Source organism: Psychromonas sp. B3M02 (assembly GCF_003318165.1).
Lineage (GTDB): Bacteria > Pseudomonadota > Gammaproteobacteria > Enterobacterales > Psychromonadaceae > Psychromonas.
This window is the reverse complement of sequence record NZ_QOCB01000093.1, coordinates 1-48,797: the sequence shown is the minus strand read 5'-3', so window position 1 is coordinate 48,797 and position 48,797 is coordinate 1. Positions and strand designations below refer to the sequence as shown.

General features: G+C 37.9%; 43 protein-coding genes and 1 riboswitch. Of the genes, 17 read left to right on the top strand and 26 right to left on the bottom strand.

Annotated elements, in window-relative coordinates:
* Positions 1 to 633: 633 nt before the first annotated feature.
* Positions 634 to 2,430, bottom strand: coding sequence for a sodium:solute symporter family transporter (locus DS885_RS10025; RefSeq protein WP_113819291.1), 1,797 nt, complete (start codon positions 2,428 to 2,430; stop codon positions 634 to 636).
* Positions 2,431 to 3,195: 765 nt separating this feature from the next.
* On the opposite strand from DS885_RS10025, the gene DS885_RS10020 reads away from it, so the two are divergent.
* The gene (locus DS885_RS10020) at positions 3,196 to 3,939 is read left to right on the top strand and encodes an oligogalacturonate-specific porin KdgM family protein (RefSeq protein WP_113819290.1); all 744 of its coding nucleotides are present in this window, start codon (positions 3,196 to 3,198) and stop codon (positions 3,937 to 3,939) included.
* A gap of 221 nt (positions 3,940 to 4,160) precedes the next feature.
* On the opposite strand, the gene DS885_RS10015 is transcribed toward DS885_RS10020, so the two are convergent.
* From DS885_RS10015 to DS885_RS10005, 3 genes are all read right to left on the bottom strand, one after another.
* Positions 4,161 to 4,886 (bottom strand): 3'-5' exonuclease, encoded by a 726-nt coding sequence (locus DS885_RS10015; RefSeq protein WP_113819289.1) that lies wholly within the window; start codon positions 4,884 to 4,886, stop codon positions 4,161 to 4,163.
* Positions 4,887 to 4,907: 21 nt separating this feature from the next.
* Positions 4,908 to 6,770, bottom strand: coding sequence for a putative nucleotidyltransferase substrate binding domain-containing protein (locus DS885_RS10010; protein ID WP_113819288.1), 1,863 nt, complete (start codon positions 6,768 to 6,770; stop codon positions 4,908 to 4,910).
* 87 nt (positions 6,771 to 6,857) lie between these two features.
* A complete protein-coding gene (locus DS885_RS10005) occupies positions 6,858 to 7,571 on the bottom strand; it encodes a FadR/GntR family transcriptional regulator (protein ID WP_113819287.1) in 714 nt (237 codons plus the stop codon).
* Between the two features lie 288 nt (positions 7,572 to 7,859).
* Here DS885_RS10005 and DS885_RS10000 point away from each other — a divergent pair, with 288 nt between their 5' ends.
* Positions 7,860 to 8,096 (top strand): DUF1059 domain-containing protein, encoded by a 237-nt coding sequence (locus tag DS885_RS10000; RefSeq protein WP_113819286.1) that lies wholly within the window; start codon positions 7,860 to 7,862, stop codon positions 8,094 to 8,096.
* 81 nt (positions 8,097 to 8,177) lie between these two features.
* Here the strand turns inward: DS885_RS10000 and DS885_RS09995 are convergent, their stop codons facing one another.
* On the bottom strand, positions 8,178 to 9,029 hold the full coding sequence (locus DS885_RS09995) for a thymidylate synthase (RefSeq protein ID WP_113819285.1): 852 nt from the start codon (positions 9,027 to 9,029) through the stop codon (positions 8,178 to 8,180).
* Positions 9,026 to 9,865, bottom strand: coding sequence for a prolipoprotein diacylglyceryl transferase (lgt, locus tag DS885_RS09990; RefSeq protein ID WP_113819284.1), 840 nt, complete (start codon positions 9,863 to 9,865; stop codon positions 9,026 to 9,028). Before lgt ends, DS885_RS09995 begins: the two co-directional genes overlap by 4 nt.
* Positions 9,866 to 10,218: 353 nt before the next feature.
* Between lgt and sstT the strand changes: the two genes are divergently transcribed.
* Positions 10,219 to 11,451 carry a serine/threonine transporter SstT gene (gene sstT, locus DS885_RS09985; RefSeq protein ID WP_113819283.1) on the top strand — a complete coding sequence of 411 codons (1,233 nt, stop codon included), beginning with the start codon at positions 10,219 to 10,221 and terminating at the stop codon, positions 11,449 to 11,451.
* Positions 11,452 to 11,525: 74 nt separating this feature from the next.
* On the opposite strand, the gene ptsP is transcribed toward sstT, so the two are convergent.
* A complete protein-coding gene (gene ptsP / locus DS885_RS09980) occupies positions 11,526 to 13,796 on the bottom strand; it encodes a phosphoenolpyruvate--protein phosphotransferase (protein WP_113819282.1) in 2,271 nt (756 codons plus the stop codon).
* A gap of 32 nt (positions 13,797 to 13,828) precedes the next feature.
* A complete protein-coding gene (gene rppH / locus DS885_RS09975; protein ID WP_113819281.1) occupies positions 13,829 to 14,362 on the bottom strand; it encodes an RNA pyrophosphohydrolase in 534 nt (177 codons plus the stop codon).
* 652 nt (positions 14,363 to 15,014) lie between these two features.
* Between rppH and mutH the strand changes: the two genes are divergently transcribed.
* The 6 genes from mutH to DS885_RS09945 all read left to right on the top strand — a co-directional run bounded on the left by mutH (position 15,015) and on the right by DS885_RS09945 (position 22,903).
* A complete protein-coding gene (gene mutH, locus DS885_RS09970; RefSeq protein ID WP_113819280.1) occupies positions 15,015 to 15,686 on the top strand; it encodes a DNA mismatch repair endonuclease MutH in 672 nt (223 codons plus the stop codon).
* An 81-nt stretch (positions 15,687 to 15,767) separates the two neighbouring features.
* Complete coding sequence (locus DS885_RS09965) at positions 15,768 to 16,100, top strand: hypothetical protein (protein WP_113819279.1); 333 nt, start codon at positions 15,768 to 15,770, stop codon at positions 16,098 to 16,100.
* Between the two features lie 229 nt (positions 16,101 to 16,329).
* Positions 16,330 to 19,164, top strand: a complete 2,835-nt coding sequence (uvrA, locus tag DS885_RS09960; RefSeq protein ID WP_113819278.1) for an excinuclease ABC subunit UvrA — start codon at positions 16,330 to 16,332, stop codon at positions 19,162 to 19,164.
* A gap of 51 nt (positions 19,165 to 19,215) precedes the next feature.
* Positions 19,216 to 20,961, top strand: a complete 1,746-nt coding sequence (locus tag DS885_RS09955; protein WP_113819277.1) for a PglL family O-oligosaccharyltransferase — start codon at positions 19,216 to 19,218, stop codon at positions 20,959 to 20,961.
* Between the two features lies 1 nt (position 20,962).
* The gene (locus tag DS885_RS09950) at positions 20,963 to 21,598 is read left to right on the top strand and encodes a lytic transglycosylase domain-containing protein (protein ID WP_258546892.1); all 636 of its coding nucleotides are present in this window, start codon (positions 20,963 to 20,965) and stop codon (positions 21,596 to 21,598) included.
* Positions 21,599 to 21,673: 75 nt separating this feature from the next.
* Positions 21,674 to 22,903, top strand: a complete 1,230-nt coding sequence (locus tag DS885_RS09945; RefSeq protein ID WP_258546891.1) for a sugar transferase — start codon at positions 21,674 to 21,676, stop codon at positions 22,901 to 22,903.
* On the opposite strand, the gene DS885_RS09940 is transcribed toward DS885_RS09945, so the two are convergent.
* Together DS885_RS09940 and DS885_RS09935 are read right to left on the bottom strand one after the other, a co-directional pair.
* Positions 22,904 to 23,299 carry an adenylyltransferase/cytidyltransferase family protein gene (locus DS885_RS09940; protein ID WP_113819275.1) on the bottom strand — a complete coding sequence of 132 codons (396 nt, stop codon included), beginning with the start codon at positions 23,297 to 23,299 and terminating at the stop codon, positions 22,904 to 22,906.
* The gene (locus tag DS885_RS09935; protein WP_113819274.1) at positions 23,293 to 24,474 is read right to left on the bottom strand and encodes a CDP-glycerol glycerophosphotransferase family protein; all 1,182 of its coding nucleotides are present in this window, start codon (positions 24,472 to 24,474) and stop codon (positions 23,293 to 23,295) included. Before DS885_RS09935 ends, DS885_RS09940 begins: the two co-directional genes overlap by 7 nt.
* 172 nt (positions 24,475 to 24,646) lie before the next feature.
* Between DS885_RS09935 and DS885_RS09930 the strand changes: the two genes are divergently transcribed.
* The gene (locus tag DS885_RS09930; protein ID WP_113819273.1) at positions 24,647 to 25,681 is read left to right on the top strand and encodes a stealth family protein; all 1,035 of its coding nucleotides are present in this window, start codon (positions 24,647 to 24,649) and stop codon (positions 25,679 to 25,681) included.
* Positions 25,682 to 25,705: 24 nt separating this feature from the next.
* On the opposite strand, the gene DS885_RS09925 is transcribed toward DS885_RS09930, so the two are convergent.
* The 14 genes from DS885_RS09925 to menA all read right to left on the bottom strand — a co-directional run bounded on the left by DS885_RS09925 (position 25,706) and on the right by menA (position 40,365).
* The gene (locus tag DS885_RS09925; RefSeq protein ID WP_113819292.1) at positions 25,706 to 26,695 is read right to left on the bottom strand and encodes a stealth family protein; all 990 of its coding nucleotides are present in this window, start codon (positions 26,693 to 26,695) and stop codon (positions 25,706 to 25,708) included.
* A 48-nt stretch (positions 26,696 to 26,743) separates the two neighbouring features.
* Positions 26,744 to 28,021: a flippase gene (locus DS885_RS09920; protein ID WP_258546890.1), complete on the bottom strand. Its 1,278-nt coding sequence runs from the start codon at positions 28,019 to 28,021 to the stop codon at positions 26,744 to 26,746.
* A 71-nt stretch (positions 28,022 to 28,092) separates the two neighbouring features.
* On the bottom strand, positions 28,093 to 28,461 hold the full coding sequence (locus DS885_RS09915) for an RNA-binding S4 domain-containing protein (RefSeq protein ID WP_113819271.1): 369 nt from the start codon (positions 28,459 to 28,461) through the stop codon (positions 28,093 to 28,095).
* Between the two features lie 39 nt (positions 28,462 to 28,500).
* A complete protein-coding gene (locus DS885_RS09910) occupies positions 28,501 to 29,175 on the bottom strand; it encodes a sulfotransferase (protein WP_113819270.1) in 675 nt (224 codons plus the stop codon).
* A 123-nt stretch (positions 29,176 to 29,298) separates the two neighbouring features.
* A complete protein-coding gene (locus DS885_RS09905) occupies positions 29,299 to 29,667 on the bottom strand; it encodes an RNA-binding S4 domain-containing protein (protein WP_113819269.1) in 369 nt (122 codons plus the stop codon).
* A gap of 64 nt (positions 29,668 to 29,731) precedes the next feature.
* Complete coding sequence (gene thiH / locus DS885_RS09900) at positions 29,732 to 30,850, bottom strand: 2-iminoacetate synthase ThiH (protein WP_113819268.1); 1,119 nt, start codon at positions 30,848 to 30,850, stop codon at positions 29,732 to 29,734.
* Positions 30,847 to 31,647 (bottom strand): thiazole synthase, encoded by an 801-nt coding sequence (locus DS885_RS09895; RefSeq protein ID WP_113819267.1) that lies wholly within the window; start codon positions 31,645 to 31,647, stop codon positions 30,847 to 30,849. Before DS885_RS09895 ends, thiH begins: the two co-directional genes overlap by 4 nt.
* A 2-nt stretch (positions 31,648 to 31,649) precedes the next feature.
* Positions 31,650 to 31,850 carry a sulfur carrier protein ThiS gene (thiS, locus tag DS885_RS09890; protein WP_113819266.1) on the bottom strand — a complete coding sequence of 67 codons (201 nt, stop codon included), beginning with the start codon at positions 31,848 to 31,850 and terminating at the stop codon, positions 31,650 to 31,652.
* Complete coding sequence (locus tag DS885_RS09885) at positions 31,851 to 32,600, bottom strand: HesA/MoeB/ThiF family protein (RefSeq protein ID WP_113819265.1); 750 nt, start codon at positions 32,598 to 32,600, stop codon at positions 31,851 to 31,853. It abuts the gene before it with no gap.
* The gene (gene thiE / locus DS885_RS09880) at positions 32,590 to 34,119 is read right to left on the bottom strand and encodes a thiamine phosphate synthase (RefSeq protein ID WP_113819264.1); all 1,530 of its coding nucleotides are present in this window, start codon (positions 34,117 to 34,119) and stop codon (positions 32,590 to 32,592) included. The genes DS885_RS09885 and thiE overlap by 11 nt, the downstream gene beginning before the upstream one ends.
* An 8-nt stretch (positions 34,120 to 34,127) precedes the next feature.
* Entirely contained in the window at positions 34,128 to 36,125 is a 1,998-nt protein-coding gene (gene thiC / locus DS885_RS09875; RefSeq protein ID WP_113819263.1) for a phosphomethylpyrimidine synthase ThiC, read from the bottom strand.
* 80 nt (positions 36,126 to 36,205) lie between these two features.
* A riboswitch (TPP riboswitch) is annotated at positions 36,206 to 36,346 on the bottom strand.
* Between the two features lie 522 nt (positions 36,347 to 36,868).
* Positions 36,869 to 37,090, bottom strand: coding sequence for a hypothetical protein (locus tag DS885_RS09865; RefSeq protein WP_113819261.1), 222 nt, complete (start codon positions 37,088 to 37,090; stop codon positions 36,869 to 36,871).
* 60 nt (positions 37,091 to 37,150) lie between these two features.
* Positions 37,151 to 39,247, bottom strand: a complete 2,097-nt coding sequence (gene fusA, locus DS885_RS09860; RefSeq protein ID WP_113819260.1) for an elongation factor G — start codon at positions 39,245 to 39,247, stop codon at positions 37,151 to 37,153.
* A 203-nt stretch (positions 39,248 to 39,450) separates the two neighbouring features.
* Positions 39,451 to 40,365 (bottom strand): 1,4-dihydroxy-2-naphthoate octaprenyltransferase, encoded by a 915-nt coding sequence (gene menA / locus DS885_RS09855; RefSeq protein ID WP_113819259.1) that lies wholly within the window; start codon positions 40,363 to 40,365, stop codon positions 39,451 to 39,453.
* Between the two features lie 119 nt (positions 40,366 to 40,484).
* Here menA and DS885_RS09850 point away from each other — a divergent pair, with 119 nt between their 5' ends.
* The 5 genes from DS885_RS09850 to DS885_RS09830 all read left to right on the top strand — a co-directional run bounded on the left by DS885_RS09850 (position 40,485) and on the right by DS885_RS09830 (position 46,007).
* On the top strand, positions 40,485 to 41,780 hold the full coding sequence (locus DS885_RS09850) for an isochorismate synthase (RefSeq protein ID WP_113819258.1): 1,296 nt from the start codon (positions 40,485 to 40,487) through the stop codon (positions 41,778 to 41,780).
* Positions 41,781 to 41,801: 21 nt separating this feature from the next.
* On the top strand, positions 41,802 to 43,532 hold the full coding sequence (gene menD / locus DS885_RS09845) for a 2-succinyl-5-enolpyruvyl-6-hydroxy-3-cyclohexene-1-carboxylic-acid synthase (protein ID WP_113819257.1): 1,731 nt from the start codon (positions 41,802 to 41,804) through the stop codon (positions 43,530 to 43,532).
* The gene (menH, locus tag DS885_RS09840; protein WP_113819256.1) at positions 43,519 to 44,298 is read left to right on the top strand and encodes a 2-succinyl-6-hydroxy-2,4-cyclohexadiene-1-carboxylate synthase; all 780 of its coding nucleotides are present in this window, start codon (positions 43,519 to 43,521) and stop codon (positions 44,296 to 44,298) included. Before menD ends, menH begins: the two co-directional genes overlap by 14 nt.
* A gap of 39 nt (positions 44,299 to 44,337) precedes the next feature.
* A complete protein-coding gene (menB, locus tag DS885_RS09835; protein ID WP_113819255.1) occupies positions 44,338 to 45,180 on the top strand; it encodes a 1,4-dihydroxy-2-naphthoyl-CoA synthase in 843 nt (280 codons plus the stop codon).
* Positions 45,181 to 45,404: 224 nt separating this feature from the next.
* Entirely contained in the window at positions 45,405 to 46,007 is a 603-nt protein-coding gene (locus DS885_RS09830) for a peroxiredoxin (RefSeq protein WP_113819254.1), read from the top strand.
* Between the two features lie 72 nt (positions 46,008 to 46,079).
* Here the strand turns inward: DS885_RS09830 and DS885_RS09825 are convergent, their stop codons facing one another.
* Positions 46,080 to 46,385 carry a c-type cytochrome gene (locus tag DS885_RS09825; protein ID WP_113819253.1) on the bottom strand — a complete coding sequence of 102 codons (306 nt, stop codon included), beginning with the start codon at positions 46,383 to 46,385 and terminating at the stop codon, positions 46,080 to 46,082.
* 229 nt (positions 46,386 to 46,614) lie between these two features.
* Between DS885_RS09825 and DS885_RS09820 the strand changes: the two genes are divergently transcribed.
* Positions 46,615 to 46,845, top strand: coding sequence for a YheU family protein (locus DS885_RS09820; protein WP_113819252.1), 231 nt, complete (start codon positions 46,615 to 46,617; stop codon positions 46,843 to 46,845).
* Positions 46,846 to 47,074: 229 nt separating this feature from the next.
* The gene (gene crp / locus DS885_RS09815; RefSeq protein ID WP_025565472.1) at positions 47,075 to 47,713 is read left to right on the top strand and encodes a cAMP-activated global transcriptional regulator CRP; all 639 of its coding nucleotides are present in this window, start codon (positions 47,075 to 47,077) and stop codon (positions 47,711 to 47,713) included.
* Positions 47,714 to 47,776: 63 nt separating this feature from the next.
* On the opposite strand, the gene DS885_RS09810 is transcribed toward crp, so the two are convergent.
* Positions 47,777 to 48,022 carry a hypothetical protein gene (locus DS885_RS09810; protein ID WP_113819251.1) on the bottom strand — a complete coding sequence of 82 codons (246 nt, stop codon included), beginning with the start codon at positions 48,020 to 48,022 and terminating at the stop codon, positions 47,777 to 47,779.
* Positions 48,023 to 48,797 lie beyond the last annotated feature (775 nt).

Here is a 48,797-nt window from a genome sequence, read left to right as displayed (position 1 = left end):
CAAAGACACTGCAGGCTAAAGCCAGCGCCCCAAGGTCAAAGGATGTGTCGTAAACAGAATAGGTCAGTACGGTAATACCAATTGTATTAAATAACTGATCTAAATTTTGCGCCGGAAAAATGGCTTAGTTTGAGGCGTAAGTTGATGTAAATGGTTGTTCCCTATACGAAACTTACAACGAAAAAATAAGTTGTTTTAACAAGTAAAATAGATCAGTTACTTACTATGATTGGTATAATACTCAGAAGAAAATAAAGTGAGGTGATTAGCGATAATCTAAACTTAGAAGCAAACCATGAAGCATTATTCAACCACCGCTTAGCCACAAGCACAATCTTGTTCAGCCTTTCAGTATACGAGTGATCACATGAGAAAATGAGCTGAGTAAGCTCATAGGGTGTGAACTATCACTACCGACAACTACTAGGATATACAAGCTCAGACCCTCCATAACGCGAGACTGCCTTCATCCCTCATTTCTACCACATAACCAGTTGATCACTTCCTTATCTCATACTCACGCTTAAAATAACTAACCTACAAACTCATGATGCCACCTAAATTTTACGCAAAAAAAAGCGGTTAGATAATCTAACCGCTTTTGCTATTTGAATTTAATGGATGCTAACCTGATTAGTCCATTTCTGGTAATCGGTCTTTATCTCCATCGTCATCATCTTCGTTGACTTGGCTAACTGCTTTAACAAGTAGTAGACCAACAGCGAACACGATACCGCCACACAATACGAAGATTAAACTCTCCATGAATGGGTTTGGTAAGAAGAACATTGCCATGATACCAACACCAGCAGTACCAATTAACATACCTAACATACGACGTTGCTTGTTATCTAAGTGTGCTTGAGCAGCAGACGTATTATGAAGCGGCGTTGCTAGATTCGTAAAGAAAGTATCAACGTCTTTCTCACGCTCAGCAGATAATGGTTTGTAGAAGAACATAGTCGCACAGAAGAAACCACCTGTGATAACAATGTGACCTAACAGACCCAGACCTACTTTAAGATCTTTCCATTCACGGCCCGTTAACGCTGTATCTAAGTTAAACCAATTTTGGATATCCGTTGCTGAGATAACAAGACCTACGTAGTAAGATACACATGCACCTACAATTAACGTTGCCCATGCTGCCCAGTCAGGTGTTCTACGGATAAAGAAGCCACAGAATGCTGGTACTGTCATAGGGAAGCTGATTAATGCACCTACATACATCATAGTATCGAATAAGCTCAATCCTTTAAGCGAGTTAATAAATAACGCCACTAGGATAATGATTAAACCAAATACCGTTGATGTAATTTTAGAACACGTTACCAACTCTTTCTCTGTCGCTTTCGGACGTAAAACAACTTGATAGAAGTTTTTCACGAATATACCAGAGTTACGGTTTAGACCCGAGTCCATTGAAGACATGGTCGCCGCAAACATTGCAGAGATAAGTAAACCTACCATACCTACTGGCATGTATTCATCTACAAAGTACAGGTAAGCGTAATCGGCTGCTTTTTTACCTGCATCTGGGTACATCGATGTTAAATCAACACCTGTAGATGCTAGGAACCAACTTGGTAGAAACCAAATTAATGGGCCCATCGTCATAAGTACACAAGCTAAAAGCGCTGCTTTACGTGCATTTTTTGAATCTTTTGCCGCAAGGTAACGGTAAGAGTTAAGCATATTATTAGTAATACTGAATTGCTTAACAAAGATAAAGAATGACCATAATGCAAAAATACTAAAGTAGTTAATTTCTGTACCAATTAGGAAAGTCACTTCACGCGTTTGCTCAAAACCTTCGATGATGTTTGAGATACCACCACCTTGATTAAGCGCTACAATCGCACAAGTAATAGTTACCGCCATGATGATAACCATCTGCATAAAATCAGATGCGATTACTGCCCATGAACCGCCCGTTACAGACATAACTAATACTACAATACCGGTTGCCCAAATGGTCGTTTCAATGTCTACACCGAAAATACCAGAAGCAATAATAGCCAGACCATTCAGCCAAATACCTGCGTTAATAACGCTGTTTGGCATACCAGTCCAGGTAAATACTTGCTCATTTTTGCTACCAAAACGCTGGCGTACTGCTTGAATAACCGTTACTACACGTAATTGGCGGAACTTAGGAGCGAAGTAAGCGAAGTTCATGAAGTAACCAAATGCATTGGCCATGAAGATAATCGCAACAGTAAAACCATCGTTGTATGCTTTACCTGCAGCACCTGTAAATGTCCAAGCACTGAATTGGGTCATGAAGGCAGTTGAACCTACCATCCACCAGAGCATGTTACCGCCCCCTCGAAAGTAATCGCTTGTATTAGTGGTGAACGTTCTAAACATCCATCCAATTGCAATAAGGAATAAGAAATAAACCCCTACTACTAATATATTAAAATCCATATCGAGACCCTTTAGTTATTTATAATTAGCAAAACCATATCTCAGAGAGAAGATTAATTGTATTACAATAATAAAAGTATGTGATTGAAATCATATTAAATAGGCAGGTATAGCAAAGAATATAATCTAGATCAGGTTTCAGTTAAGAAGATGCCACTATATAGTGGCTGAATGAATTTACTCACCAACCTGAATATTTAGTCATTCCAATAACCCTTATATTAAGTTAACGGCTCAAAACTAATATCAATAGGGCCAATCAAGACCTTACTATTACTAGCCTTATTCAATAACCTAAAAATAACAGAGCCAAAATGGCTTAACGTTAAAAAATCAAAAATAATTTCAATTATTGCTGTGATCCAGCGCAACAAAAAAACAAAACTAAGCTTAATTCATCACATTAATTGGTCACAAAAGTGTTACACAGCTCTCTATCCTAGCGAAAAGCCATGATTGAAAAAAATCAAAAATAAACTGTAAGATATTGATAAAAAAACAATTTATCTTAAATCACTAAAAAGGGTAATTTTAGTACAAAAAAAGTTAGAGCGAACTCACAGAACAATTAGTCAAAAATTATGTATTCTATTTGTATTATGAAATGCCAATTAAAACGGTGTTTAATAAATATTTTAAGTTTTAATATTTACGGAATTACAAGTTTGTTGTTGTTCTTAAAAATAAGTTTTGCACTGTTCATACCTGCAACAATAAAACTCAAAATATAAATAACTTTATATTACATCAAACTGGAAGATAATCATGAAACTACAAAATAAGTTAATTTTTGCTGTTGCAACTACAATGCTCTCTGGTGCAGCATCTGCTGCTACTATCGATTTCCGTACAGAATACAAAGCAGATAACGAACAACAAGCGAGCCGAGTTAAACTAGGTAACAACTTCAGACCTGTAGAGGATATGAAAGACCTAAAAATGAACCTCAGTATAGAAATGAAGTTTGCTAGTTATGATAAAACAGACACATTTGATGATACTTACCTAACTGAAACAGAGTTAGATATGGGCTTAACTTACCGTATGGGTAAATGGCAAATCAAACCTGGTATGCCAATATCACTAACGGATCGTAAAAGAACCTTCAAACCACAAATTCGAGTTGTATATAAATCAGATTTTGGTCTGCAAACTGCACTACGTTACCGTCATGAATTCGCTAACTACTCAGATCCAGCTGATGGCGATACAAACGTAGAAACGGGCCAGAAGGTTAACCGCCCTACTAAATCTAAAGTGACATTAACTGGTTCATATAAAGTTAAGTCGCTACCGAACCTTAAACTAAGCTATGAAGCAAACTACGTGAAATCGTGGGATAAAGTAAAACAATTTGATAATAAAGATTGGGAATATGATGCAGGTATCATTGTAGGTTACCAATTTGGTGATTGGCGTCCATTTGCTGAAGTATGGACTGTTGATGAAAGCTCTAGCTCTAGCAAACGTCAAGCTCGTTACCGTGCCGGCATTAAATACAGCTTCTAATATAAGAGGCAAACAAGTTTAAAATGATTAATTGAGTCTGATCATTTCTAGCCACTTACTGAGTAAGTGGCTTTTTCATTTTAAAATAAGTGGTTAACTTACAATCGCTAAAGTACTAGATAGCTAATTGCTATCCAATACAATCTATAAAGCGATTTCTATCAACGATATAAACAACCATTACTGCTACTCACGGTAAATATTTTGCTGACCATCGACAATTATAACGCACGTGTACAATCAAATTTCATGTGACGCACAGAGGAATCTGCCCCTTCAAAATGTTGCTTAAGTAACGCTAAATACAATTCTCCAGTGGCCAATGAATCAACTAATGCACCATGTGCAGAGTATTCAGGTAAATTGTGTCGCTCTCGCACACTACCAAGGCGAAAATCATCAGTCCCATTATTATCTTTATAAATATGCAAAGACTTTTCCATCTGTAAGGTATCGACCCACAATAACGGCAAAGGGGGTAACTGGTAGCGCTTCGCCATATAATGATTTAAAAAACGCTTTTCTACTATGCTCCCATGAACAATAAGTACCTTGCCCACCGCTTCAGCTAACATTGCATCTAATACCACATGCCACGCTTCGCCTTTTTCTAGCATTTCTGGAACGATATGATTAATCACAGCCGTTTCAGCTTTGACATTTTTAGCCGTATGGATCAGGGTTTCTACTGCTTCAGATAACAACAATTGTTGATTGATTAAAGGTAAATAGCCCACACTCAGTAATGAATCCGTTTTAGGGTTAAAACCTGATGTTTCAAAATCCAGTGACAAGTAATCCAATGAATAAATATCATCATCCAAGTCTGGTAATGGTGCTTCTAATAATAGGCGTATATTATCGGGCACTTGATGAGTTGCTAAATATCGCTCACGTTCCCGCTGTAACTTAGTAAGTGGATGAAAATAATTAAAAATACGACGCATAACTTTTGCCTCTCACCCAGTTTACTGACGACTGAATTTCAGTTTTGTATATTCCTGTAAGTCAGCAATAATCCTGAATGCATCTTTCAAATGCTTTCTTTCAAAACTACCAAAGGCATTCGGGTCAATGTGATTATCTGCCACTCGCCCTTCTTTTAACGCTGTAAATTGATGTGATAAACGTACTTGAGTAATAAACTGAAATGCTCCCTGTACATTCTTTAGCATATCTTCACTTAATAAATCATTATCATAGGCATGCTGAAAACGCGCCATGGTTTCGGCTTTTTCTGAGCCTGAGGACAAGCCATAAATACGCGCTAAATCGACCAATAAACTTAACGCAAACTTTTTAATATTTAAGGTTTTAGAGTTTTCACCGCTTTTTTCTAATACTAAGGAATTGAAAATTCCTAAAGGCGGGTTCACTGAAACAGAATCTTGCACCATAGAAGATAAAAATACGTGTGAAGATTGAATACTGCTGAATAGATGTGCTTGTAACTCTTTATTGAAGCTTTCATTGCCGTATAGCCAACGCGTCTCTAAAAACACTGTCGCATTCAACAAACTATCGTATTCTGGATTAGCAACCCATTTACTGTAGGAGGCTTTCCATACTTTAAGAGGCATACACCATTTAGGGTTCACCGCCATAAATTTACCGCTACATAAAGGGTATGCACAAGCATCAAGGGCATTACATACCCACATGGCTAAGCCTTGGAAATAAATGCGATCTGCTGCCGTAGCATCATCAGCTAAGATAATTGCATTATCTTGATCCGATAACATATGCACCTCATTACGCGCATGTGATCCAGCAACAATCCAAGCAAATTCACAAGGAGGTTTACCAAAATGCTCCTCAGCAATCTGTAATAAACGACGATTATAAGCATCCATAATCAAGGTCATTACATGGCCAATAATGTCACCACTTACCTTGCCTTCTACTAAAGCTTCAAAGATAGCTTGGCGCTCTGGCGTTAATTTTGTTAGGTCACCCACTGTCTTGGCATATTTTATTTTTTCAATCAAAAAGACAGCTTGGATCCTATTGTTTCTAACCAGGTGCGTTGTCGTTAATACCCCTAATACATTGTTACCTTCGACAACAGGTAAGCTTCGTACATTATTCTGCATCATTATTGATGAGGCTTTCAATACCAGATCATTTGGCGCAACGGTTAATGGGTTGGGTGTCATTATCTCTTTAACAGGACGAGTGTAATCTAACCCTGCCACAATCACCCTTTTTGTCATATCTCGGTCCGTTACCAAACCTACTATTTGACCATTTTCAGTGATCACTGCCGTTGGTGAGCACACCGCCATGATCTGTTCTGCCACCTGTCTAATGGGTGTACTTGAATCAGCAACCACAATTTTATCACTGGCAACTTCAGAGACTTTTTTAACAAAGATACCTTTTTCACTATCCGACCACACTACGTCCAAGGCAGAGTGCAAACGTACTTGTACGTTACTGGCAAAATGCTCGGCAAAGTCTGGGTATTCTTCTAACAGGTTTAATAAATCGGAATGCGGTACTAGGTATAACAGGGTATTTTCTAATGCGACAGCCGTGTAATCTTCTTGCGACTCTTTTTGCTCGGAAAGAAAAGTAAAGCCAAATAGATCCTCTGATCCTAATTTTGCTCTGAGCATACCATTGTGTTTGCGTTGCTCCATGGAGCCTGTTCGCACGACATACAAATAGCGTAACTCATGCTCGCCACCAAACTGAATCTGCTCACCCTTAGCGAGATAAGTAATTTTAATACAACAGGCAATTTTGCGTTGCAGTTCTTTTGGCAATTTGTCGAAGGGATCAATGGTTGCAAGAAAGTCATGGATATTAGGTATTAGTGTTTGAGGCATAACTCGTCCTTTAAAAATACTGTCATTTTAAGGCGAAAAGCCATGCTTCTTAATGAAGAATGGCTTGTAAAAAATCTATATGGAATCTTAATCTGTACTGGGTAAACGACGCTTACTTTTATTTAACAGCTCAATATTTGCTTGCCTCGCTTTATCAGCATCACCGGCCATGATTGCCGAGTAGATTGCACGATGTTCATTGATACAAGTGCTTCCTCGTATTGAGGAGTGAGTAATGAAACTTTTAAACATGGTGCACAGTACATTCGCAAATGGCAGATAAAAACTATTACCCGTTGAGAGAAAAATCAGACGATGAAACTCCATATCGGCGTCAGTCCAAGCCTCTAAATCAAAATCTTTAGAGATATCGTCCATCTGCTGAAAAGTCGCTGATAACAAAATACGTTGTTGTGCCGTTGCATTTTCAGCAGCTAACGCTGCAGCTTCTGGCTCTAACGCATTTCGCAGGGATAAAAAATCTCGATAAACGGCATCATTGTCGCCCAAGCCTGTTAACCAATCTAATAATTGCGAATCAAGAAAATTCCAATTTTCACGGCTAGTTACTCGTGTCCCGACTTTTGGCTTGGATTCTAATAACCCTTTTGACGTTAACAATTTAATCGCTTCCCTTAAGGACGTCCTGCTTACCTTAAATTGCTCACATAAAGCCATTTCACCGGGAATAATCTCATTTTGAGCAACCTCTCCAGATAATATTTTACGAGCAATTTCGCGCGCTACTTGCACATGTAAGCTGCGTTTTACTCCTGCTATTTCTACAAATGCATTCTGCATAAGATTCCTTCCTATAGTAAAGTCACTTAATAGTAATACAAATAAACACTGTTTGGTATCAGTGTCACCCAACCTATTTGTCTTCTGTGATTTATATAGGGTAAAAAAAGCCTTATTTTGTATTATATGTGAACTAATACTTTCCCCCTTTTAATCAAGTAACTTAGTGATAATGAGTGCCTTAACCAACAATTTAGAGGTGTTTTTTGTTCACAAAAGACACAAAAATGGTATAACCTATTAGGATTAGTTTATTATCATGAAGATAATGTAAAGTTAAGGATGACTATGAAAACAATGACCTGTAGACAACTTGGAGGTGCCTGTGAGCAATCTTTTCAAGGCGAAACATTAGAAGAAATAATAGAGCAAAATAAGCTCCACATTGTAGAAATGATGATGCAGCAGGACGAACAGCATATTGAAGCAGCGCGTAAAGTAAAAGTATTAATGGAAGATAGTGAGGCGAAAAGAGCATGGTTTGCTAATAAACAGCAACTCTTTGATGAATTACCAGAAGATTAACTTTTAAGTTAAATATAAAAACTAAAAAGCCTAATAAATAACACTATTTATTAGGCTTTTTATTATGTATTCACAAATCAATTAAACAGAGAAGGGATACTTAATCGCTTCGTGACACTGATAGCCAACCACTTCAAAATCGTCCATCGTTACCCAAGTCTCTAGATCTTCCAATGAGGTAATTTTAGGATTAATTTTCAGCTGTGGTGACGGGAAAGGGTCACGCTTTAATTGTACATCTTGCATCAAGGTTAACTGATCTTCATAGATGTGTGCATTAACGATTTTATGATACGCCTTACCCGCTTTTTTACCGGTGATTTGTGCCATTAACGCTAGAAAAGCAAACACTTGAACTTGATTGAAATTTAGGCCAAGCGGTACATCACAAGAGCGCTGATAACTGGTTAAATGTAGTGTGTCACCCAACAATGAAAAAGTATGCGTGTGCATACATGGACGTAAACAACCCATATCAAATTCACCTGGGTTATAAAACGTCAGAATCTCAGCGCGGTCATCAATACCGTTTTTTAGATTATCGACAATCTTTTTCAGCTGATCTAATGTAGTACCATCAGGTTTTGCCCAAGCGCGGCCTTGTACACCGTATACTCGCCCCATATCATCTTCACCTTTACGGTGTTGATTGTTCAACCAAGCATCATTTAAATTAGCATTAGCATCCCAAGTTTTCGTGCCTAAAGCACGAAAGTCTGCGGCATTATCGTAACCACGAATATAACCAAGAAATTCAGCAATCGCAGACTTATAAAAGCTCTTACGTGTAGTGATCATTGGGAATTGATTATTACCAACATCATATTCTAAATCAGCGTTAATCACGGTTAAACAACGTTTACCAGTGCGCTCATTTTCAATCCAAGTGCCTTGATCAATAATACGCTGACATAATGCTAAATACTGCTTCATGATTGTTTACCCTTTGCTTTTTTACTCGTTTCATTTACCTCAGAAATAGGATTATTTTTATATGCATATACCATCAAAATGGCACCGATAATGATCATTGGCAATGATAAAATTTGTCCCATACTCATATTGAATGTTAACAAACCTAATTGTGCATCCGGTTCACGGGCAAACTCAATAATAAAGCGAAATGTACCGTAACCTAATAGGAATAATCCTGCTACTGAACCCGCTGGTTTTGGTTTACGAATAAACAGGAATAAGATGATAAACAGTGCAACGCCTTCTAAAGCAAATTCATATAGCTGAGAAGGATGGCGCGGTAATGGTCCTGCATTATAAAATACAACGCCAAATGGCGAATCGGTTACACGCCCCCATAACTCTGAGTTAATGAAGTTACCGATACGACCAGCTCCCAAACCGACTGGCAATAATGGCACAATAAAATCACCTACCGATAAAATAGAACGTTGATGACGTTTTGCATAAATGATGATCGCAGTGAGTACCCCTAATACACCGCCATGGAACGACATCCCGCCTTCCCAAATTCTAAAGAGGTACATCGGGTTATCAATGAAGGTTGGGAATTGATAAAACAGCACATAGCCAATACGACCACCTAAAATAACGCCCATAAAACCTGCGAATAACAGGTCACTGGCTTGTTCGCGTGTCCATACGCCATTGGATTTATCACAAACACGGTTTGCCATCCAAAACGCAAAGGCAAAGCCAACAAGATACATTAATCCATACCAACGAATATCAAGTGGTCCAAGACTAATGGCGATCGGATCGATCTGGGGTAATACATAATGAGATGAGGACATAATTTACTCTAATTGGGGAATTTAGTGCGCGTATCATATCGTAATTTCACTGGAAAATAATCAGAGATTTCTTTATCAAAGAAAAAACTAACTCACTTCGATAAATAGTTATCTTATCTATTATTTTTTATTAAATGGCAAAAAATAGTAATTACCGCATTAATTTCACGCTATTTATGCTATTTTCTGCGCCAAATTATGATCTGTATTAATTTTGATAACAGATTACTCACTACAATCACTCAGTCATTTGTAGTCACAGCGTTTTCCGAAATAAAGCGTTAACTAATTAATCACGGCATCGATAAACCACCTTTATTAATGCACTAAAAATAACAAAGTAGGAATATTCAATGAGTTCAAACCCCACTCTTATTCAACGTATGATGAGCGGTAGCTTAGTATTACAAATTGTTGTCGGTATTATTGCAGGTGTTTGCCTTGCAAGCTTTTCCCCAAGCACTGCCACTTCCGTCTCTTTTCTTGGTAGTTTCTTCGTTAGCGCATTAAAAGCGGTTGCACCAATTCTTGTTTTTATCTTAGTGATGTCCTCTATTGCTAACCAAGCAAAAGGCAGCCACACGAACCTTAAACCTGTTATTCATCTGTACTTAATTGGTACTCTATTAGCTTCAATTACTGCTGTGTTATTTAGCTATGTATTCCCTACTGAACTGGTATTAATTACCAGCAATGTCACCACAACGCCACCTGAAGGCATTTTAGAAGTATTAAATACGTTGTTATTTAAAATTGTTGATAATCCAGTTAATGCGCTATTAACAGGTAACTTCATTGGTATTTTAGCTTGGGCTGTAGGTTTAGGCTTAGCGCTGCAACACGGTAATGAATCGACCAAAAAACTACTACAAGACCTATCAAATGGTGTTTCAAAGATTGTACAACTAGTAATTCGTTTAGCGCCTATCGGTATTTTTGGTCTAGTAGCAACAACCTTTGCGGAGACAGGTTTTGATTCACTGATTGGCTATTCACACTTATTGGCTGTATTAGTGGGTTCAATGTTATTCATTGCGCTAGTTGTTAACCCAATTATTGTTTACATCAAACTAGGTTCAAACCCATACCCGCTGATTCTACAATGTTTACGTGAATCAGGTGTAACAGCCTTCTTTACTCGTAGTTCTGCAGCTAATATTCCAGTAAACATGGCGTTATGTGAAAAATTAAATCTACATAAAGATACTTACTCAGTGTCTATCCCATTAGGTGCAACCATTAACATGGCGGGTGCAGCGATTACTATTACTGTACTTACACTAGCAGCGGTTCATACCTTAGGCATTGAATTTGATATCTTTACTGCTATTTTATTAAGTGTGGTTGCAGCAGTTTCTGCATGTGGAGCTTCAGGTGTTGCAGGTGGTTCATTACTACTTATTCCACTAGCTTGTAGCTTGTTTGGTGTTCCGAATGAAGTAGCGATGCAAGTTGTTGCTATCGGCTTTATCATTGGTGTTGTCCAAGATTCTGCAGAAACAGCATTAAACAGCTCTACGGACGTTATCTTCACGACAGCCGCATGTCGAGCTGAAGAAGCAAAAGAGTTAGCGGCTAACAGCTAATTCTGAAATGTAGCAATAAAAAACCGATCAAATGATCGGTTTTTTGTTTTTGAAAAAGTGTCAGGCATTATTCGCTATTTTTTACCTGCTCGAACAAATCCGCCTAAGCCTTTTTCATCGAGATAATCAATAAACGTCTGTTTAATAAACGCACCATCATGCCCTTTTAAAGCGACTTCCGTACAAGCTTGTAGTTCTGAAACGGTAATTTTATTAAGTAAGTACTTCACCTTATTAATATTAAAGGCATTCATACTTAATTTACGATATCCCAGGCCTAACAACATTAGTAAACCGATTGGATCACCCGCTAATTCACCACAAATACTTACTTCTATATTGTTCTTTTCGCTTTGCTCTAAAATCATACGCATCGCTTGTAATACCGCAGGGTGATAACTATCAAACAGGTCAGCTACACGACTGTTATTACGATCCACAGCCAATAAGTACTGCGTTAAATCATTAGTACCAATGGATAAAAAATCCACCAGCGGTGCTAATTGGTCAATGATAAAAATCGCCGATGGTACTTCAATCATCACACCAATATCTGGCAGTGGAAATTGCTCATGTGATAATGCTTGTTCCCAACAAACCTCTTGCCATGCTTGCTCGATTAAGCGTTTAGACTCTTCAACTTCCCCCACTGACCCAACCATGGGTAACATGATGCGTAAGTTTTGCGTTTCGATACTCGCACGTAACATGGCTCGTATTTGAATCAAGAATATTTCAGGGTGATCTAACGTTAAACGAATACCACGCCAGCCCAAGAAAGGGTTTTCTTCATTAATAGGGAAGTAACTTAATTGTTTATCACCACCAATATCCAAAGTACGCATAGTGACAGGCAAGTTTTGGTACTGATCAAACAATGATTTATAGGTGCTGACTTGCTCCTGCTCTGTTGGGAAAGCATTACTGAGCATAAAAGGTAATTCACTACGGTATAAACCAATCCCTGAGAAGTTATGTTCAGAAAACACATCAGGTGTTGAATTCAAACCAGTATTTAATAACAGCTCAACCTCACAACCGTCTTTAGTTACTGCCGCTTGGTTTGCTTCCAACTCCACCAGCGCCTTCATTTCGTTCTCTTCATCTAAGAGAATTTGATACTCAGCAACTAATGAGTCTTCTGGCTCGATAATAATGGTGCCGGCGTAACCGTTAATAATGATGTTTTTTTGCGCAATGCTCTTTAATCTCAGTGGCACACCTAATACCGCAGGAATACCTAAAGTGCGCGATAAAATAGCGATATGTGAGCTCAATCCTCCACGCACAGAGACAATGCCTTTCAGCTTATCTGGCGGCACCATAGCTAACATCGAAATTGTCACCTCTTCGGCGACTAAAATAATCTCATCAGGGAAATCTTGCTGTTCATCATCACGATTAGAAAGGTGATATAACAAACGCTGACCCACATCTCTAATTTCAACCGCCCTTTCTCTTAAGTAAGGGTCGCTCATACTTTCAAACTGTTCTATATACGTCTCAGAAACACGTTTAACCGCGCTCTTAGCCGTTAACTTCTCTTGCCTAATCTGAACTTCTATCGCACTTAATAAGGCTTTATCTTGTAATAGATGCCCATATACATCAAACAACATAAATGCATCTTTAGAAACCTGCTCTTTTAGGGTGATAGACACCTTGGAAAACTCATCAGCACAAGATTGCACTGCATTACTGAAAGAGATCATCTCATTGTCAGGATCTTCACTTAACTCGATCCCAACATCACTTAATAACAGGTGCGCTTGCAACACATGCGCTTTATTAATAGAGATACCAGAACTTGCTGGGCTACCTTGCAGATGCAAAGATCGACTTTTAGACTCAGTTTCGTCAGGTAAGTCTAATAATGTACCGCCCAATACACTGCCAAGATGCACCGCTAAGGTCACTAAGAAAGATTCTTCAAGCTCATTATATAAACGTGGGGTACGCTGCTGTGCCACTAAAACACCTAATACTTGGCGTTTATGGATAATCGGCACACCTAAAAACGAATTAAATTGCTCTTCATTACTGGAAGGGAGGTATTTAAACTGCGGATGTTCAGACACATTAACCAGATTGATTGGCTCACCCTTTTGGTAAACCAAACCAACAATACCTTCATCTAGATTAAAGTGCGTTGCGCCAACCACTTGGCTATCTAACCCTTCACTCGCCATTAGGGTTAATTTTTGCGTTTCTTGATTAGTTACAAAGATCGAACAACAATCTAGAATCATTGTACTTTTCGTTTGCTGCACTAATAAGTTCATAGCATCAGAAAGTGTACTGGCCTCACCGAATTGCTCTACAATTTGACGAAGTTGGCTGAACATAAAACGCTCCTATTAGTAAGGTAAGCAGATATTTATTTGTAAGAACCTCGGCGAGGTCGTTTATTTCGTTTTTTATCCGTTCTATGCATTAGAGAAAATGCAGCATGGGCAAACTCAGTCAATGCTCTTCTATACACATCACGTTTAAATGATACTACTTGACGCACTGGATACCAGTAAGTAACCCATCGCCAATCATCAAATTCAGGGTGTCCGCAAGTATCAAATCCAATTTGCTCTTCTTTTGCAATCAATTGTAATAAAAACCAGCGTTGTTTTTGACCAATACAAATAGGTGCGGGAGATTCCCAACGCACTAAACGCTTAGGAAGTTTATAGCGCAGCCACTGACGACTGCTCGCCACTACTTTTACATGCTCAGGTTTTAAGCCAACTTCTTCATATAATTCTCGATACATCGCTTTTTCAGGGGTTTCGCCCTCTTTTATTCCACCTTGTGGAAATTGCCATGAATGTTGACCGAAGCGTTTAGCCCATAAAACTTGACCATTTTTATTACAAATGATGATACCTACATTAGAACGGTAACCGTCAGCATCAATCATTAAAAAACTTTCTCAGGTAAAGATCTATTCTTATTTATACACAAGTGAATCAACGACAAAACAAAATAGATGAAATTATAATTATAGTTGCATTCTTTCACAGAAACCCCTAACCATCAAACTCATAAACTATAAAAAGGTTAAACGATAGTACCTAGGTCACGTTTACTAAAAATGAATAATATTAATGTATCCACTAAATCTGTGCATAACTTTGTGTACAATTAAATACAAATAAAAGGATCAAGAATTACAACAAACCGCAAGATCTTTATATATTTATTTGAATAACGATTATTACATTAAAAAACAGCATGTTAAATAAATATCCCAAATACTAACCCATGATCACTGTAATTAGATCCAGTAAGTTTCATTCACAATTGAATGTGAATATCTTGGTTGTACAAAAAACAAACACCAGCCCTAAAAAGCCTCTTTTTTGTTTGAAAAATAAGCATATAAAATAGATTTTTATGAAATTGAAAGAAAAATAATAGAGCCTAAATGAAGATCTTTCGATCTATTCAGTTATCCACTAAAAATGTGCATAACTCTGTGTAAGTTCATTTTAAAACTATGAATAACCCAACAATAAAAAAACACGTACAATAAACGCGTTAATCTTTTTTAGTCTTTAAAGCGAGCTACTATGCAGTCTACACCTCAATCAGAGTCTCAGTTATTAAGTTATTGTGAAGCCATTGCTGGCTACTCTTTATCAGAATTAGCAGATATTGCGGGTATTAACACACCAGAAAACTTACGTAAAAATAAAGGCTGGGTTGGACAACTCATTGAGTGGCACTTAGGTGCATCGGCAGGCAGTAAACCGGAACAAGATTTTAAACACCTAGGCATTGAATTAAAAACTATCCCTATTGATAGCAATGGTAAAGTACTCGAAACCACCTTTGTGTGTAGCACCCCTATTTTAAATACTACTCACCTGACTTGGGAAAACAGCAATATCCGCAACAAACTCAGCAAGGTATTGTGGTTACCCGTACAAGGCGAGCGAAAAATCCCATTAGCAGAACGTATTGTTGGTAATGGTTTTTTATGGACAGCCTCACGCCAACAAGAACAGTTAATGCAACAAGATTGGGATGAGATAATGGAGAAGATCGCACTCGGAAAGATCGAGCAGATCAGTGCCCGGGATGGGCAAGTCATACAACTTCGCCCTAAAGCGGCTAATGGCCAAGTAGTAACAGATGCTTATGGAGAAGAAGGTGAATTAATTAAAGTCAGACCTCGTGGTTTTTACCTTAAAAAAGCCTTCACTCAGGATATTATTAATCAACAATTTCATTTAAATTAAACACATCAATAGAATTGACTAGAATTCATACAATGTTTGCAGTAAATTAAATATCAAATAGGTATCGTTTAAGGAGCAGATATGAGCATTAAAAAACAGTTCTTGAAAAATAAACCCGTTGTAAAAGTCACCTTTGAAATCAGTAAAGAGATGGCTAATAACGCGACTAGCATTAACTTATTATCAGAGCATAACGAATGGCAACCTATTGAATTTAAAAAATTCAAAAATGGTAAATTCAAAGTAGCTGAGAATATCTCAATGGAAGAGCGAGAGGGTTTCCAATTTATTTACCAAGCAACATCAGAAACAGGTGAAACCTTCACCTTATTACCAGACGACGCTTATAGTTACGTTGATAATGGCATGAATGATGGTGGTAAAAATGCAGTGATTGTTTTTGCCGAATCGTGATCTTTAATCACCGCAACCACGTAAAAACATAACAACTAACTTATAGTGTTTTACTATACAGTTTATAAAAATGCCCTTTGTAATGAGCAGAATTAAACACATGCCTAATTCTTCAAATTCCCTTCATATAGCAACACTACCACTGTAATAATTTACAGTGTAATATAGCCCAAGAGAAAGGCTCCAGATAACCTATTCAGCAATCAAATGTATTAATGAGTGAGACATAATGAACAATATTGATATCCGCGGTGCAAAAACGCATAACTTAAAAAATATTAGCTTATCCATCCCGCGTGATAAATTGGTGGTGATCACTGGCCTTTCTGGCTCAGGCAAATCCTCATTAGCATTTGATACTTTATATGCAGAAGGTCAACGTCGTTATGTTGAGTCGTTATCTGCTTATGCACGCCAATTTTTATCGTTAATGGAAAAACCCGATGTTGAACATATTGAAGGTTTATCTCCTGCTATCTCTATCGAACAAAAATCAACATCGCATAACCCGCGCTCTACAGTAGGAACCATCACTGAAATTTACGATTACTTACGTCTGCTGTTTGCGCGTATCGGTGATCCTCGTTGTCCTACTCATGGTGTTACCTTACATGCTCAAACCGTTAGCCAAATGGTTGATGCGATTTTAGAACACCCTGAAGGCAGCAAAATGATGCTCCTAGCGCCAATTGTCAAAGGCCGTAAAGGTGAACATGTTAAAACCTTTGAAAGCTTAGCCGCACAAGGTTTTTTACGCGCGCGCATTGATGGAGATGTTTGTGATTTAAGCGATCCACCTAAACTAGCCTTACATAAAAAACATACCATTGAAGTGGTTGTGGATCGTTTTAAAGTACGTGAAGATTTAAAACAACGTTTAGCGGAATCAGTTGAAACTACCCTAGAGTTAAGTAATGGCTCAGCCATTCTAGCGCACATGGATGACAGCCAACCAGAACAACTTTTTTCAGCGAACTTCTCTTGTCCACATTGTGGTTACAGCATTGCAGAATTAGAGCCGCGTATCTTCTCTTTCAATAGCCCAGCCGGTGCCTGTGAAACCTGTGATGGTTTAGGGGTTGAACAGTATTTTGATGAAGCATTAGTGGTCACTGACCCAGCATTAAGCTTAGCCGATGGCGCAATTGATGGGTGGAGTAGTAAATCTAATTATTATTACCAAATTCTACGTGCTGTTGCTGAGCATTATGGTTTTTCACTCACAAAGCCTTTTAAGTCCTTAAGTAAAAAACATCAGCAATATGTGCTGCAAGGCACTGGAACAGAAAAAATAGCCTTTACTTACAGTAATGATAAAGGTGACTTAGTCTCTCGTTTGCATGCCTTTGAAGGCGTTATTCCAAATCGTTCTCGTCGTTATCGAGAAACGGAATCACCTGCAATGCGCGAATATTTAAGCAAATATATGAATCGTCAACCATGTTCTAGCTGTGGCGGTTCACGTTTAAAAGAGTCTTCTCGTCATGTGTTTATTAACGATGTAAACCTGTCTCATGTTTCTGCGTTATCCATTGCCGATGCCGAGAAGTTCTTCGAAAATATTAAATTGGTTGGACAAAAAGCCAAAATAGCAGAAAAGATCTTAAAAGAGATCCTAGAACGACTCAGCTTTCTAGTGAATGTAGGTCTTAACTACTTAAGTTTAGAACGTAGTGCAGAAACATTATCCGGTGGTGAAGCACAACGTATCCGTTTAGCCAGCCAAATTGGCGCAGGATTAATGGGCGTGATGTATGTATTAGATGAGCCATCCATTGGATTACATCAACGTGATAACGAGCGTTTACTAAAAACCCTGACTCACCTTCGCGACTTAGGTAATACGGTGATTGTGGTAGAGCATGATGAAGATGCTATTCGCCAAGCTGACCATATTATCGATATCGGTCCTGGTGCAGGTATTCACGGTGGTGAAATTATTGCCGAAGGTAATTACAAAAAAATCTTAAAGTCAAAAGACTCATTAACTGCAGATTATTTAAGTGGTCGTAAAGAGATTGTCGTGCCCGCACAACGTACGCCATTAACTGACAAATGGGTGAAGTTAAAAGAAGCCAGTGCCAACAACTTAAAATCAGTCAATTTAGACTTACCACTAGGTGTATTAACCTGTATTACAGGCGTATCGGGTTCAGGTAAGTCAACCTTGATTAACGATACGCTCTTTCCGTTAGCACAAACTAAACTGAACAAAGCCACGACTATTCAAGCTGCCGCGCATAAGAGCATTACAGGTTTATCACAATTGGATAAAGTGGTAGATATCAACCAAAGTCCAATTGGTCGGACACCACGTTCAAACCCAGCGACTTACACAGGGATTTTCACCCCTATTCGTGAGTTATTTGCCGCTACACCAGAGTCACGCTCTCGTGGTTACAAACCAGGTCGATTCAGTTTCAACGTGAAAGGTGGACGCTGTGAAGCCTGCCAAGGCGACGGTATGATCAAGGTAGAGATGCACTTCCTACCGGATGTTTATGTACCCTGTGATTCATGTAAAGGACAGCGCTATAACCGTGAAACCTTATCAGTGAAATACAAAGGTAAGAATATTCATGAAACCTTAGATATGACAGTGGAAGATGCCTTTAAATTCTTTGAGCCAGTCCCGGTTATTGCCAGAAAACTACAAACATTAATGGATGTTGGTTTATCCTATATCCGTTTAGGACAAGCGGCGACGACACTGTCTGGCGGTGAAGCACAACGTGTGAAATTAGCTAAAGAATTATCCAAGCGCGATACAGGTAAAACTCTGTATATTCTTGATGAGCCAACCACAGGGTTGCATTTCCATGATATCGCCCAGCTATTAAAAGTAATTCATACACTGCGTGATAAAGGTAATACCTTGGTGATCATCGAACATAACCTAGATGTGATTAAAACTGCAGACTGGATCATCGATCTCGGTCCTGAAGGAGGTAATGGCGGTGGCGAAATTATCGCCACAGGCACACCAGAAGATGTGGTTAAAGTAAAAGGCAGCTATACTGGGCAATTCCTAAAACCTATTTTAGCGAAAAGTACCTCAGCATAAGCCAAGATACAGCTTTAATTAAAAAAGAATAATAATAAATACGAGAGATAAATGGACTTACAACAAAAGCTAACACGTGCCTTCTTTATCAGTTTTGCATTGCTAATGGGGTTAGGTGCCCACTACTTCCAACATAACCAAGGAGGTAGTGGATTACAGCTTGCAGTCAACAATGTGGTTTGGATATTTTTCTCTTCATTAATTGGCTTAGGCTTGTGGCGCATTACCGCCCAGCAAAAAATCATCTACTCCAAGTACACCGCAGTGGTATTTATTGCGTTAGGCTTGTTCTTCCTGCCTCTAGCCTATCCCAATAATGCCCTAGCAGACCAAAGCTATACCCGATTATTAGGGCTTTTTGCGGGTGTTCTGCTTTTTCTCAGCTTACAGCAATTCAGCTTTACCCGAGAACAAGTGATTAAACTCTTATTACTCATTGTATTAGCAGGCTTTATTCAAGCCTGTTATAGCTTGATGCAAGATTATTTACTCCCCGCGCGTAATTATTTTGGTTATAGCGTCGGTTATGGCCGCCCTTACGGCATTTTCCAACAACCCAACGTATTAGCCAGCTTCATGGCAACCACACTTATTTTAAGTGGCTACTTACTGCAACAAATCAACGACAAAAGACTACAAGCCTTTTTACTATTAACGGCATTATTGAATATGTGGGTGATCAGTGTTGCGATGTCTCGTACTGGTTATTTGGGCACTTTGATTGGGTTATTACTGCTACTTCCTTGGGCATGGCAAAGTAATAAAAAACGTCTTAGCTTGTTTGTGTTAGCCGTGTTACTAGGCATTGGCTTCGCTTCTTTAAAAGGCGATGCACTGGGTGCGCGTAATGTTGAAGCGATGAAGGAAGGCGGTGCTCGTATTGAGATGTATCAACACGGCTGGCATATGATCAAAGAAAAACCATTATTAGGTTATGGTTACGGGAGCTTTGAAAAAGAATACTTACTCAGTCATGCTGAACGCGTTCACAATGGTGAGCTTAAAAAGTTTTCTCAGGTATTAACACACCCACATAACGACCTAATATTTTGGGCAATTGAAGGTGGTATTGCACCTATATTAGGGATGCTATTACTCGTGCTTACTTTCTTTTATCGATTATGTTCGTTCAAACTCAGTAAAGCATTAGCACTACTGGCCTTAGTGGTTCCTATCGGTTTACATACTCAAACCGAATACCCTTTATATCATTCCGCACTGCATTGGTTAGTATTAATGGTACTGGTCTTTTATGTGGACTCCGAGTCCCAAAGGAACAATGAAAAAACCTTTACCCCGACTTTCTTTCTACGCGTTGCAGGGACATTAATTCCCCTGTTTACCGCTATTTTTATGATCACCAATCTATTTGCGATTCATGCTATTACTCACTTTGAACGCAGCCAACAGCGTGACCTGAGAGAGATCATTAATATCGTTAACCCACTGGTATTCGAAGATAATTTATCCTTTCACCTCTATAATTTCCGCTTAACCAATGCCATCAACACAGGTAATCAAGCTGAAATTGAAAAAGTCATTCTAGGTTTAGAGAAAACCGTTGTCAGCACACCTAAACCGTTTTTCTATCACCTACTTTATATTGCTTACCAACATCACCAGCAACCAGAGCGAGCGGCTGAAGTCCTTGCCTATGCACGTTACCTATACCCAGGAGACAGTGGTTTACGTAATGCAGATAAAGTAAAAGAGAGTGCCTCAGAATCAACTTCTGCTGCGCAGGCAAGTAGCCAAGGCGTCTCATCAGCACAAAATAGCAATGAGGCGCAGCCTTAGTATGAGAGTATTTCGTTCGCTATTTGGCTTTGTCGCTTTAATACTAAGTGGGTTATTTGCAGCTAGTCACGCTGACATCTATATGTATACCGATAAAAACGGTAATAAATACTTTTCCGAACGCAAAGAAAATGAAAATTACACCCTGTTATTGCGTAGTGACACCAATAAAAAGCCCCACAGTTTTAGAAACTGGAAAGCCAAAAGCTACACCAATATCTCTATTCCGCGTGATAAAACCTTACAAAGAAAGTACCACCCTATTATCTTAAAGGCAGCTGAAAAAAATCAATTAGATCCCGCGTTTCTACATGCTGTTATTACAGCAGAGTCGGCTTATCAACGTTACGCAGTCTCTTCTGCCGGAGCCCAAGGACTAATGCAACTTATGCCAGAAACGGCCAAGCGTTTCTCTGTTACCGACTCATTTGATCCTATACAGAATATCTATGCCGGTGCTTTATATTTGAAGATATTATTAAAAGAGTTTAAAACCAGAGAGTTAGCTGCAGCAGCTTATAACGCAGGTGAAGGCGCAGTAAGGCGTTATAAACGTCAGATTCCACCTTATCCTGAAACACAAAAATATGTGTCAAAAGTATTAACTTTTTACCAGTATTATCAACACAATTTATAATCTAATATGATTAAATTCAGCTTAATACACTGTTTTAAATAATCTATTTTCACCTGATATAAGTAATGACTAACCATGTATAAAACCCAAGCGTTATTATCCAATAAATACATCACTTATGCTGTTGGCCTAGGGCTAATTTACGCCGTTATTGACCTGCTCATGCCACTTTCCTACACCACGGTTTATAACAGCTTTATTATCACGCTTCTCGTTTATTCAAGCTGCGTCATTATTTTACCTAGAGTCACTAAGTTTTTACTAGTTGATAAAAGCTTATATGTTTTACCGGTGATGTTGTCACTGTATAGCCTCGCTATTATCACCATTGTATTGTTTCGTATTGAGTACTCTCGTCCAACCCTGATTTATGGCTTCAGCACCGTCCTTATTTGGCTACTTATTAGTGCTCGATTTAACCGCCAGGCAGCGATTTTAAAGTTACAAGCGATTGATAATTTTACACTTTCATCCTTCAATCATAATCAACATATCGACATAGAAAGCATTGTCCCCCCTTATAATTTAGCGCAAATTAAAGACGGGCTCGTGGTTAACCTACACAAACCACTGACCGCAGAGCAAGAAAAGTTCATTGCCGACTGCAGCATCAACAACAAAGTGGTATATCACTCAGAAACCATTAAAGAGATGATTGAAGGTAAGGTACAAACCACTCACCTCTCGGAAAATGCACTCAACGCCCTAAACACGAACCCAAGCTATTGGTTAATAAAGCGGGTTATCGAAACCGTCTTAATTCTATTAAGTTTACCTGTGTTTCTCCCAATCATGTTATTCGTCAGTATCGCGATAAAACTAGAGAGTAAAGGCCCAGTTTTCTATACACAAAAGCGTATCGGCCAAGGTGGAAAACCTTTCCAGATTTATAAGTTAAGAAGTATGGAGGTGGGTTGCCCTAAAGCAGACTCTAAATTCGCCACAGAAGAGCATACCAGAGTCACCCATATTGGCCGCCTTATTCGTAAAACCCGCATCGATGAAATTCCACAGTTTGTTAATGTCTTAAAAGGTGAAATGGCACTGATCGGCCCAAGGCCGGAACAAGAGAGCTTTGTAAAAGCCTTCGAACAGGAGATTCCGTTTTACGGCTATCGCCACATGGTAAAACCAGGCATCACAGGCTGGGCGCAAACCGTACAAGGTTATACTGCCGACACAGATACCACCCGAGAGAAGCTCGCACACGACCTTTACTACATTAAACACCTGTCATTCTGGCTTGACGTCAACATCTTCTTTAAAACGCTTAAAACCATGCTAACGGGGTTTGGGGCGAAGTGATTATTTAATTGATTTTACTACTTCAATAATTTCTGTCGTAGAAATAGAGGGAGTTCTTGGAAAGTATATAACCTTACAAAGATTTGAAAAGTGGTCAAACTTTCCTTTCCAATCATCTCCCATGACCAATACGTCAGCTTTATACTTTTTTATATATTCAGCCTTAAGTTCTAAGGACTCCTCAATAAATACTTCATCAACGCATTTTAAAGATGAAATTATTTTAATTCTATCTTGCTCAAGATAAATAGGATCACGTCCTTTTTTACTGCGATTTAGCTCATCAGATGAGACGCCAACAATTAAACGGCTTCCCAATTCAGCAGCACTCTCTAAAATATTAATATGCCCAACATGAAATACGTCGAATGTTCCAAAAGTAATAATATTCAAAATATTTCCTTATACTTATTACAGATAAGCTGATAGTTAAAATCACATGCACTTACATTTGATAAATAATTAAACCGTTCTTTCATTTCTAGTTGCGGTGATATATCAAAATTCCCTTCACTTACAGAGGCAATAAAGTTTTTAAGATCAATTAAACTATACAGATAACTATCAGATGTTAAATCATCATAATTAAAAGAGAACCCTATTTTTTTAGTATATTCTTTTAAATCATATGGAATAAATGAAACGGGTCTATCGACTAAATAATAATCACAATAAATACTTGAGTAATCAGTTATTAGCGCATCAATATCAACAAGTACTTCTGATATTTCTGAGCATAGATTCGAATCGAATATCATAATATTACTATGGGCATACATAGAAAGATCACCTTCAAAAAGCGGATGTAATCGTAATAATATTTTTGTATTCATATCCTTTAAAAAAGAATTAAAGGCATTAATGTCAAAGTCATCAAAGGGGAATAATTGTAACTCGCTAAAAGGCCGCCAAGTAGGGCAATATAAAATAAGTTTCATTAATGAGTTATCGCGATATTGATCAAGTTGATTGGAGCTTTCGAAGATTGCATCCAACCTAGGTTGTGGAGCTACAATAACTTTATCCTTTTTTACACCAAATGCCTTCGCTATATATCCCCTAAAAAAAGAAGAAGGACTTAAGTATAAAGAAATGGATGTTGCGTTAACCTTATAGTAGCACTTTTTAATAAGTGAACAGCGCTCTTCCATTAGCCCAATATTTTTTATAGGGGTACCATGACCCAAATGATACACAAAACGGTTACGAGCAAGAAAAGCACCTGCCACAGGCAGGTCTAAAGTACTAATAACCCATACGGCAGATTGCAATATAATTAATTTATTCTTAATGCCTTTATTGGATATGAAAGTACTAGGAAAACGTTGATTTAATAATGCCCTTTTTTCAAAATCGTTTAATATAAAAAACACCTCGAAACCTTCAGCTTCAAACTGTGCTTTTTTAGCAATAAATAAGCTCATTGAATTAAAGGTAAAGCGATTATTATTAGTAGAATTAAAAATTATTCTTTTTTCTCTTTTAATCAAAAAAAACGAATAAAAAATAGAGAAAGCCAAACCAGTAATAAAATTTAATAGTTTTAAAAGGCTATATTTATGCTTATTCATGATGAAACTTTATAATTAATTTTTTCAAAAATTTATCTCTGATAAAAAAGCCTATAAAAATAAGTGCAATTAAACAGTCCAATAAGATTTAGGATAGTATCTGATTAATTAAGCATTAAATTAAAAACTCTTTCGAACTGAACTAGAAGCAATATATAAGGGAATTAGTCTAGTGACAATAAAAATAGATTTCGTTATACCGTGGGTTGATCCTAATGACCCTGATTGGCAGGCAGATAAAAATAAATATATGAGAAGTCATGCGGGAGATAGCAGCAACAAAAGATTTAATGATTTAGAAACGCTTAGATATGTATTTCGTTCCATAGAAAAGAATTGTCCTTGGTATAATAAAATTTTTTTAATTACTCGTGGTCATATCCCTCAGTGGCTTAGAAAAGATCATCCTAATCTGGTTATAATAAAACATGAAGAACTTTATTTTAATAACAATCACCTACCTACTTTTAATTCATCATCAATCGAAATGAACCTACCAAATTTAAGAGGTCTTTCAGAACAGTTTATCTATTTAAATGATGATTTTATTATTATAAATCAGATTAAAAGAGATAGGTTTTTTGTAAATTGCAAACCAGTAGACTTCCTATCTCATGGATGGGTAAAACGCGGAATACTATTTAAACTTTGTAAAGGGCATAATACTTGGGTTAATGCTTTAAATAACTGTTTAAAATTAATAAATAACGACTTTAAAATTAAACACTTATCGAATCAGTCTCTTTACCATTCAAGTTATGGAATAAAAAATAAAGTAAGTAATTTTATGTTAAAAAATATTTACAAGCAGTTCATTTGGTTAGAGCATTGGCATAATCCTCAACCTTACCTATTTTCTTCACTACAAAAAGCTAAAGATACATTCTCAACAGAAATGAGTATATGTTCTAAAAATAAATTTAGAAAAGACAATGATTTAACTCAGTACATTTATAGATATTGGCACTTAGCATCAAATAGCTTCCATCCATATAAACATAATGATGGTTACGTATTAAAAATTAAAAATTTAAACTATCTAACTAAAGGTATTTCATACATAAAAAAAAGAAATAGTTTAAACTTTGTTTGTTTTAATGACCAGATGACCGATATTACTTCCGATAAAGAATTTGATTTAATAAAAACTACACTTCTTAATTTTTTAGACAATATATTAATCGAAAGATCTTCATTTGAAAAATAACAGTTCATAGTAATGATGCTTGTTCTAAATTTCAAACGAAGACTTTTCAGGTAAAATATACTCAAGCGCAGAAATAATTTTTTTTTGACACAAGTTAAAGTCAATATCATAACCATCATTAATTGTTAATATTTTTAACTTTTGTTCCATGATATCTGCAACAATATCATCAATCCCCCTATCTGAGATTTCATGGTATTTGTAAAAGTCATAAATATTTATAGGATGGGTATTACCTTCGCAAAACTGCCAATACCTAAAAATATATTGGTTAATACCAGTTATACTTCTAAATTTATCATTAGCTACTTGTATTAATTTAGCCTCTTCTAACGACCAAACTTTATCTAAAGTAAATTTTAGATAAGGTGTTGGTGCATGCTGGTCAAGGAACCCTGTAAAATTTTTCCAAGGTAAAAGACATAACGTCTTAAACAAATACTTTTTATACTTTAAATTAATCCAGTTAAATGGATATGAGCTTATGACATGCTTTTTTTTAAAATTATTATTAATAATTTCAACAACATTCATTCTTATTGGTGATACGCTACTTGGAGTAAGAGCATTTAAGATGGGCATATCACAAGGCAGACCTTTTTTAAAAAAAATATTTGAATTTATAGGTGAAATAAGAAACATATCATCATTAAAATAAATAAACTTTTCAGATAGACCTTTGATTCTGTTTATAAATAACTCTATTGGGTGAGAGTTAAATAAAGGAAGGTATTCATTTGGAATATAATCCTCATGCTTAACAATGTTTAATTTAGGGTTATCTAAATCCAACCAATCAGGTAAATGTCCAAAAGTTATAAAATGGATCTTTCGGACCCATGGAGCAAATCTTTCAACTCCTCTAAACCAATATTTTAAAAACTTCCAATCTCGATAGCGTTCAAAACGAGCATCTGATAACAAAGAACTTGGGTTATACTTTTTGAACTCAGATTGCCACTTGGGGTCAGTTCCATCAACCCAAGGAATAACAATATCAATATCGTAAAGCACTAACTAACTCTCCTTTATATATTTAATAATATTTAAATTAATCACTATTTATATTATCCATGTCTTTATTCCTGTGACCTTAAATGCTTCCCAAGCCATATAAACATTCCAAAAAATGGTACTTATTGATACTGCAATTGCAGCCCCAATAACTCCATAATGAGGAATGAAAGAAAGGAGAAAAACTAAGTTTAGAATTAATGCAAATAAAAATGGTTTTATACCATTCATTTCATTACCAGTCATATTTAAGATTAACCCCACGGACCCCATTAAAACATTAACCGTTTGCCCAATACACAGAACAAGCAAAATAGAATAAGCCTTAAGGTATTCGCTCCCAAATAATAAATTAATAAGGAAATCACCGAAAAAGACTAATATGAAAATAATAGGCAGAGAAACAAGGCAGCTTAAGCGCACACTTTTGGTTAATAACATTTGTGTCGCTTCAAGGTCCCCTTCTTTATACAAACGCGCCACATTCGGCATAATAACCATGTTTATCGCAGATAAGCTTAATGATATTAATGCAACACCTTGCATTGCTACCTTAAAATAAGCCACTGACTCAATATCCCCCAAAAAACCCAAAAATACACTCGCTAATTCAGTATTAAGCGCCCCAATAAAAGCAATCAACGTAAATGGTAATAAGGCTTTATGCCATGTTTTAGTTATATAATCAGTAGTCGCATCCTTTAAAGTGACTAATAGCTTTTTTCTAATCAAAAAAGCACTAATGATAAATGCAGAAAAAGCAGATAAAAGGGAAATATAAAGTAAGTGGTAAGCTGAGAGTTCACTATAAAAAAAAATATAGCAAGACAAGACAACGAGTGTCATTAGCGGGGCAAAAATTTGGATCGGTAATTGCGCGAATATAGGTTTTCTAAACCCATTAAATATTGCGCCTTGTTGTATTAACAGGCCTTTAATTGGAATTAAGAAAATAGCTACCCAAAGCAAGTCAGATACAGAAGATTCAAAGAAATTAAAATATAAAGCACCACTCATTATTAGCATCACAATCAAAGAAATACTTACAACATAAAGACGAGACCAATTAATAACGCCTTTTAATAACCCCCACTTCTCCTGTAAATGAAAATGTGCAATTTCCCTCACTAACAAATTAGGCAAGCCTGCTACAGCAGGTAAGGTAGCCATAGCGATGATAGATAAAGCAAAACTATATAAACCAAACTGCTCAGGGCCAAGAAAACGCGCGTAAATAATGCCTAATATCATCGCCAAACAACGGCTAATGATCATCACCCCTGCTGTACCGGTAAATTTTCTATAGAGGGAAATTGGCTCGCTCATTTTATTCATCCATGGCCATAAAGCGCTCGTTACATCACAGAGGCATTTTCTTTTAAAACACTTAGTGTTCGTTAAAAACTAATCGGTTTACGTGGTTTCTTGGCTTTAAATGCCACTGAGTTGCTTTTCGCTGGTTCAGGTTCGGCTTGGTATTCCGTGTGTTGAAGTGCTGCTTCTTCTACAAACTCGTAGTCTTGGGTTTCACCGGCTAGGGCGATTTGTAGGTATTGCTCGTTGAAGTAGATTAGGTCGCCTGCATAAATCTTTTTACGCTTTTGCGTTTCTAGTTCGCCGTTTAATGAAACATATCCTTCGGCGATGGCTTGCTTGGCTTCACCGCCACCTGATACTAGATTTGCGATTTTTAATATTTTATACAGCGCAGTCGGTTCTTCACGGATCTCAATTAAAGTCGCGTAAATCTCTTGTTCATCGGACATGTTTTATTCTCATTTATAATTTATTGGCCGTTATACCAATTACGAGCTTTTATTTAAATGTGGAATTTTAATATCTGCCACTTTTCGATCAAGAAAAACAGCTAGTTTTTCTGCAGTATCCTGATGTGATAATACGAGACTTAAAAAATTATTTTTATCTTTAAAAAACTCTTTAACCTCTTGATTATACGAGTTATATTTTTGTATATAAGTATCTTTATCATATAGCGTTGTCTCATCAATACCATAAACAATTTGTGCTGACTGCCATAAGAAACCTTTTTTTCTATATTCAAAATTTTTCAAGTCATTAGCAGTAATTGGATTTCCATTGTTCACTAATTTCTGGTGAAATCTCAAAAGTGAGTTAAACCAAATTTCAGGACTCTCTCTTTCTAGTAAAATATATTTTGCATTAGGGTACTTCTTATACAGATGTTTATATGTATCAGGCATACTAAAAGGGATATCTTGAAACACTTCTGCTGTATCACAATAGTCTAAAATACTGTCGAAATCTTCGCGTTCATATTCATCAATTAATAATTCAGCTTTTGCCTGATTCCCTACAATATACCCTAAGCTTTTAAAAACTTCTTTTAAAGAAGTTGTACCTGTTTTATTCTTCCCAATAATAAATATTTTTTCATCTTTACCTAAAGCGGCCTTTATTTTTAATTTAAAGGAGCTTTTAAATTTAGGTATTATCCTCATAGTGATATCTCTTTAAAAGTTTAAAAGTAAATTGGTAATAGTTTTCAAAGCTAGATACTTATCTAGACCATTCTTATTATAATACTTCGATAGTCCAAATTTCTTTTGTATCAAATAAATAACTCAAAAACTAATCGGTTTACGTGGTTTCTTGGCTTTAGATGCCACTGAGTTGCTTTCCGCTGGTTCAGGCTCTACTTGGTATTCCGTGTGTTGAAGCGCTGGCTCTTCTACAAACTCGTAGTCTTGGATTTCACCGGCTAGGACGACTTGTAGGTATTGCTCGTTGAAGTAGATGAGGTCGCCTGCATAAATCTTTTTACGCTTTTGCGTTTCTACTTCGCCGTTTAATGAAACATATCCTTCGGCGATGGCTTGTTTAGCTTCACCGCCACCTGATACTAGATTAGCGATTTTTAATATTTTATACAGTGCAGCCGGCTCTTCACGGATCTCAATTAACGTCGCGTAAATCTCTTGTTCATCGGACATGTTTTATTCTCATTTATAATTTATTGGCCGTTATACTAAATACCTTATTGATATGTAATCGGTTTTATTTACCGGTTAAGCTATGATCCCAATCTTTCCAGACGACTTCATAACCTTGTGCTTTCACTAAATTAGCCATCACTTCAGGTGAGCGCTCGTCGCTAATTTCAAACTGCTCTAGCGCTTTATCTGCTTGCTCGGCGTATCCACCTGGTTGCGTGCTTGACCCTGCGCTGAGCGAGGTAATGCCTAACGGTAACACATGGTTTCTGAAATGTTCAGATTCACGTGTGGATAACGATAACTCTACCTCAGGATTAAACAATCGATAAGCACAAATTAGTTGTACGAGCTGTTTATCATCCATCACTGACTTAATTTCCATACCGCCTTCACAAGGACGTAAACGTGGAAAGGAGATAGTATAACGTGTTTGCCAATATTTTTTCTCAAGATAATTTAAATGAGCGGCCACATAGAAACAATCGGTACGCCACTCTTCTAAGCCAATTAAACTACCTAGGCCCATTTTATGAATACCCGCTTCACCCAATCTATCATGTGTATTTAAACGATAAATAAAGTCCGATTTTTTACCTTTTAAATGGTGCTCGGCATAGGTAACTGGATTGTAGGTTTCCTGATAGACCAATACCGCATTGACACCATACTCAATCAACTCGCTGTATTCTTCTTGATCAAGCGGCTGTACTTCGATGGTGATATTGGCGAAGTACTTTTTAATAATAGGTAGAGCTTGTTTGAAATACGCGACGCCTACTTTGCGTTCCGATTCCCCTGTCACAATTAAAATATGGTCAAATCCCATTTTTTTAATAGCGAGACACTCTCTTTCTATCTCTTCCATGTCTAAGGTTTTACGGCGTAATGCATTGTGCATTGAAAAGCCACAATAGGTACAAATATTACTACACATGTTAGACAGATATAACGGGATATAAAACTGCTGCGTTTTACCAAAACGTTGCAAGGTTAACTGCTGAGATTTTTGCGCCATCTGCTCTAAATAAGGTTCAGCTGCTGGGCTGATTAACGCTTTAAAGTCTTCTAAATCTAAACGTGGTTTAGATAAAGCACGCTGTACATCCTGTGCAGTTTTTCCATAAATAGAGAGACGCACATCATCCCATTGGTATTCTTTTATTTTATCACTGAAATTCACAGGCTTGCCTCTAAGAATGCAGTTAATGGACTCGATGCAACGGCTTGTGTACTTTGCCCACCTAAACCTGCCAAGTAGGCTTGTCGACCTGCTTGAACCGCTTTAGCGAAGGCTTCGCTCATTGCTACAGGATTACCTGCAACGGCAATAGCAGTATTCACTAGCACCGCATCAGCGCCCATCTCCATTGCTAATGCAGCATGTGAAGGACTGCCTAACCCTGCATCAACGACCACTGGAATGGTCGCTTGCTCAATGATGATGTCTAAGAACTCTGCGGTTTTAATCCCTTTGTTAGATCCAATTGGCGCGCCTAGCGGCATTACCGCAGCACAACCTGCTGACTCTAAATGTTTACATAACACAGGGTCTGCATGAACGTAAGGCAACACGATAAAACCTTTATTGGCTAACATTTCAGCTGCTTTTAAGGTTTCGATGGGATCTGGCAGTAGGTATTTTGGATCTGGGTGGATTTCTAACTTAACCCAGTTAGTTTGTAATGCTTCACGGGCTAATTCCGCCGCAAAAACGGCTTCTTTTGCGTTGCGAGCGCCTGAGGTATTAGGCAATAGATTCATGCCATTTTTAATTAAAGGTGCGAGGATATCATCATCGCGATCAGCCATATCAACACGTTTTAATGCCATCGTCACAAGTTCTGATTTTGACGCTTTTAAAGCATCAACCATGGTTTGTTGATCATTGAATTTACCGGTTCCGGTAAACAGACGAGAAGTAAAAGATTTATCGCCGATAATCAATTGATCTTGTTGTTTCATTTCTTCAAATAACATAGTTACCCACCTGCAATGGCTTGAAACAGAGAGATGTTATCTCCCTCATTAATATTATATTGCGTCCATTCTGAACGACTAATCACCTGCATATTGACAGCGACGGCGCTGCCTATTAACGGCTTTTCTAAATGACTTAATAACTGCTCAATATTCATTGAATTTGGCAATGTTAATGCTTGTTCATTCACTTGTATTTTCATCTATACCTGCCCACATACGCTGCACTGAGTGTCTTTATTAATGGCAAAGGTTTGCCAATCTAGGGTTTTACCATCAAACAGTTTTAATTTATTTTTAATACCAGAAGGCAAACCAACAAAATACTTGATCGCTTCTAACGCTTGTAGCGTGCCGATAGTGCCAACCACTGGGCCGATAATCCCAGCGTTGCTGCAATTAAGCGTTTGCTCTTCTGAACTAGGGAATAGGCAGTGATAACAAGGAGACTCGGCTTGGCTATGGTCAAAGAACATCAACTGCCCTTCTAAACGAATAGCTGCCCCTACAATCAATGGCACTTTGGCGTCAACACAGGCTTTATTAATCATCTGTCTTGTTGCCATGTTGTCAGTACAATCTAACACTAGATCAGCCATGGTGAGTTCCATGCTTAACTGCTGTTCAGGCATCTGTTTATTAATGCTGCGCACTTTAATATCCGGATTGAGTTGTTGGAGGCGTTGTTTCGTGACTTCTACTTTTGACTCACCAATATCACTGTTTTGATAGGTTATTTGACGCTGTAAGTTGCTCACTTCAATGTCATCAAAGTCGTTTAAAACTAAGTGCCCAATACCCGCTGCTGCTAAATATAAGGCAGCAGGAGACCCCAATCCTCCCATGCCAATAATCAATACTTTGGCATTTTTGAGTTTATGTTGTCCTGCTTCGCTCACCTCTTCCAAAAGCAGGTGACGGCTATAACGTAATAACTCGTTATCACTTAACATCTGTATTTCCTTGATTCATCACCTGATTAAATTGGTTAATCACTTGTTGTGGATCATCCGCTTTGGTTATTGCTGTTACTACCGCAATACTCCCAACACCACATTGCCATACTGCAGGAGCGCGATCTAAGTTGATACCACCAATGGCCACAGTAGGTGTTTTAGATAATAACGCGGCATATTTTGCTAAACGCGTTAATCCTTGTGGATCCGATGGCATCTCTTTGGTTTGAGTTGGGAAGATATGCCCTAATGCGATATAACTTGGTTTAAGCTGTTGGGCACGTAACAGTTCGTAATAACCATGGGTACTTAATCCAAGTCGCAAACCAGCATCGGCAATTAAGCCTAAATCAGCGACATCCATATCTTCTTGGCCAAGGTGAACCCCGTAGGCTTGATGTTTAACGGCTAATTGCCAATAGTCGTTGATAAACAATCTTGCTTGGTAAGCTTTGCCTAAGGCGATGGCATCGATGATCTGTTGTTCTACTTGATCGTTTTGCTTGTCTTTGATACGTAGCTGTAAGGTTTTTACACCCATTTTTAATAAGCGTTCAATCCATTCTACCGAGTCAACAACTGGGTAAAGTCCTAGTTGATGGGTATCGCAAGGTTCAAAACCTGGGCCCGCTTCTAAACGACCTGGTAAATCTAGTTCATAACCGATACTTGATTCGGGTAACACGATTTCAGGAAAGTCATCACGATTCGTTGGCCAACCGCAATGTGCAATAGCCCCTTCACCAGCGCCAAGTGCTTTAGAGGCTTTCAAACCTTGGTTCAGGTAAGCTTTTGCAATCACTAATGCATCTTCAATAAAGTAATCTAATGCCATTGCCCCTGCTATCGCGCTAGATAAGGTACAACCTGTGCCATGAGTATGCACATTCTCTAAACGAGGACTGGTTAAAGCAATCTCCCTTTTACCATCACTCCAGTAATCTAGGGCTACGTTATCCACCAGCTCAAAATGCCCGCCTTTTATCAACACACTACCGCAGCCCATATCAATCAGTTTATCCACCGCAGGTTTGAAAGACTCACCTGAGATTAAGGCGTGCCCCGATAGCGTTAAGACTTCATTAGCATTAGGCGTTAATAGGTCAATTTGTGGCAATAGCTCCGCTTTAATGACCTCAATTATACCTTCCTCAGTCATATCATCACCGGTCGAAGCAACTGCGACAGGGTCGTAAATGACAAACGGCTTTTGCGACCAAGTTTGTTTATACAATGCAAGTTGTTGCGCTAAGATTTTCACATGTTCAACGCTAGCCATTAACCCTATTTTAATCACTTTTGCAGGCATATCTTCTGCGAGGCTAGCCAATTGCTGAGTAAACATTTTTTCAGAAACGCTTTCAACCAGCTGAACTGATACTGAATTTTGTGCTGTTACCGCAGTGATCACTGAGCAAGGATCTGCCCCTAAATCATTAAAGGTAGCAAGATCAGCTTGAATACCTGCGCCAGCGCTCGAGTCAGAGCCGGCAATTGTCCATACTATGTTATTCATATTTAACCTTACACTTGTGAAGTTTTAAATTTTTCTAATACGGGAGGTTGATATATTTCAGCCCCGCTATCATTAAACTCTTTGGCTTTATTCGCCATACCTTGTTGTGCTGTTAGTGTGACCGTTTCATCTAGTAATTTAATAGATATCTCGCCACTCTCTAACTGTTTGGTAAAGTCTCGCACATCTTGAGTGATTTTCATTGAGCAAAATTTAGGCCCACACATGGAGCAGAAATGAGCAACCTTACCTGACTCTTGTGGCAGGGTTTCATCGTGATATTCACGTGCAGTGACAGGGTCTAAACCTAAGTTAAATTGATCTTCCCAACGGAATTCAAAACGTGATTTGGATAATGCATTATCACGGATTTGAGCACCAGGATGCCCTTTCGCTAAATCAGCGGCATGGGCTGCCAATTTATAAGTGATCAACCCTACTTTAACGTCATCTTTATTAGGTAACCCTAAATGCTCTTTAGGTGTCACGTAACATAACATTGCACAACCATACCAACCGATTTGAGCAGCACCAATGCCTGACGTGATATGGTCATAACCTGGCGCGATATCGGTGGTTAACGGGCCTAATGTATAAAATGGCGCTTCAAAACAATCTTCCAGCTGTTTATCCATATTTTCTTTGATCATCTGCATCGGGATATGACCTGGGCCTTCAATCATGACTTGCACATCATATTCCCAAGCTACTTTCGTTAGTTCGCCTAATATCTCTAGTTCTGAAAACTGCGCTTGGTCATTAGCATCAGCAATAGAACCAGGGCGTAAGCCATCCCCTAATGATAAAGAAACATCATACTGCTGGCAGATTTCACAAATTTCTCGAAAGTGTTCATAGGCAAAGTTTTCTTGATGATGTGATAAACACCATTTAGCCATGATAGAGCCACCGCGTGACACAATGCCAGTCACACGTTTTGCAGTCATTGGTACAAAACGCAGTAACACACCCGCATGGATAGTAAAGTAATCTACGCCTTGTTCGGCTTGTTCGATCAATGTATCTCTAAATACTTCCCAGGTTAGGTTCTCTGCTACACCATTTACTTTTTCAAGCGCTTGATAAATTGGAACCGTACCAATTGGCACAGGTGAATTACGTAAGATCCACTCTCGTGTTTCATGGATATTGCGTCCCGTAGACAGGTCCATTACCGTATCGCCGCCCCATAATGTTGACCAAACTAGCTTTTCAACCTCTTCTTCAATCGATGAGCTAACCGACGAATTACCAATATTCGAATTTACTTTCACTAGGAAGTTACGACCAATGATCATCGGCTCTAATTCAGGATGGTTGATATTAGCAGGGATAATCGCGCGACCTTCTGCGACCTCTTTCCGTACAAACTCAGGCGTAATACGATCTTGTAAATTAGCACCAAAGCTTTGTCCTGCATGTTGAAAGTGTAAGGCTTCACATTGAACGCGATCACGACCTTGGTTTTCACGAATCGCAATGTATTCCATCTCAGGAGTAATAATGCCTTGGCGAGCATAATGCATTTGTGTCACGCATTTTCCTGCCTTCGCTTTTAATGGCTGCGGTAGGTGACTGAAACGAAGTTCATCTAAGCTATTATCTGACAGTCTTTGTTGAGCAAATTCAGAGCTCACTCCAACTAATGCTTCACTATCACCTCTAGCTGTGATCCAACTCTCTCGCAAACGGGGTAAACCTGCATGCACATCTATTTTAGTATTCGGGTCTGTATAGGGGCCTGAAGCATCATAAACTGGGATAGGCTCATTTTTTTCATAGATTGGATTTTGCTCTGTGCCTCCTACAAAGGTATCTGTTTGATGGATTTGACGCATTGCCACTTTGATCGGATGGATCTCTCCATCAATAAAGATTTTTTCTGAATTAGGGTAAGCTTGATGGTTCAAATTTTGAATATAATCTTGCGCGGCTTGGCGAGATTGTTTACGGGATAAATTTTTACGACTTGTTGTTTTTAATGTTGAGTTGATATCTTTAGACATAGCATTCTTTACCTATTTTCTTATAGAAATGAGAAGAGTGCTTGTCGAATAGGTGTGGGAAGTTAAAAATATCCAAAGACAGATATTTTCTACTTGTTCCCTTCGTAGGTATTAGCCTAATCAGGTTCCACGGATCCCACATGATTACCTTTTAAAATTGGTATTCACTTAACGTGGTCTCAGCCTTTGGGATATTCCCATTAGCACTCCGACAAGATGGCAAAGAGTATAGAAGAAATTGTATTGGAATTAAACAGCTGTTTATAGTTTGTGGCTGTTTATAAAATCAAAAGACCGAAACAAGCAGGATAAATCCAGCGCCCCTTAAAAGATGTTTGGTAAATAGTGTAGAGAACTGACCACGACCTGAAGTCATTGTACGTAGTGACCTGAAGATGATGTGCCCAAACGCTTTTGTTAACTTAACTTTTGCTAACTTCACTTTTTCTAATTTCTTAACAGCCACAAAAAAGCCCCAATGACTTTCATCATTAGGGCTCGAACTTTCAAAGATTGTTAAGAAAGAATATTTCTTAGCAGCTTCTTTTTCAGCTTTAACTTTTCGACTTGCTTTGGGTATAGCGCATCAGCTACTGCTGAAGGACAAGGCATGACCTTTTTGAATTCCATACTGGACTAAGGGCAATGAACTCAAACGCTCTTACTAATTTCTTAACACCCACAAAAAAGCCCTAATGACTTTCATCATTAGGGCTCGAACTTTCAAAGATTGTTAAGAAAGATTATTTCTTAGCAGCTTCTTTTTCAGCTTTAAGTTTTTCGACTTGCTTTGGGTATAGCGCATCAGCTACTGCTGAAGGACAAGACATGACCTTTTTGAACTCCATAGAGAACTGACCACCACCTGAAGTCATTGTACGTAGTGAACTGAAGATGATGTGCCCAAACGCTTTTGTTAACTTAACTTTTGCTAACTTCACTTTTTCTAATTTCTTAACAGCCACAAAAAAGCCCCAATGACTTTCATCATTAGGGCTCGAACTTTCAAAGATTGTTAAGAAAGATTATTTCTTAGCAGCTTCTTTTTCAGCTTTAACTTTTTCGATCACTGCATCAGCTACTGCTGAAGGACAAGGCATGTAGTTTTTGAACTCCATAGAGAACTGACCACGACCTGAAGTCATTGTACGTAGTGAACCGATGTAACCAAACATTTCTGAAAGAGGTACGTCAGCTTTAATACGAACACCAGAAGCACCAGCTTCTTGACCAGCAATCATACCACGACGACGGCTAAGGTCACCGATAACGTCACCAACGTGATCGTCTGGCGTGAATACGTCAACAGACATTACAGGCTCTAGAAGTTGAGCACCCGCTTTAGGGATAGATTGACGGAATGCACCACGAGCTGCTAATTCAAATGCTACTGCAGATGAATCCACGGCGTGGAAACCACCATCAAATAGTTCAACTTCAACGTCTAATACAGGGAAACCAGCAAGTACACCGTTATCCATCATGCCTTCGAAACCTTTCTCGATTGCAGGGAAGAATTCTTTAGGTACGTTACCACCAACAACTGTAGATGTGAACGTAAAGCCAGTACCAGCTTCACCAGGCTTGATACGGTAATCGATTTTACCGAATTGACCAGAACCACCAGATTGTTTCTTGTGAGTGTAAGAATCTTCAACTGCTTGCGTGATTGTTTCACGGTAAGCAACTTGAGGTTCACCTACAACTAACTCAACACCGTAAGTACGTTTTAGGATATCTACTTTGATATCTAAGTGAAGTTCACCCATACCAGATAGGATTGTTTCACCTGAATCTTGGTCTGTTTCAACACGGAATGTTGGATCTTCTGCAACCATTTTACCGATAGCGATACCCATTTTCTCAGTAGAGCCTTTATCTTTTGGTGTTACAGAGATAGAGATTACTGGTTCTGGGAATACCATAGCTTCAAGAATGATTGGATCTTTTGGATCACATAATGTGTGACCAGTTTGAACGTTTGACTTCATACCAACGATAGCGATGATATCACCCGCTTGTGCAGAAGTAAGTTCGTTACGGTCATCAGCTTGCATTTCACACATACGGCCAACACGCTCAGTTTTACCTGTAGCAGCGTTAAGAATTGTGTCGCCTTTCTTAAGTGTACCTGAGTAGATACGTACGAAAGTAAGAGAACCAAAACGGTCATCAGTGATTTTAAATGCTAGTGCTTTAAATGTTTCTTCAGCAGAAACTGTTGCTACTGCGCCAGTTGGTTCACCTTCTTCGTCTGTAAGAGGTTGTGGATCAACATCTGTAGGACAAGGTAAGTAATCAACAACAGCGTCAAGGATAAGTTGAACACCTTTGTTTTTGAATGCAGAACCACAGTAAGTAGGGAAGAAGTCCATTGTACGAGTACCAGTACGGATACAACGTTTAATGTCTTCAATTGAAGGTTCTGTACCTTCTTCTAAGTACTCCATTAGTAGATCTTCATCTTGCTCTAATGCAGTTTCAATTAGCATTTCACGGTATTCTTCTACTTTATCAACCATGTCCGCAGGAACATCTTCGACTTTGTAGTTTTCTGGAAGACCAGAGTCATCCCAAACGTATGCTTTACGGCTTAATAGATCAACAACACCAGAGAAGTCGTCTTCGATACCGATTGGTAATACCATTACTAGTGGGTTAGCACCTAGTACGTCTTGAGTTTGCTTAACAACACGGTAGAAGTCAGCACCCATACGGTCTAATTTGTTTACGAAGATGATACGAGCAACTTTAGAGTCATTCGCGTAACGCCAGTTAGTTTCTGACTGAGGCTCAACACCACCAGAACCACAGAATACACCGATACCACCATCAAGTACTTTAAGAGAACGGTATACTTCAACTGTGAAGTCAACGTGTCCAGGAGTATCGATAACGTTAAAACGGTGATCGTCCCAGAAACAAGTTACAGCAGCAGACTGGATAGTAATACCGCGCTCAGCTTCCTGTTCCATGAAGTCAGTTGTAGATTCGCCGTCATGTACTTCACCAGTTTTGTGGATTTGACCAGTAAGTTTCAGGATACGTTCTGTAGTTGTGGTTTTACCCGCATCAACGTGCGCGAAAATACCAATGTTTCTGTATTTAGTTAAATCAGTCATTTTTTATACTCTGTATGTAAAAAATTGGAGGCTATATTCCCGCGGCATTATACAATCTTTGTAGTTAAACAGAACACAGTATTTAGAAAAAAGCGGAAATATGTTGTTTTTTTCGACTTTATTTTGTCATATTTTCTGTAAAACGCGAAAAAAAACCAAAACACTGTTATTTAAAACAGTGTTTAGTCGCAAAATTAAGCAGTTCATGTGATCAGTACAATAGAAAAGAGCAATGAGAAAACAAAAGTGCTGATCGCTGTATTTTTTAATTGCTCATTAAAAATCGCGCTCTCATTTTCAAAGTCATTCAGAGCAATATAGATTTGCGTACAGCTTTTTATTAATGGGCTAGCAATTAATAAAAATAGGAATTGCCAGAATTGGCTGCCCGGTAAGCTATAAATGTACAGCCCGCTACACACCATCGCAGCAATAATAAGTAATAGATGATAAATAAATGCCTTTTGACGTCCAAATAACACCACTAAGGTTATTTTATTAGCCGCTTTATCATTTGCTAGGTCACGCATATTATTAATATTCAATACTGCAGCACTTAAGAAACCAACACTAAAAGCCGGTAAAAGAATCTCAATAGGTAAAGTTAATGCCTGTAAATAAAAGCTGCCTAACACGCCTAATAAACCAAAAAACAGAAAAACAGCAACATCGCCCATGGCGCGATAACCATAGGGGATCTTACCCATGGTATAAGTGATCGCCGCTACAATTGCGACAATTCCTAATCCTATAAATAGTAACCAATGCTGAAGATCGTCACCAAAAGATCGTACCAATAAAGACAAGCCAGAAAGAATACAAGCAAAGGTGACAAAGATAATGGCTTTTTGCATTGCCACTTTACTAATTAGTCCACTTTGCATCATCCGTTGTGGCCCAACACGTTGATCATCAGCGCCTGATACTGCGTCCCCATAATCGTTAGCTAAATTAGAAAGGATTTGTAACAACAAAGCAGTTAATAAAGACAATAGAAAAATGCCCATATCAAAAACCTGGTAATACTTTGCTAAGCCACCAGCCACAATGATAGAAGATGCAGCCAAAGGCAGTGTACGCAGACGACAGGCGTGAAGCCAAACTTGATATTTGTTCACTCAATAATCCTATATGAATAAAGTGCTAAACGATGATATTTATCAATAACAATGCATAGGTAATGGTTAAGATAGTGTTATGTAAATGTTGATTAACCACCGATGGTTGTAACGAACTGATGTGTAAATTTAAGCAATTTCGACAACGATTAATACAGAAACTACAATTCTTTAGTTTTGAGCATGGACAATACCCATCACAAAACTTAACTATTACAATTGATCCCATTACATTATTGGCATTGCTGAAAGGACAAAATAATCCCTCAGGTAATAAACCAATACTATACCCTCTTATTTATTGGCAGAATAAAGAACACACTCACACCCTAGCTAGCTTTGGCAGTATTGAAGTGTTAAATCATATCCCCAATGCTTCTGACCAACAACTTTATTTAGGTGGGTTGGCTTTTCAGCAACAAGGTGAACAATGGCCAGACTTCCCTAGTACTTGTTTTATTCGCCCTTTAATGGTTTTTCAAAAGCTGGATGAACAGTGGGAAGTAATATTTCACTTTGACGGTAATAACGCAATTGACGATACCATTAAAGCGGTAAGCTCCTTGCAAGCTCCGCAATCCAATTCACTACTATCGCTTTCGAAGTTCAGTCGACAAGATACACCTAACCAACAACAATGGGCTGAACTAGTTGAGTTAGCAATAGAGTACAAAGCATTATTACCTAAAGTCGTATTATCAAGACAAACTGAACTATGTTTTGATAGTAATATTAACGTTTGGGATGTGATGGCGTTATGGCAAAAGGCTAATATTAATAGCTTTCACTATGTTTTTAGGTTTTCAGAAAAACGATCTTTTATTAGCTGCTCGCCTGAACGTTTATATTCACGTCACCACCAGTCTGTTACTACCGAAGCCCTAGCAGGAACAGCACCAAGAGGAATGACGGCGAATGAAGACCAATGGTTAAAAGAAGGTTTATTTCATGACAAAAAAATAGACCGTGAAAACCACATCGTACAAGAATTTATTGTAGCAAGTCTTAAACAATTAAAAGCGCAGGTAAATTGTTCCCCTATTCAAGTGATGCAGTTACAAAATGTACAGCACCTGTGTGTACCAATAAAAGCCTCTTTGCCTAAAGAGGTAAAGGATAATCATCTGTTACACAGCTTACATCCCACACCTGCAGTAGGCGGAATTCCTAAATTATCTGCTCTGCAATTTATCAACGATAATGAACCTTATATACGAGGTTGGTATGCAGGAGCTGTTGGCTATATAAGTAAAGATAGCAGTGATTTTAGTGTCGCTATCAGAAGTGCTTTAATTAAAAGTAATAGCATTAAATTATTTGCAGGCGCGGGGATTGTTACAGGGTCAATTGCCAGCGATGAATGGCAAGAGCTTGATAATAAAATTGGCACTATTTTAACTATTCTAAATAGTTAACCTCAATAGCGAGACTTATAAATGCACACAGATAGCGATAAGCCATTTTCATGTTATCACTCAAATATTAACCTATTATGGGCAAGTTTATTAATAGAAGAACTGACCCGTCATGACATTAGTGATTTTTGCATTGCACCAGGCTCCCGTTCAACACCTTTAACGTTAGCCGTAGCCAATAATAAAAAAGCTACTGCACATGTGCATTTTGATGAAAGAGGATTAGGATTTTTTGCACTTGGCTTGTGCCAAGCATCCACTAAGCCTGTGGTGATAATAACAACCTCAGGTACAGCAGTTGCAAACTTGTACCCTGCAGTCATAGAAGCTAGACAAAGTCACTTACCATTAATTGTGCTTTCAGCGGACAGACCAACAGAATTAATTGACTGCGCTGCTAATCAAGCGATTGAACAGCAACATATTTTTTCTAGTTATCCTATTTTCTTTAAGCAGATCCCTAGCCCAACAACCGAGATCCCTCCTAATTTTTTGTTATCAACATTAGATCAGGGAATTGCGTCACAACAGGTAAAGCTTGGACCTATCCACTTCAATCTCGCGTTTAGGGAGCCACTTTATTCAGAGCATAAACTAAGTGACTTTACTGACTACTTAACGCCTTTAAAAGTTTGGACTCAACATATCTCTCCTTTCACTTGTTATCATCAAAGTAAACCTAGCGTTTTACCAGCTTGTATCGAGTTACCCTACTCCAAAATAATGGTGGTCGTAGGAAGAATTCAGGATAAACAGCAAGCCTTAGCCATTGAACAATTTTGTATTCAGCATCAATTACCACTTTTTGCAGATGTGCAGTCTCAGCTACAACACTCAACGCAAAACATTGCGCACTATGACCTACTATTAAACAACCCCAAATTTAGTGAATTATTACTAGAGTCTGAGCTAATCGTCCAATTTTCAGATCACTTGATTAGTAAACGCCTTACTCAATTGATTGATAATAATACCGCACCACTTTGGGTGATTTCAGAGCATCAACAACGCATCGATCCAACTCATACAGCCACACAACGATTTATGACTTCCGCTAGCACTTTCATTTGCTCTGTGGTTCCACAAAGCTACCCCGATCATAGCTGGTTCAATAAAATAGTTAATTTACAGAAAAAGCTCAGTGAAACATTAACCACTTACACTCACTCTAAAGCGCTTAATGAAATAAACAGCACAGTCTATTTACTCAATCATATGCCTATGCAAACACTACTTGGTAATAGCCTCGCTATTCGTATTGCAGATATGTTCGCTAATACCTCTTCCCATATTTATAGTAATCGAGGAGCAAGTGGCATTGATGGTTTAATCGCTACTGCGGTAGGAATTGCAAAGCAGAAAAATACTGCAAGCAGTCTGGTCATTGGTGATACCTCTTTTCTATACGACTTAAACTCGTTAGCACTATGCAAACAACTCAATAAGCCTTTTATCATTTTATTATTGAATAATGATGGAGGTGGGATTTTTAATCTCTTACCGATTCCTGCAGCACAGCAACAGCAGTTTTATCAACAGCCTCATGGTCTGACCTTTGCACAAACTTGTGAACAATTTTCCATTAATTATGTCAAACCTAGTACATTTTCTGAATTTAAAGCACACTATCAAACAGCATTAATGAATAACGCAACAAATTGCACTACCCTGATTGAGGTTTGTACTGATAACAAATTAACGACAACACAACTAGACGTTATTAAGGAGCAGGTGAAAAATGCCATTATATAGTGAACAGCAAGGTTCAACGTCTCACCCCACGTTAGTTTTTTTACATGGATTTTTAGGTAACCGCAACGATTGGCAAAGCACCATAGAAGCACTCAAAGATGATTATCATTGTGTCACCATCGATTTACCAGGCCATGGCCGTTCTGCAGGCTGTGTCATTTCATTACAAGATGGCTTCGAAAACTGTCACCAATTAATACAATTCACCCTCGCCACATTAAACATTCACTCTTTTACCTTAATTGGTTATTCCCTAGGTGGACGGATTGCTCTAGATTATGCTCGTACCCAGCAAGACAAACGTTTACAGCACTTAGTATTAGAGTCTTGTCATCTAGGACTGGATAATGAACAGGAAAAAATACAACGTCGGCAATTTGATCTCAATTGGGCCACACACTTTGCAACCAATGCCATCGAAGAAAGTTTGATGCAATGGTACTCTCAACCGATTTTTGATGACCTCAATGATATTCAAAAACAGTTTATTATTGAAAAACGTAGCCATAATTACGGTGTATTTTTAGCAAATATGTTGTTATCTACTAGTTTAGCCAACCAACAATGTGCCAGTCACTTTTTAGAAAAGACCGATTTACCTATTACTTACCTATATGGTGAAAAAGACACTAAATTTGCGCAAGTCGCCAGCCTATTTCCAACACTTAATAATATTAAAATCCGCTGTTTTAATGGCCTAGGTCATAATACACATCAACAAGACCCCATAAACTATGCCAATACGATTAAACAACTGAGCAATTAGCGGTTTAATTTCCTTGATGGCATACATAATGGAGTGACTATGACTGAATCAACACATTATTCCGCAATACAATGGCAACCGAGCGCGTTAACTTTTGAAGATATCTATTATCACAAGGCTGAAGGCATAGCTAAAATCACCATCAATCGCCCACAAGTACGTAATGCATTTAGGCCACAAACCGTTAACGAAATGATGCAAGCCTTGCACGATGCTCGTTATGACGCTGAGATTGGTGTGATTATTCTGACTGGCGAAGGCAATTTAGCTTTCTGCTCAGGTGGTGATCAAAGTGTCCGTGGAGATTCAGGTTATAAAGATGACACCGGCGGTCATCACCTCAATGTATTAGATTTCCAACGTCAAATTCGTACTTGCCCTAAACCTGTAATCGCCATGGTAGCTGGTTATGCAGTAGGTGGAGGGCATGTATTACACATGATGTGTGACTTAACGATTGCTGCGAATAACGCTCAATTTGGTCAAACTGGTCCAAAAGTCGGTTCTTTCGATGGTGGTTGGGGTGCAAGTTACATGGCGCGCATTGTAGGGCAGAAAAAAGCACGAGAGATTTGGTTCCTCTGCCGTATGTATGATGCACAAGAAGCCGTTGACATGGGATTAGTCAATACCGTCGTTCCTCTTGTGGATTTAGAAAAAGAAACAGTGAAATGGTGCCGTGAAATATTACAAAATAGTCCAATGGCATTACGTTGCCTAAAAGCTGCCTTGAATGCAGACTGTGATGGTCAGGCAGGCCTACAAGAGTTAGCGGGCAATGCGACAATGCTTTTCTACATGAGTGAAGAAGGGCAAGAAGGTAGAAACGCCTTTAACGAGAAACGTAAACCAGACTTTAGTCAATATTCAAGAAACCCGTAACCGGGCGGCATAAAGTAAGACAACAACCTAAGCACACAATCTAAAATCGCCAAATATCCATTAACAGTGATTTGCTATTGTTGAATTAATAATAGTAGTCACATTAATGGAGTCTTCTCCATAAAAGCATTTCATAAAGCCTTAATTTAACGCATCATAGTCGGCTACATAAAACATAAGCATTGATTCAATATACGACTTGAATTCAAAGAAAGGAAAATCACATGGTATTAGTAGGCAAACAGGCTCCTGATTTTACTGCTGCAGCAGTATTAGGTAATGGCGAGATTGTAGATAACTTTAATCTAAAAGATTTTGCTAACGGTAAAAAGATAGTGCTTTTCTTTTATCCACTTGACTTCACCTTTGTATGCCCTTCTGAACTGATTGCATTTGATAAACGCTTTGGGGATTTCCAAGCACGTGGAGTTGAAGTTATTGGTGTCTCTATTGATTCACAATTTTCTCATCATGCATGGCGTAACACTTCTATCAATAATGGCGGTATCGGCGCAGTGCAATATCCGCTTGTAGCAGATATTAAACATGAAATTTGCAAAGCCTATGATGTTGAGCTGGAAGACGAAGGCGTTGCATTACGTGGATCTTTTCTGATTGATAACGAGGGTAAAGTACGTCACCAAGTAGTCAACGACCTACCTTTAGGACGAAATATAGATGAAATGCTACGCATGGTGGATGCGTTACAATTCCATGAAGAGCACGGAGAAGTATGCCCAGCTCAATGGGCAAAAGATAAAGCGGGCATCGAGGCTTCACCTGAAGGGGTGGCTAAATACCTTGCCAATCACTCAGATGATTTATAAAGATGATCATTTTCTATCATTCATAAATATAAAAATGGCCTGACTAGGCCATTTTTCATTATACGATAAGCATTATTTCAATGAGGAGTAATAAGCAGCTAAATCTTCAATATCTTCATCACTTAACGATGTTGCTTGAGGAATCATTACCGCAGACAAACCACCTTCACGTTGCCCTGCTTTGTAAGCGTTTAAAGCCGATATTAAATAAGCTTCATTTTGCCCCTTTAGATTAGGATAAACAGGCACGTTAGTTATACCATTTGCGCCATGGCAAGCAGCACAAATAGCAGACTTCTGTTTACCTGCATCAACATCACCTGCAGTGGCTACTAACGGAAAAACCACTAAGATTAAACTTAGCATTTTTAAATACATATAAGCTCCATTAACCAATTATTTACCTAGAATGTAACATCATATAATAACAACCATATTAAACATATGGTTTAAATAGACTCTTTCTTAGCTCATCACTTAATGGACCACTAATTAGCTATTATTACTATAAAAGATTTCTTACTCCATGCTACCAATAATAGATAAAACTGATATTGTAGATGAGTAAGAGAAACAACTTTCTTAAATTTAAAAAATGAGTTTAACAATGCGCATCCCCCACCAACAACTTGATGAAACTACCCTTAATAATTTAATTGAACAGTATATTTTACGAGAAGGGACTGATTACGGTGAAGTTGAATTTTCTTTAGCAGAAAAGACAAAACAAGTGTTAAAGCAAGTTGAAAATGAAGACATTTACATTATGTATTCTGAACTTAATGAAAGTGTTACCTTAATAAGTAAAGAAGCATTGTCACAGGCCCAAACTGATTAATAATAAAACAGATAAATTGTTAATTTTGTATCTACTAGTCCATAATCTAAATATTATTAAAGAAAATGCACCTATTTATGACAAAGATCTAATTTATTACACAACTAATACTCATAAATATTACAGAGTATGAAAAAAAAACGATACAATTCATACACAACTAAAATGAATTAGTGAATAAAATAACAAGAATAGCGGTATAGCTATTACTACAGACAAAGGGAAATTTATGATCATTACCAAGCCTCAAACCGATCCAACGTTAGAATGGTTTTTATCACACTGCCATACCCATAAATACCCAGCAAAAAGTATGTTAATTCACGCTGGTGAAAAAGCTGATACTTTATATTTTATTGTTAAAGGTTCTGTTGCAGTTGTTATCAAAGACGAAGACGGAAAAGAGATGATCCTCTCTTACTTAAACCAAGGTGACTTCATTGGTGAGCTAGGTTTATTTGATAAAGAAGAAAACCCAATTCGTAGTGCTTCGGTGAAAGCAAAGTCAGCTTGTGAAGTAGCAGAAATCTCATACAAAAAATTCACACAGTTAATTACAGTTAACCCTGAAATTTTAATGCGCCTTTCTCGTCAAATGGCAAACAGACTGCAAGTGACTAGTCAAAAGGTAGGTAACTTAGCATTCTTAGACGTGACAGGTCGTATTGCAAATACATTACTAGATTTAGCTAAACAACCAGATGCGATGACTCACCCAGACGGTATGCAGATTAAAATTACTCGTCAAGAGATTGGTCAAATTGTAGGTTGTTCACGTGAGACTGTTGGTCGCATTTTGAAAATGCTAGAAGAGCAAGGATTAATTTCTGCTCATGGCAAAACAATTGTTGTCTTTGGCACTCGATAGTCAGACTATTACAAACTAATAAAAAACCGCTTAAATGCGGTTTTTTTATAGAGCAATATAAAATTAGTGCTTACTAGGTCCATTACGAACCAAATCTTGCCCTGTTTGAAACACCTCTTCAGTTACCCAACGTGATAATAATAATTGGTGTTTATCATCTAATACAGCTACAAACCTACGTCCATCTTTATTATTCGTAGCTAACGCTAGACCAGATACATTTGATAAACCTAAACTACCACTCTCAACTAAAAGCAGGAATTTCTCTAACTCTTCTAGGTTACTAATAATACTCGTTTCATTACTCATATTTAAACTCTCTTGTTTAACTAAACGGTGATCTTTACTTAGACTCTTTAATATATTTATTAAGTATATTTTAATGCTGTTCTGGGAGCATACAGCCAAGATAGCGATGTAATCGTTTAATACCAATCATAGTAAGTAACTGATCTATTTTACTTGTTAAAACAACTTATTTTTTCGTTGTAAGTTTCGTATAGGGAACAACCATTTACATCAACTTACGCCTCAAACTAAGCCATTTTTCCGGCGCAAAATTTAGATCAGTTATTTAATACAATTGGTATAAGGCGGTAAAACTCACCTTAATATAATTGAAAAGCCAGATCTTGTTGTACTGCTGCTACCGCAGGTTTTAAATTAATGGAACAGATTCTACTATCAATATAAAAAATAAGAATGCTAAATTATAGATATAAAAAACCTGTCGATATTATCAACAACGATTGTTCGTATTAGGTGCTTGGCGATGGAAAGTAGTCATAAAGCTCGTGACCTGTGCTGTCGTACTATCAGGGCACGCAGAGCTTAGCCCCGATGCTATCGCATCATTCGCCCCTAATACCAATCATAGTAAGTAACTGATCTATTTTACTTGTTAAAACAACTTATTTTTCGTTGTAAGTTTCGTATAGGGAACAACCATTTACATCAACTTACGCCTCAAACTAAGCCATTTTTCCGGCGCAAAATTTAGATCAGTTATTTAATACAATTGGTATTAATTGGTATAAACTCAAATTTCAGGCATAAAAAAACCAGCAGTTAGCCGGTTTGATTA

What these genes read in the sequence shown, in the direction of transcription:
- DS885_RS10025 (WP_113819291.1), bottom strand. Translation starts at nt 2,430, where the DNA reads ATGGATTTTAATATATTAGTAGTAGGGGTTTATTTCTTATTCCTTATT.
- DS885_RS10020 (WP_113819290.1), top strand. Translation starts at nt 3,196, where the DNA reads ATGAAACTACAAAATAAGTTAATTTTTGCTGTTGCAACTACAATGCTC.
- DS885_RS10015 (WP_113819289.1), bottom strand. Translation starts at nt 4,886, where the DNA reads ATGCGTCGTATTTTTAATTATTTTCATCCACTTACTAAGTTACAGCGG.
- DS885_RS10010 (WP_113819288.1), bottom strand. Translation starts at nt 6,770, where the DNA reads ATGCCTCAAACACTAATACCTAATATCCATGACTTTCTTGCAACCATT.
- DS885_RS10005 (WP_113819287.1), bottom strand. Translation starts at nt 7,571, where the DNA reads ATGCAGAATGCATTTGTAGAAATAGCAGGAGTAAAACGCAGCTTACAT.
- DS885_RS10000 (WP_113819286.1), top strand. Translation starts at nt 7,860, where the DNA reads ATGAAAACAATGACCTGTAGACAACTTGGAGGTGCCTGTGAGCAATCT.
- DS885_RS09995 (WP_113819285.1), bottom strand. Translation starts at nt 9,029, where the DNA reads ATGAAGCAGTATTTAGCATTATGTCAGCGTATTATTGATCAAGGCACT.
- lgt (WP_113819284.1), bottom strand. Translation starts at nt 9,865, where the DNA reads ATGTCCTCATCTCATTATGTATTACCCCAGATCGATCCGATCGCCATT.
- sstT (WP_113819283.1), top strand. Translation starts at nt 10,219, where the DNA reads ATGAGTTCAAACCCCACTCTTATTCAACGTATGATGAGCGGTAGCTTA.
- ptsP (WP_113819282.1), bottom strand. Translation starts at nt 13,796, where the DNA reads ATGTTCAGCCAACTTCGTCAAATTGTAGAGCAATTCGGTGAGGCCAGT.
- rppH (WP_113819281.1), bottom strand. Translation starts at nt 14,362, where the DNA reads ATGATTGATGCTGACGGTTACCGTTCTAATGTAGGTATCATCATTTGT.
- mutH (WP_113819280.1), top strand. Translation starts at nt 15,015, where the DNA reads ATGCAGTCTACACCTCAATCAGAGTCTCAGTTATTAAGTTATTGTGAA.
- DS885_RS09965 (WP_113819279.1), top strand. Translation starts at nt 15,768, where the DNA reads ATGAGCATTAAAAAACAGTTCTTGAAAAATAAACCCGTTGTAAAAGTC.
- uvrA (WP_113819278.1), top strand. Translation starts at nt 16,330, where the DNA reads ATGAACAATATTGATATCCGCGGTGCAAAAACGCATAACTTAAAAAAT.
- DS885_RS09955 (WP_113819277.1), top strand. Translation starts at nt 19,216, where the DNA reads ATGGACTTACAACAAAAGCTAACACGTGCCTTCTTTATCAGTTTTGCA.
- DS885_RS09950 (WP_258546892.1), top strand. Translation starts at nt 20,963, where the DNA reads ATGAGAGTATTTCGTTCGCTATTTGGCTTTGTCGCTTTAATACTAAGT.
- DS885_RS09945 (WP_258546891.1), top strand. Translation starts at nt 21,674, where the DNA reads ATGTATAAAACCCAAGCGTTATTATCCAATAAATACATCACTTATGCT.
- DS885_RS09935 (WP_113819274.1), bottom strand. Translation starts at nt 24,474, where the DNA reads ATGAATAAGCATAAATATAGCCTTTTAAAACTATTAAATTTTATTACT.
- DS885_RS09920 (WP_258546890.1), bottom strand. Translation starts at nt 28,021, where the DNA reads ATGAGCGAGCCAATTTCCCTCTATAGAAAATTTACCGGTACAGCAGGG.
- DS885_RS09915 (WP_113819271.1), bottom strand. Translation starts at nt 28,461, where the DNA reads ATGTCCGATGAACAAGAGATTTACGCGACTTTAATTGAGATCCGTGAA.
- DS885_RS09910 (WP_113819270.1), bottom strand. Translation starts at nt 29,175, where the DNA reads ATGAGGATAATACCTAAATTTAAAAGCTCCTTTAAATTAAAAATAAAG.
- DS885_RS09905 (WP_113819269.1), bottom strand. Translation starts at nt 29,667, where the DNA reads ATGTCCGATGAACAAGAGATTTACGCGACGTTAATTGAGATCCGTGAA.
- DS885_RS09895 (WP_113819267.1), bottom strand. Translation starts at nt 31,647, where the DNA reads ATGTTATTTGAAGAAATGAAACAACAAGATCAATTGATTATCGGCGAT.
- thiS (WP_113819266.1), bottom strand. Translation starts at nt 31,850, where the DNA reads ATGAAAATACAAGTGAATGAACAAGCATTAACATTGCCAAATTCAATG.
- DS885_RS09885 (WP_113819265.1), bottom strand. Translation starts at nt 32,600, where the DNA reads ATGTTAAGTGATAACGAGTTATTACGTTATAGCCGTCACCTGCTTTTG.
- thiE (WP_113819264.1), bottom strand. Translation starts at nt 34,119, where the DNA reads ATGAATAACATAGTATGGACAATTGCCGGCTCTGACTCGAGCGCTGGC.
- thiC (WP_113819263.1), bottom strand. Translation starts at nt 36,125, where the DNA reads ATGTCTAAAGATATCAACTCAACATTAAAAACAACAAGTCGTAAAAAT.
- fusA (WP_113819260.1), bottom strand. Translation starts at nt 39,247, where the DNA reads ATGACTGATTTAACTAAATACAGAAACATTGGTATTTTCGCGCACGTT.
- DS885_RS09850 (WP_113819258.1), top strand. Translation starts at nt 40,485, where the DNA reads ATGTGTAAATTTAAGCAATTTCGACAACGATTAATACAGAAACTACAA.
- menD (WP_113819257.1), top strand. Translation starts at nt 41,802, where the DNA reads ATGCACACAGATAGCGATAAGCCATTTTCATGTTATCACTCAAATATT.
- menH (WP_113819256.1), top strand. Translation starts at nt 43,519, where the DNA reads ATGCCATTATATAGTGAACAGCAAGGTTCAACGTCTCACCCCACGTTA.
- menB (WP_113819255.1), top strand. Translation starts at nt 44,338, where the DNA reads ATGACTGAATCAACACATTATTCCGCAATACAATGGCAACCGAGCGCG.
- DS885_RS09830 (WP_113819254.1), top strand. Translation starts at nt 45,405, where the DNA reads ATGGTATTAGTAGGCAAACAGGCTCCTGATTTTACTGCTGCAGCAGTA.
- DS885_RS09825 (WP_113819253.1), bottom strand. Translation starts at nt 46,385, where the DNA reads ATGTATTTAAAAATGCTAAGTTTAATCTTAGTGGTTTTTCCGTTAGTA.
- DS885_RS09820 (WP_113819252.1), top strand. Translation starts at nt 46,615, where the DNA reads ATGCGCATCCCCCACCAACAACTTGATGAAACTACCCTTAATAATTTA.
- crp (WP_025565472.1), top strand. Translation starts at nt 47,075, where the DNA reads ATGATCATTACCAAGCCTCAAACCGATCCAACGTTAGAATGGTTTTTA.
- DS885_RS09810 (WP_113819251.1), bottom strand. Translation starts at nt 48,022, where the DNA reads ATGAGTAATGAAACGAGTATTATTAGTAACCTAGAAGAGTTAGAGAAA.